This is a genomic window from Gilliamella sp. wkB195 (assembly GCF_001690445.1).
In the GTDB taxonomy this organism is placed as follows: domain Bacteria; phylum Pseudomonadota; class Gammaproteobacteria; order Enterobacterales; family Orbaceae; genus Gilliamella; species Gilliamella apicola_E.
In genome coordinates, this window is sequence record NZ_LZGP01000035.1 from 1 (window position 1) to 57,671 (window position 57,671).

57 protein-coding genes, 1 tRNA gene and 1 other annotated feature (1 of these 59 running past the window's edge) are annotated in these 57,671 nt (G+C 33.0%); of the genes, 28 read left to right on the top strand and 30 right to left on the bottom strand.

Translation table 11 applies throughout. From position 1 onward, the window contains the following. Positions 1-108: 108 nt before the first annotated feature. Both A9G08_RS09260 and A9G08_RS09265 read right to left on the bottom strand, forming a co-directional pair. Positions 109-1,071 carry a hypothetical protein gene (locus tag A9G08_RS09260; protein ID WP_065563423.1) on the bottom strand — a complete coding sequence of 321 codons (963 nt, stop codon included), beginning with the start codon at positions 1,069-1,071 and terminating at the stop codon, positions 109-111. Positions 1,072-1,243: 172 nt separating this feature from the next. Next, the gene (locus A9G08_RS09265; RefSeq protein ID WP_065563424.1) at positions 1,244-2,068 is read right to left on the bottom strand and encodes a MetQ/NlpA family ABC transporter substrate-binding protein; all 825 of its coding nucleotides are present in this window, start codon (positions 2,066-2,068) and stop codon (positions 1,244-1,246) included. Between the two features lie 284 nt (positions 2,069-2,352). On the opposite strand from A9G08_RS09265, the gene A9G08_RS09270 reads away from it, so the two are divergent. Beyond that, positions 2,353-3,117: a hypothetical protein gene (locus A9G08_RS09270; RefSeq protein WP_065563425.1), complete on the top strand. Its 765-nt coding sequence runs from the start codon at positions 2,353-2,355 to the stop codon at positions 3,115-3,117. A 29-nt stretch (positions 3,118-3,146) separates the two neighbouring features. Beyond that, the gene (locus A9G08_RS09275; RefSeq protein WP_065563426.1) at positions 3,147-3,899 is read left to right on the top strand and encodes a hypothetical protein; all 753 of its coding nucleotides are present in this window, start codon (positions 3,147-3,149) and stop codon (positions 3,897-3,899) included. A 126-nt stretch (positions 3,900-4,025) separates the two neighbouring features. Here the strand turns inward: A9G08_RS09275 and A9G08_RS09280 are convergent, their stop codons facing one another. Next, positions 4,026-4,988 (bottom strand): aldo/keto reductase, encoded by a 963-nt coding sequence (locus A9G08_RS09280; RefSeq protein ID WP_065563427.1) that lies wholly within the window; start codon positions 4,986-4,988, stop codon positions 4,026-4,028. 154 nt (positions 4,989-5,142) lie between these two features. On the opposite strand from A9G08_RS09280, the gene A9G08_RS09285 reads away from it, so the two are divergent. After that, entirely contained in the window at positions 5,143-6,024 is an 882-nt protein-coding gene (locus tag A9G08_RS09285; protein WP_065563428.1) for a LysR family transcriptional regulator, read from the top strand. Between the two features lie 65 nt (positions 6,025-6,089). Here the strand turns inward: A9G08_RS09285 and A9G08_RS09290 are convergent, their stop codons facing one another. From A9G08_RS09290 to hemA, 5 genes are all read right to left on the bottom strand, one after another. Beyond that, positions 6,090-6,884, bottom strand: coding sequence for an acid phosphatase (locus A9G08_RS09290; RefSeq protein ID WP_081299554.1), 795 nt, complete (start codon positions 6,882-6,884; stop codon positions 6,090-6,092). Positions 6,885-7,019: 135 nt separating this feature from the next. Next, positions 7,020-7,106 (bottom strand) — tRNA-Leu (locus A9G08_RS09295). A 99-nt stretch (positions 7,107-7,205) separates the two neighbouring features. Next, positions 7,206-7,448 (bottom strand): zinc ribbon domain-containing protein, encoded by a 243-nt coding sequence (locus A9G08_RS09300; protein WP_065563429.1) that lies wholly within the window; start codon positions 7,446-7,448, stop codon positions 7,206-7,208. Positions 7,449-7,561: 113 nt separating this feature from the next. Further along, entirely contained in the window at positions 7,562-7,810 is a 249-nt protein-coding gene (locus A9G08_RS11915) for a DUF1289 domain-containing protein (RefSeq protein ID WP_065563430.1), read from the bottom strand. Between the two features lie 30 nt (positions 7,811-7,840). Further along, entirely contained in the window at positions 7,841-9,112 is a 1,272-nt protein-coding gene (hemA, locus tag A9G08_RS09310) for a glutamyl-tRNA reductase (protein ID WP_065563431.1), read from the bottom strand. 151 nt (positions 9,113-9,263) lie between these two features. On the opposite strand from hemA, the gene lolB reads away from it, so the two are divergent. Together lolB and ispE are read left to right on the top strand one after the other, a co-directional pair. Next, the gene (lolB, locus tag A9G08_RS09315) at positions 9,264-9,884 is read left to right on the top strand and encodes a lipoprotein insertase outer membrane protein LolB (RefSeq protein WP_065563432.1); all 621 of its coding nucleotides are present in this window, start codon (positions 9,264-9,266) and stop codon (positions 9,882-9,884) included. 11 nt (positions 9,885-9,895) lie between these two features. Further along, a complete protein-coding gene (gene ispE / locus A9G08_RS09320) occupies positions 9,896-10,735 on the top strand; it encodes a 4-(cytidine 5'-diphospho)-2-C-methyl-D-erythritol kinase (RefSeq protein ID WP_065563433.1) in 840 nt (279 codons plus the stop codon). A gap of 82 nt (positions 10,736-10,817) precedes the next feature. Here ispE and A9G08_RS09325 read toward each other — a convergent pair whose 3' ends face one another. Further along, on the bottom strand, positions 10,818-11,468 hold the full coding sequence (locus A9G08_RS09325) for a DUF421 domain-containing protein (RefSeq protein WP_081299555.1): 651 nt from the start codon (positions 11,466-11,468) through the stop codon (positions 10,818-10,820). 307 nt (positions 11,469-11,775) lie between these two features. Between A9G08_RS09325 and A9G08_RS09330 the strand changes: the two genes are divergently transcribed. Continuing rightward, positions 11,776-12,831 (top strand): bifunctional transcriptional activator/DNA repair enzyme AdaA, encoded by a 1,056-nt coding sequence (locus A9G08_RS09330; protein ID WP_065563434.1) that lies wholly within the window; start codon positions 11,776-11,778, stop codon positions 12,829-12,831. Positions 12,832-13,085: 254 nt separating this feature from the next. Here A9G08_RS09330 and A9G08_RS09335 read toward each other — a convergent pair whose 3' ends face one another. From A9G08_RS09335 to A9G08_RS09345, 3 genes are read right to left on the bottom strand one after another with little or no spacing between them, the layout of a single operon-like run. After that, complete coding sequence (locus A9G08_RS09335) at positions 13,086-13,769, bottom strand: response regulator transcription factor (protein ID WP_065563435.1); 684 nt, start codon at positions 13,767-13,769, stop codon at positions 13,086-13,088. After that, positions 13,750-15,216 (bottom strand): sensor histidine kinase, encoded by a 1,467-nt coding sequence (locus tag A9G08_RS09340; RefSeq protein ID WP_065563436.1) that lies wholly within the window; start codon positions 15,214-15,216, stop codon positions 13,750-13,752. Before A9G08_RS09340 ends, A9G08_RS09335 begins: the two co-directional genes overlap by 20 nt. 2 nt (positions 15,217-15,218) lie before the next feature. Next, complete coding sequence (locus A9G08_RS09345; protein WP_065563437.1) at positions 15,219-16,571, bottom strand: vWA domain-containing protein; 1,353 nt, start codon at positions 16,569-16,571, stop codon at positions 15,219-15,221. Between the two features lie 250 nt (positions 16,572-16,821). Here A9G08_RS09345 and apt point away from each other — a divergent pair, with 250 nt between their 5' ends. The 3 genes from apt (at position 16,822) to A9G08_RS09360 (ending at position 19,828) form a co-directional block, all read left to right on the top strand. Then, the gene (gene apt / locus A9G08_RS09350; protein ID WP_065563438.1) at positions 16,822-17,367 is read left to right on the top strand and encodes an adenine phosphoribosyltransferase; all 546 of its coding nucleotides are present in this window, start codon (positions 16,822-16,824) and stop codon (positions 17,365-17,367) included. A 243-nt stretch (positions 17,368-17,610) separates the two neighbouring features. Continuing rightward, complete coding sequence (ddaH, locus tag A9G08_RS09355; protein ID WP_065563439.1) at positions 17,611-18,381, top strand: dimethylargininase; 771 nt, start codon at positions 17,611-17,613, stop codon at positions 18,379-18,381. Positions 18,382-18,418: 37 nt separating this feature from the next. Further along, positions 18,419-19,828 (top strand): basic amino acid/polyamine antiporter, encoded by a 1,410-nt coding sequence (locus A9G08_RS09360; RefSeq protein WP_065563440.1) that lies wholly within the window; start codon positions 18,419-18,421, stop codon positions 19,826-19,828. Between the two features lie 11 nt (positions 19,829-19,839). Here the strand turns inward: A9G08_RS09360 and A9G08_RS09365 are convergent, their stop codons facing one another. Continuing rightward, on the bottom strand, positions 19,840-20,586 hold the full coding sequence (locus tag A9G08_RS09365) for a tRNA1(Val) (adenine(37)-N6)-methyltransferase (protein ID WP_065563441.1): 747 nt from the start codon (positions 20,584-20,586) through the stop codon (positions 19,840-19,842). Then, complete coding sequence (nfi, locus tag A9G08_RS09370) at positions 20,576-21,241, bottom strand: deoxyribonuclease V (RefSeq protein WP_065563507.1); 666 nt, start codon at positions 21,239-21,241, stop codon at positions 20,576-20,578. The genes A9G08_RS09365 and nfi overlap by 11 nt, the downstream gene beginning before the upstream one ends. Positions 21,242-21,301: 60 nt before the next feature. Here nfi and A9G08_RS09375 point away from each other — a divergent pair, with 60 nt between their 5' ends. After that, positions 21,302-21,883: an IMPACT family protein gene (locus A9G08_RS09375; protein ID WP_065563442.1), complete on the top strand. Its 582-nt coding sequence runs from the start codon at positions 21,302-21,304 to the stop codon at positions 21,881-21,883. Between the two features lie 275 nt (positions 21,884-22,158). Here the strand turns inward: A9G08_RS09375 and A9G08_RS09380 are convergent, their stop codons facing one another. Both A9G08_RS09380 and A9G08_RS09385 read right to left on the bottom strand, forming a co-directional pair. Further along, positions 22,159-22,884: a Vgb family protein gene (locus A9G08_RS09380; RefSeq protein WP_065563443.1), complete on the bottom strand. Its 726-nt coding sequence runs from the start codon at positions 22,882-22,884 to the stop codon at positions 22,159-22,161. A gap of 88 nt (positions 22,885-22,972) precedes the next feature. Continuing rightward, a complete protein-coding gene (locus A9G08_RS09385; RefSeq protein ID WP_065563444.1) occupies positions 22,973-24,166 on the bottom strand; it encodes an MFS transporter in 1,194 nt (397 codons plus the stop codon). Between the two features lie 216 nt (positions 24,167-24,382). On the opposite strand from A9G08_RS09385, the gene A9G08_RS09390 reads away from it, so the two are divergent. The 3 genes from A9G08_RS09390 (at position 24,383) to A9G08_RS09400 (ending at position 26,768) form a co-directional block, all read left to right on the top strand. Then, positions 24,383-25,291: a LysR family transcriptional regulator gene (locus A9G08_RS09390; protein WP_065563445.1), complete on the top strand. Its 909-nt coding sequence runs from the start codon at positions 24,383-24,385 to the stop codon at positions 25,289-25,291. A 171-nt stretch (positions 25,292-25,462) separates the two neighbouring features. Further along, positions 25,463-25,987 carry a GNAT family N-acetyltransferase gene (locus A9G08_RS09395; RefSeq protein ID WP_065563446.1) on the top strand — a complete coding sequence of 175 codons (525 nt, stop codon included), beginning with the start codon at positions 25,463-25,465 and terminating at the stop codon, positions 25,985-25,987. Positions 25,988-26,042: 55 nt separating this feature from the next. Then, the gene (locus tag A9G08_RS09400; protein WP_065563447.1) at positions 26,043-26,768 is read left to right on the top strand and encodes a rhomboid family intramembrane serine protease; all 726 of its coding nucleotides are present in this window, start codon (positions 26,043-26,045) and stop codon (positions 26,766-26,768) included. Between the two features lie 50 nt (positions 26,769-26,818). On the opposite strand, the gene lolE is transcribed toward A9G08_RS09400, so the two are convergent. The 3 genes from lolE to lolC are packed head-to-tail and all read right to left on the bottom strand — an operon-like array spanning position 26,819 to position 29,958. Then, complete coding sequence (gene lolE, locus A9G08_RS09405) at positions 26,819-28,057, bottom strand: lipoprotein-releasing ABC transporter permease subunit LolE (RefSeq protein ID WP_065563448.1); 1,239 nt, start codon at positions 28,055-28,057, stop codon at positions 26,819-26,821. Positions 28,058-28,070: 13 nt separating this feature from the next. Further along, the gene (lolD, locus tag A9G08_RS09410; RefSeq protein ID WP_065563449.1) at positions 28,071-28,763 is read right to left on the bottom strand and encodes a lipoprotein-releasing ABC transporter ATP-binding protein LolD; all 693 of its coding nucleotides are present in this window, start codon (positions 28,761-28,763) and stop codon (positions 28,071-28,073) included. Beyond that, the gene (lolC, locus tag A9G08_RS09415) at positions 28,756-29,958 is read right to left on the bottom strand and encodes a lipoprotein-releasing ABC transporter permease subunit LolC (protein WP_065563508.1); all 1,203 of its coding nucleotides are present in this window, start codon (positions 29,956-29,958) and stop codon (positions 28,756-28,758) included. The genes lolD and lolC overlap by 8 nt, the downstream gene beginning before the upstream one ends. Before the next feature lie 153 nt (positions 29,959-30,111). On the opposite strand from lolC, the gene mfd reads away from it, so the two are divergent. The 5 genes from mfd (at position 30,112) to mmuM (ending at position 39,140) form a co-directional block, all read left to right on the top strand. Then, positions 30,112-33,561, top strand: coding sequence for a transcription-repair coupling factor (mfd, locus tag A9G08_RS09420; protein ID WP_065563450.1), 3,450 nt, complete (start codon positions 30,112-30,114; stop codon positions 33,559-33,561). Between the two features lie 25 nt (positions 33,562-33,586). Next, positions 33,587-35,119, top strand: a complete 1,533-nt coding sequence (locus A9G08_RS09425) for a DUF945 family protein (RefSeq protein WP_065563451.1) — start codon at positions 33,587-33,589, stop codon at positions 35,117-35,119. Between the two features lie 104 nt (positions 35,120-35,223). Then, entirely contained in the window at positions 35,224-36,609 is a 1,386-nt protein-coding gene (locus A9G08_RS09430) for a DUF945 family protein (RefSeq protein ID WP_065563452.1), read from the top strand. Positions 36,610-36,822: 213 nt separating this feature from the next. Further along, positions 36,823-38,214, top strand: coding sequence for an S-methylmethionine permease (gene mmuP / locus A9G08_RS09435; RefSeq protein ID WP_065563453.1), 1,392 nt, complete (start codon positions 36,823-36,825; stop codon positions 38,212-38,214). Next, positions 38,214-39,140 (top strand): homocysteine S-methyltransferase, encoded by a 927-nt coding sequence (gene mmuM / locus A9G08_RS09440; protein ID WP_065563454.1) that lies wholly within the window; start codon positions 38,214-38,216, stop codon positions 39,138-39,140. The genes mmuP and mmuM overlap by 1 nt, the downstream gene beginning before the upstream one ends. Positions 39,141-39,410: 270 nt before the next feature. On the opposite strand, the gene hxlB is transcribed toward mmuM, so the two are convergent. The 8 genes from hxlB to A9G08_RS09480 all read right to left on the bottom strand — a co-directional run bounded on the left by hxlB (position 39,411) and on the right by A9G08_RS09480 (position 46,425). Then, the gene (hxlB, locus tag A9G08_RS09445; protein ID WP_065563455.1) at positions 39,411-39,947 is read right to left on the bottom strand and encodes a 6-phospho-3-hexuloisomerase; all 537 of its coding nucleotides are present in this window, start codon (positions 39,945-39,947) and stop codon (positions 39,411-39,413) included. 10 nt (positions 39,948-39,957) lie between these two features. Continuing rightward, positions 39,958-40,608, bottom strand: coding sequence for a ribulose-phosphate 3-epimerase (rpe, locus tag A9G08_RS09450; RefSeq protein WP_218058465.1), 651 nt, complete (start codon positions 40,606-40,608; stop codon positions 39,958-39,960). A 14-nt stretch (positions 40,609-40,622) separates the two neighbouring features. Beyond that, entirely contained in the window at positions 40,623-41,138 is a 516-nt protein-coding gene (locus tag A9G08_RS09455) for a YjbQ family protein (protein WP_065563457.1), read from the bottom strand. Positions 41,139-41,235: 97 nt separating this feature from the next. Then, entirely contained in the window at positions 41,236-41,520 is a 285-nt protein-coding gene (locus tag A9G08_RS09460; RefSeq protein WP_065563458.1) for a PTS sugar transporter subunit IIB, read from the bottom strand. Positions 41,521-41,534: 14 nt separating this feature from the next. After that, positions 41,535-42,872: a PTS galactitol transporter subunit IIC gene (locus A9G08_RS09465; protein WP_065563459.1), complete on the bottom strand. Its 1,338-nt coding sequence runs from the start codon at positions 42,870-42,872 to the stop codon at positions 41,535-41,537. Positions 42,873-42,901: 29 nt separating this feature from the next. Then, on the bottom strand, positions 42,902-43,357 hold the full coding sequence (locus A9G08_RS09470; RefSeq protein ID WP_065563460.1) for a PTS sugar transporter subunit IIA: 456 nt from the start codon (positions 43,355-43,357) through the stop codon (positions 42,902-42,904). After that, on the bottom strand, positions 43,347-45,317 hold the full coding sequence (locus A9G08_RS09475; RefSeq protein ID WP_065563461.1) for a BglG family transcription antiterminator: 1,971 nt from the start codon (positions 45,315-45,317) through the stop codon (positions 43,347-43,349). Before A9G08_RS09475 ends, A9G08_RS09470 begins: the two co-directional genes overlap by 11 nt. 505 nt (positions 45,318-45,822) lie before the next feature. Then, complete coding sequence (locus tag A9G08_RS09480) at positions 45,823-46,425, bottom strand: riboflavin synthase (RefSeq protein WP_065563462.1); 603 nt, start codon at positions 46,423-46,425, stop codon at positions 45,823-45,825. 186 nt (positions 46,426-46,611) lie between these two features. On the opposite strand from A9G08_RS09480, the gene crcB reads away from it, so the two are divergent. Together crcB and A9G08_RS09490 are read left to right on the top strand one after the other, a co-directional pair. Then, on the top strand, positions 46,612-46,989 hold the full coding sequence (gene crcB / locus A9G08_RS09485) for a fluoride efflux transporter CrcB (protein WP_065563463.1): 378 nt from the start codon (positions 46,612-46,614) through the stop codon (positions 46,987-46,989). A gap of 106 nt (positions 46,990-47,095) precedes the next feature. After that, entirely contained in the window at positions 47,096-47,494 is a 399-nt protein-coding gene (locus A9G08_RS09490) for a cell division inhibitor SulA (protein ID WP_065563464.1), read from the top strand. 116 nt (positions 47,495-47,610) lie between these two features. On the opposite strand, the gene A9G08_RS09495 is transcribed toward A9G08_RS09490, so the two are convergent. Beyond that, positions 47,611-48,234, bottom strand: a complete 624-nt coding sequence (locus tag A9G08_RS09495; protein WP_065563465.1) for a TetR/AcrR family transcriptional regulator — start codon at positions 48,232-48,234, stop codon at positions 47,611-47,613. Positions 48,235-48,648: 414 nt separating this feature from the next. Between A9G08_RS09495 and A9G08_RS09500 the strand changes: the two genes are divergently transcribed. Further along, positions 48,649-49,065, top strand: a complete 417-nt coding sequence (locus tag A9G08_RS09500; RefSeq protein WP_065563466.1) for a DoxX family protein — start codon at positions 48,649-48,651, stop codon at positions 49,063-49,065. Positions 49,066-49,544: 479 nt separating this feature from the next. On the opposite strand, the gene A9G08_RS09505 is transcribed toward A9G08_RS09500, so the two are convergent. Next, entirely contained in the window at positions 49,545-50,582 is a 1,038-nt protein-coding gene (locus A9G08_RS09505; protein ID WP_065563467.1) for a hypothetical protein, read from the bottom strand. Positions 50,583-50,723: 141 nt separating this feature from the next. Further along, the gene (locus tag A9G08_RS09510) at positions 50,724-51,275 is read right to left on the bottom strand and encodes a cysteine hydrolase family protein (RefSeq protein WP_065563468.1); all 552 of its coding nucleotides are present in this window, start codon (positions 51,273-51,275) and stop codon (positions 50,724-50,726) included. Between the two features lie 106 nt (positions 51,276-51,381). Between A9G08_RS09510 and A9G08_RS09515 the strand changes: the two genes are divergently transcribed. The 7 genes from A9G08_RS09515 to hisA all read left to right on the top strand — a co-directional run. After that, positions 51,382-51,774 (top strand): Lrp/AsnC family transcriptional regulator, encoded by a 393-nt coding sequence (locus A9G08_RS09515; RefSeq protein ID WP_065563469.1) that lies wholly within the window; start codon positions 51,382-51,384, stop codon positions 51,772-51,774. 191 nt (positions 51,775-51,965) lie between these two features. After that, positions 51,966-52,091 (top strand) — a sequence feature (His leader region). Between the two features lie 32 nt (positions 52,092-52,123). After that, complete coding sequence (gene hisG, locus A9G08_RS09520) at positions 52,124-53,023, top strand: ATP phosphoribosyltransferase (protein ID WP_065563470.1); 900 nt, start codon at positions 52,124-52,126, stop codon at positions 53,021-53,023. A gap of 4 nt (positions 53,024-53,027) precedes the next feature. Then, a complete protein-coding gene (gene hisD, locus A9G08_RS09525) occupies positions 53,028-54,326 on the top strand; it encodes a histidinol dehydrogenase (RefSeq protein ID WP_065563471.1) in 1,299 nt (432 codons plus the stop codon). A 12-nt stretch (positions 54,327-54,338) separates the two neighbouring features. Then, a complete protein-coding gene (hisC, locus tag A9G08_RS09530) occupies positions 54,339-55,397 on the top strand; it encodes a histidinol-phosphate transaminase (protein ID WP_065563472.1) in 1,059 nt (352 codons plus the stop codon). A gap of 8 nt (positions 55,398-55,405) precedes the next feature. After that, positions 55,406-56,473: a bifunctional histidinol-phosphatase/imidazoleglycerol-phosphate dehydratase HisB gene (gene hisB / locus A9G08_RS09535; protein WP_065563473.1), complete on the top strand. Its 1,068-nt coding sequence runs from the start codon at positions 55,406-55,408 to the stop codon at positions 56,471-56,473. Continuing rightward, positions 56,474-57,061, top strand: coding sequence for an imidazole glycerol phosphate synthase subunit HisH (gene hisH / locus A9G08_RS09540; RefSeq protein ID WP_065563474.1), 588 nt, complete (start codon positions 56,474-56,476; stop codon positions 57,059-57,061). It begins immediately after the preceding gene. A gap of 17 nt (positions 57,062-57,078) precedes the next feature. Further along, a protein-coding gene (gene hisA, locus A9G08_RS09545) for a 1-(5-phosphoribosyl)-5-[(5-phosphoribosylamino)methylideneamino]imidazole-4-carboxamide isomerase (protein WP_065563509.1) crosses the window boundary here: on the top strand, positions 57,079-57,671 show its 5' portion. Its footprint extends 145 nt past the window's final position; the window shows 593 of its 738 coding nt (coding positions 1-593); it begins with the start codon at positions 57,079-57,081; its stop codon lies beyond the right edge, outside the window.

Below are 57,671 nucleotides of genomic sequence, written 5' to 3' on the forward strand. Positions count from 1 at the left end.
TACAATTCAATAAATTCAGAATAACGGTTATTGATAAAATAAAAGGCATAATAAAAATATTATGCCTTTTATAATTATTGTAGTGATAAATTACACAATGACTAAAATTTATTTGATAATATAGATATTAGTATCTTGGGTAAAATTTAAAAATTTTTCAAATGGACCATATGCTTGGTAATAAGTCATATTTGGATCTATTTCTTTAGGGCAAAGTTCATCAGATTTTCTTAAAGAATCTATGCCTTCCTCTCCACCTAATTTTTTATATTTACTCGCGAAGTCATCACCATTTAAAGTGAAAAGTTGTTTCCAATTATCTAATATGTCTGCTAAATATTTTTTACCAGCATCACATTCAATTCCACCCAAATTAATTTTAGGGAATACATATTGATTAATCTCATTAAATTTTACTGGTTTATTAGGAAAACTTACTTCAAATCCTGTCTCTGGATCTTCATTGGATTCAAAAAATTCATTTTTTAATAAGGTGATATAATCTTTTTCACGATAGACTTTAATTCTAGGAAGTTGGATATCTTTTTTGGTTTTAAATTTTTTAGGAAGTTCATTAGGGGCTTCCTGGTTGATTGAATAGTCCCAAGTATTATCTTCCCTTTCGATAAAAACATCATTTATCACTTTAACAGGTAGTTCAACTTCATCTTCTACACCATTTATAATAATGGAGACTTTACGTAAAGATTTTTCATATAACTTATCATAATCTTCGTCACTGGTATTTTCAGTAGCGTAGATATAGGTATGAAACATATAGTTGCTTTGTGTAGGATTAATAAAACCATCATTAGGAAACCTAGCTGGTTTAACGATAAAATCGAGCGACTCATTGTTATATGCTAAATTATGCTTACCATATTCAAAAGTATAGGTAGTGTTAGAGTTAGCCGGAATAGCGAGTTCTTTACCATCAATGGCTACTACAATTTCATTATCAGTGGGATTATCAATCATACGAACAACTGACTTAGGTTCATCGGAACAGCTACAAAGCATAACGCCACAGACAATTAAAATGGGTAATTGAATTTTTTTCATCACATTCATTTATATTCATAATTGGGGAGATAACAATTTTATCATGGTGAAAAATCAAAATAAATGAATTATTTATCTTTAAATTGCTTTACAAAATAGTTTTTGATCTAATCAAAGTTTGAAAGCAGTTATATAAAATATGAAAAATATCCTAATAGTAATTAGGATATCTTGGAAAGATTTACTGCTGTGGCCAAATAAAGCGACCTTTAGCGTCAGGATCTTCATTAATAAATTTTCTAAGCTGATCTGATTGATAAAGTTTTTTTACATCTTGCGCCCATTTGGTATTTAAGTTTTCTTTCTTAACTACGACCATTAATTCAAGATTCGGAGTTAACTTTTCTTGAACTAAGACATTATCTGCAGGAATATGACTTAACCATGCTATTCCCCCAGGCATTATGGCATAATCAACTTCATTAAGCGTTCTAGGAATAATTTCAGATAATATTGCTTTAAATTTTAAATGATATTTATTTTCGGCAATATCATTTAAATCTAACGTTCCTGCTTCACTTTCAGGTTTTAAGGTGATCCAATTCAAACTTTGTAATAATTGTAACGAACGAGCTTTATTTGATGGGTCATTTGGAATAAGAATTGTCTGTCCATCAGCAATTTCATTTATTGAATGATGTTTCTGTGAAAAAAGCGCCGCGGATATTGAAGGAATATGAACTAAAGAAACAAGATCACTCTTAGTTTCTTTATTATATACATCTAAATAAGATTGATGTTGAGCAGCATTAAGATCGATACTTCCTTCAACTAAAGCAGTATTTGAATCCCTTAATGAACTGAAATTTACCATCTTAACTTTGTAACCTTCTTGTTCTAAAGCAGGTTTTACGACTTTTTCCATCATTATATTATGCATACTTGGTGGCAAACCAACTACGATTTCTTTCTTCTCTTGTTGGTTGTTTTTAGCTGAATCAGAATTGTTGTCACAGCCAATTAATGTAAATCCTAATAATATAAACAGGTAAATATATTTTTTCATTATCACTCCCTATTAAGATAAATTAGTCGAACATATTCTGATACGACTATTGAGTCATTATAGTCGGTGAATAACTATTGGGATAATACGAAAAAATTATATCTATATTCAAATTGGAAATATGTGAAATAAGATTAAAATATCGCTAAGAAAATAGGATATCAATAAATTAGTTAAACTAGTATCCTTAATATTATTAAGCTTTTGAGTTCAATGTCCTTATTATATTAAAAAAATAATGGTATCCTTAGGATTAGGACCAGATTTTAAACATAAGGATCATAATGAAAAAAACTATCATTTGCTTTTTATCATTTTTGATAATTGGCTGTAACCCAAAGAGTGATAATGAGCAAGCTATTAATAATAATTACTTATTTTTTCAATCTCCTGAACTTAAACCATTCTCCAAACCAATAAAAAAACAAATATTATCTGGTAGCATAAACCAAGAGTTTACTATAAATCAGCAAGGTTTTATTACCTCTGTTGTTTCACCCGAAATTCAACCTACTTTTAATCAATCATCAGATAAAGCATTTCCAGTCAAAATAGATATTGATTACCAAAAATCCTTAATGATTTTCTCGCAACAAGATCAATTTCTTTTAGAATTTTATATAAAATTCGATAATGACAAGAATATGACCGAAATTCATGAAGCAAAACTACCTATTGCTTGGTATGCTAATTATGATGAGCAAAAAAGATTGATTAAGCTTACAAAAAAAACTGATCCTAATCTTATTACCTTCGTATCAACATTTCTTTATGACCAAAATAATTTGAAAAAAATCATCGTAGAAACCACACTTAAAGAAAATGATGAAACAAAACTAATGTCAAAAAATGAAGTTGAATATTTTTATAATAATCATCATCAAATTGATAAAAAAATAATTTTTTCAAATGATTATATAACAAAAAATAACCAAAAATTAGAATGCCAATATTATGATTTTAATCAATTTGGTGATTGGACGAAATATTATTGCTTAAAGCCTAATGAAAATTTCAGTTTCTTTGTTTTACGTGAAATTGAATATTAACCTTTAAGTAAATAAACAGGAGTATAATAATGAAAATCAAAATAATTCTGCTTATCAGTTTAGCGCTATTGGGATGTAAAGATAATCAAACACCCAATATAGCCGTTGAAAATAGCTATTTAATTCATGCTGGTATAGATTTAGCCCCCCATTCCATTCCAATTAAAGAACAGTCAATAAAAGGGGGTAATCCTGTAACTTTAACTACAAATACCGATGGACTTATTGAATCAATGACTTTAGATTTTTATAAATTTGTTATTGATTATAAAAATGGGAAATATACTTATGAATCTGAAAATAAGAACCTGAATCTTGATATCAAGTTTGATCAAGAAAAAAATATTCTTTCTTATCAGGATGCTAAAAAAAATAATAAATTATTGGTAGGTTATGATTCTAATGGGCGAGTAATAAAAATTGAAGATTCAACCTATGACTTTGATTTCATTAGTCAAGTTGATTATGAAAACGATTTAGTCTCTAAAAGGGTTGTAGAAATTTTTCAAAAATACGATGAAACTGACAGTTTCATCGTTGTTTTAAGAGAATATAAATATTTTTATAATGATAAAAAACAATTGAGTAAAAGAATTCAATACGACTACAAAATTGAATTAGGCAAAATTGTTCTTGATGAAAACAATCAAAGAATAGCTGAGATGAAAGAAGAGTGTTCCTATGGTGATTATAATCAGCACGGCGATTGGACTAAAGAATATTGTTTAGGTCCAAATAAAGTGACGACGCATTTTTATTTACGAACTTTGGAATACTTTTGATTAAATTGATAAAAAAGTCATTTAAATATTATTTAAAATCAATTTATTATTTAACCCTCGATATGATATTTCAAATATAATATCGAGGATTAGCGAGCTGTAAAAAACAGTTAAAAAATAATATTTTTAGATTGCTCCCATAATAACATGGGGGATATAAAGTTCCTCAAGATAAGCAATATCATCTTTAGTTAATGAAACTTTTAACGCGCCGACTGCATCATCCAAATATTGCGTTTTGGTTGCACCAATGATAGGTGATGCAACGCCTTTAGCAAATTGCCATGCTAGCGCAACTTGCGTCATGGTTACACCATATTTTTGTGCGATATCATTTACTCTTACAACAATTTCTCTATCTATTTGTTGCGTACTATCATATTTGGCAATAGCGACTTTATCAGTTTTACTTCGCAACGTATCGGTTTTCCATTCTAATCGGGAAAGTCTACCAGCCGCTAATGGGCTATAAGGAGTTAATGAAACATGGAATTGCTTACAGATCGGAATTAACTCTCTTTCATCTTCCCTATACAATAAATTATAGTGATTTTGCATTGAAACAAATTGAGTCCAACCATTTTGCTTAGCTGCCAGCTGCATATTATAAAATTGATAACCATACATTGCCGATGCACCTAATGCTCGGACTTTACCTATCTCGACCAAATGATGTAATGCCGCCATGGTCTCTTCAATCGGTGTACTGTAATCAAAACGATGAATTATGTATAAATCGACGTAATCGGTACCCAATCGTTTAAGCGATCCATCAATTTCTTTTTCAATAGCTGCTTTAGACAGGTGTCCTTCGTTAAAATAGACTTTAGTGGCCAAAACGACTTTATCTCTAGCGATATTTCGTTTCAATGCTCTTCCAACATATTCCTCGCTAGTTCCACTCGAATAAGTATTAGCTGTATCAATAAAATTAATACCTAGATCTAAAGCATGTTTAATGATGGCTTCACTTTGGTCGGGATTAAGTGTCCAGTCATGCATTTTACTGGCAGGATCACCAAAACTCATACATCCTAAGCAAAATCTGGAGACCTCAATATCAGAAGTACCTAATTTTATATAATCCATACAATAACTCCTCAGTATGTCAGAATCATTCAAATAATTTAATAAATTGATAAAAGCTCAATTTTAATAATTTTATTTTAGAGATAACTTTTATTGAGATAAACAGGGTATTCATTTATAGTATCATGAATTAAATTCATTAATATTATATATTATGCATAACTATAACGAACTCAATTACTTTATTACTATCGCTGAAGCAAAAAGCTTTATTGGAGCAGCTAAATCTTTGGGAGTTTCCTCATCCGCATTAAGCCATAGTATGAGGAATTTAGAAACTCGATTAAATCTCAGGCTATTTAATCGTACAACACGAAGTCTTTCATTAACTGAAGCTGGTGAACAACTTTATAAACAACTAGCGCCTCTATTTAAACAAATAAATGAAGAAGTTAACGCACTTGGTGATTATTTAGATACACCATCAGGTACAATTAGGATCAACGCATCAAATATTGCGATTGAAAACTTTATATATCCTAAATTAAGTCAATTTTCCTTACGCTATCCACAAATTAAGATTGAAATTGAATGTGACAATAATCTAGTCGATATCGTTAAAGATGGTTTTGATATGGGTTGTAGAATTGGGAATGACCTTGCTAAAGAAATGGTTGCTGTAAAAATATCAGATCCTTTGCGAATGGCCCTAGTTGCTAGTCCTGATTATCTAAAGCAGAGAAAAGAGCCTAAACAGATAAGTGATTTAGATCAACATCTTTTAATTGGTAAAAAAGTTTCAAGCCAACATGGAATGGAAACAATTTGGGAATTTACTAATAGTGGTAATATTATTCAATATCACCCCTCTACTCACTTCTCCATCAATAATCATTTAAGAAAACAGGCGATACTTGATGGTTTAGGTATTTGTTGGATTGGTTATCCTGATGTAAAAAATGAATTAGCAACAGGAAGACTTATAGAATTATTAAGCGACTATTCAATTACCTATGAGCCATTTTATATCTATTATCCAAGCCGTAAAGGCCACTCAAATGTTTTTAAACTTGTTTTAGATGCATTGAAATCTTAATTAGATTAATCTTTATATTTTAAAAAGGCAGTAATACTGCCTTTTTAATTTTCCAAAATAGCCTATCAATTTTTTAATAAACTATATTGATGATTAACTTCGTCAATTGCTTTGCGAAGATCTTCTTGAAACTGTGGGATAGTTTGTAATTTTGAGTACTCCACTGCCCCAACCATTCTACCGGCATTTACGTCGGTCTGCCAATGGGCTCCACAAATCATTCTGCTTTGACCAAATTCATAGCCTCGTTTGATTAACGCTTCAGCATGTGAAGGTGAAATTTGAGCTAGAACTAAAGCTAATGTCCAACCATAAGCGGTATGACCTGATGGAAATGAACCATTTTGACGTAATCGTTCTTCTTCATCAACAGGCTGGCAAGAGTGATTACCAAAATAGACAAAAGGACGTTTTCGCATATAAAACTCTTTAGCCGTTTTAGTGGCATTATCAGCAGAATCAACCAATAAATCGCCAAACATTTTATATAAAGTGGGTGTTGTTTCGGGTGATATTGTAATACCTAAAGGTTCAGAAAAAATTTCAGCTACATTTGCCGTATGCAAATCAGCATCCTTTGTTGCTTGTTTCCAGCGATCAGTATCTTTAAGATTATAACCATGTAAATAGGCAATCTTATCTGCTTCAAATTCAGGCGTACCTTCTTGAGGATAAATAGGCAAGTATTCTTTACTACTAACGGCTTGATCGGCAGTATGATATGTAACCCCAACTTCATGACCAAGAAAGTCTTCTGTTGATCCTTTTTGAAAAGCAAATAATGATGAAGAAAATATTAAAGAACAGTAGAGTGTTGAAATGAAAATTGTCAATTTTCTAACATTTATTTTTTCTGCCATATTTTACTCCTATTACCAGATTAATGATTAAACAGGCTTACTTCGGAGAACTTGGAAAAATTTGATGATAATAATAACTTTATTTAGTATTAATTTTTTAGGATTTGGGTGAGCAGTTGAAATATGATCTATTATTGGTGCCAGTGGTCGGACTCGAACCGACACGCTTTTAAGGGCGGCGGATTTTGAATCCGCTGCGTCTACCAATTTCGCCACACTGGCATCTGAAGTGTAAATAAGTAAACGTTGGCAATTATACTAAGCTTTGTGATATCTGCAACAGATATTATTATAAACGCAGTTAGTTGCCTAAAATTTCTACTACCATTTACGTTTCCAAGCAGGTAATTTTTTTAAAATAGTATAAGCGGTCTCTTTTGCCACTAAATAATCAACATTATGGTTATTTGAATATTTAAGAGTAACTTCTTGCCATTTTTCATCAAAGGTTTTCATTGAACCATCTGAATGAGCGCAATGTTTACAGTAGTTTTTCGACAAATCATGTAAAGGATAATCAGCAATAGCTGTCATTGGCATACCACAAGCAATACACATTTTCATATTTTAAATTCCAATTAATTTGCAGGTAATTAAAATAAATCGACTTAACCTGAATAAAAATGCTACTCCGAGTTTAGATTGAATACAAGATATATAAGAATGGATATTTTTTATTAAAAAGTGAAATCAATTTGTGCAGTATTTATTTGATTATTATTTTGTTGTTGTAATAATTGATAGCGGCGTCTTAATGCCCTTTGCTTACATAATCGCAAAATTTCTTGTTTTTGAACATCTGAAAATTTTAACCAATTGAATCTTTCCTCCCTGGAACGAAAGCATTTGATGCAATAACCTTGCTTATCTGTCTCACATACTCGTCTACATGGGCTTTGTATGTCAAAAAATTCAATTTGATCCAATCTATCTCTTCCTATGAAGATCAACAACTATTAAAGCTCTTTTAAGCCTAATCCTTTACTTAATATTTTAAAACAATCATCACACTCATGTGTTGCCGCTTCAAGCAAAGTTTGTGTTGGTGCATGAATCAATTTATTAGTCAATTTATGTGAAAACTCAAAAAATACATCATCAATATTGGCACCTTGTTTAATTGCTTTTAACGCTTTTAATTCTAATTCACGCTTAATAACTTGTGCATTCTGGCGATATTGCTTTACATATTCAACAGCATGTCTGGTTTTTAGCCAATCGACATACAACTCAGCTTGCTCATGAATAATATATTCAGCTTCATTGGCAGCAATAATCCGTTGTTCTAGATTGTTCTGAACGGTTTGTTGCAGATCATCAACAGTATAAAGATAAACATTTTCGAGTTGACTAATTTCTGACTCAACATCACGAGGAACGGCTAAATCGATAAATAACATTGGATTATTATTTCGTTCATGTAGTGTCCGTTCAACCATCCCTTTGCCAATAATAGGTAAAGGACTAGCAGTTGAACTAATGACAATATCAACCTCTTTGAGTCGATTAGCAATATCGGGTAAAGAGATGATCTCAGCATCAATAATAGATGCTAATTTTAGCGCTTTATCTCTTGTTCGATTAGCAACAATAACATTTTTAAATCCATGATGTTTTAAGTAGCGAGAAATAAGTTCAATTGTCTCACCCGCTCCAACTAACATTACACTTAACTCAGACGCATCAGAGAAAAGATCACGCGCAACTAAGCACGCCGCATAAGCTACCGAAGCGGTATTTGCTCCAATATTAGTTTCTGTTCGAACAATTTTGGCTACATGAAAGATAGATTGGAAAAGTTTTTCGAGTTGAACTGACAAACAATTATTTTGCTGAGCAAAATTATAAGCTTGTTTTACTTGACCAAGAATTTGAGACTCACCAATAATTAACGAATCAATACCACAAGCAACGGACATAAGATGTTCGACAGCTTTCTGGCCTTCATAGCAATATAGTGAGTTATTAAAAACATCCAAATCAACGTGATGAAATTGTCCTAACCAATTTTCAACAGATTGCTTCACTCGAAAAAAATCTGCCTCATCCTCATAACTTAGGTAAATTTCTGTGCGATTACAAGTTGATAAAATGACGCACCCAGTAATTAAAGGATGCTGATATAGACTATATAATGCCTTATCAATAATCTCATTAGAAAAAGCAATTTTTTCTCTTAAAGCGACTGACGCACTTTTATGGTTTACACCCAATACTGTAATAGACATTGCATTGATTCTTTTATAATAGTTTATAAAGCGTCTAAATTTAAATATTATAGCTAAAAAAAATAATAAAGGTTAATTACAGTTACTTTTTCTTATTTGCAAAATTATCAGCTATAATATGCCCTACTTTTGACCATTTAAGAGTTATTTTATGACAAAAATCAAATTTGCGTTACTTTTTATATTGCCATTAATGATTACTGCATGTCAAACAACAAAATACCAATCTAATGCATCAATCGAGCAACAATGGCAAAGCCATAAACAGATACTTGAACAAATTAATTCTTTTAAGGTTAATGGTAGTATTGCCCATACTGGAACAAAAACGAAAAACTATGGTCGTTTTCTTATTGTTCAACAATCACAAGATCATTATGAGGTCAAATTAACGACACCTGTAGGCACCAATATTTTAACACTGAAGTCGGAACCAAACTATGCCGAATTAGTGGATAAAAATGGTGGACACTATAATGATGTTAATATTGAAAGATTAATGAAAAAAGTATCTAACATCAACATTCCTCTTAATTCTTTACATAATTGGTTAAAAGGCTTTTCTGATGATAACCAAACAGATAAATTAGATAACTCTGGTAGACTTGCATCAACATCTTTTATGCAAAATAACAATAAATGGACATTAAAGATTTTGAGCTATGCAACTTATACTTTCAAAAATAAAAAAGTTGATTTACCCGCCATCATTGAGCTTTCACATGATGATGAACTTATTCGCTTAAAAATTAGCAACTGGACGTTAAACTAACGGAACAGAATATGAAACATTGGTTATCGCCAGCTAAATTAAATTTATTTTTATATATTACTGGACGTCGTCCAGACAACTATCACAATTTACAAACATTATTCCAGTTTATTGATGTTTGCGACAAACTGACTTTTAATGTTCACAATGATGGTAAAATAAGATTATTAACTCAATTTGAACAAGTCCCTGAAGATAAAAATCTAATCACTATTGCAGCTCAGCGGTTAAAATCCTATGCAAATAATAGTGAACTTGGTGTGGATATTGCTATAGAGAAAATGATCCCAATGGGAGGAGGACTTGGCGGTGCGTCTTCCAATGCTGCAACAGTTCTTGTTGCTTTAAACCAATTATGGAATTTAAATATTAAGCAACAAACTTTAATAACAATAGGCCGTTCAATTGGAGCCGATGTGCCTATTTTCATTTATGGTCACTCAGCATTTGCTGAAGGTATCGGCGATCAGTTTCAACAAGTTGATATTCCTCAATATTGGTATTTAGTTAGTTGTCCTAATATTGAAATTTCAACAGTTAAGGTATTTAACGATCCTAAATTACAGCGTGACACACCTAAACGAACTATTGAACAATTAATGTCAATTCCTTTTGATAAGTTTACTAACGATTGTGAACCTATTGTGCGTGAACGTTATCCTCAAGTCGATCAGCTTATATCGTATTTGTCCCAATTTGCTCCAACAAGGCTAACTGGGACAGGAGCATGTGTTTTCACTCGTTGTGATTCTAAAGAACAAGCATTGTCGATACAAAATGAACTGAAATCCCTCTCAGTGAAAAACTTTATAACTAAATCACTAAACTTATCACCACTGTATGCAGATTAATTAATTTTGCTTAACATGATTAACCATATAAATATAACTAATTTGTATGGTTAATCACCTTAAAATCGAAAGAGTCCCAACCTTAGTGTATAGCATCATTTGGTATAACAAAAAGATGATGATCATAATACTCAACGCAATAAAGCCCTTCAAAACTTTTATAACCTTGATCAGCTAACGCGGATTTTAACCATTTTTCATCCTTACCTAGTTGCTCTAAAACATTATCAACGGGTTGTTCGTTTTCTAATACAATGACGGATATGTCCTTATCCCCTTTTTTAACTATTGATAATTGCCCATTAGGCTCCAAAATAGCTTTTTCAACACAATGAATGTTGAAAACATTCTTCATTCTGAGTAGTACTGCAAAACTAGCCAAATCTAAATTAATCGAGGTGAAAGCATCTAATTTTAATTTTCCATGATCCATTAATATAATTGGATTACCAACAATAAAGGCTTTAGCATTTTGACTTCGTTTTTTTAAATAATTAGAGGTATACATGATTGCTGTCCACATCAACAAGACAACAATAAAATCATATATGGTCAATTTAGGATTATAGATAATTCCACCTGCAATCCCACCTAATATCATATTCCCTATAAAATCAATGCTCGACATTTGCGATAGTGATGTTTTACCTGTTATTTTTAAGAATAAAACGATACATATAAAAACAACCAATAACTTTAAAGCAATAATAATAAAATCCAGATAGTTAAGCATAGTACTCTCCAAATGTTAAAGACCTAAGCTAGTAAAACAATAAATATTAAAGTTAATACTGAAAACCTATAAAATTTTAGAAGAGATTTTAATAAATTAGAAAATTTGATTATATAAATCGTGTGTAATTGAGTGACGCTTTAATATTAGATTGATATTGATTAATTTATCAATCTATTTTTTTCATATCGATAAAAAATATAATAAAAGACTAAATAAAAATAGTTGTCAATTTTTCTGTTGCGAAACAAAAGCTTTTTTTAATAAGCTTGATCCATCATTTAACAGTTAAAAATTAAGATATAAAATGCTTAATCAAAAAGAAATTTATTACAAAGCGTTACTTGAAAAAGATGAAAGTTATGTTGGAGTTTTCTATGCTGGAGTTAAAACCACTTCAGTTTTTTGTATTGCTACATGCCGAGCCAGAAAACCAAAATTTGAAAATGTTGAATTTTTCTCTTCATTCAAATCAGCTCTTGATGCGGGTTATCGACCTTGCAAAATATGTAGACCCACTGAAAACGCTGCACCAGGCGAAATAATTAAAGCAATATCATTAATTAGCAATAATCCTAAAAATAAGATTACCGATTATCAATTAAGACAAAATCAATTAAGCCCTGAAATTATTCGCAGATGGTTCAAAAAACACTATGGGATCACCTTCCATGCTTATCAACGAATGTATCGAATTAACAATGCTTTCCAAGAATTAAAATCAGGAAAAAATGTGATTAATACTGCAATGGATAGTGGCTACAACTCCTTAAGTGGATTTGGTTACACCTACAAAAAAATCATGAAAAAATCACCTTCAACTAGCAATCAACAAGACATCATTTTAATTGACCGTTTTACTACCCCGCTCGGCCCAATGTTTGTTTGCGCTACTAGTCTCGGAGTTTGTCTACTAGAATTTGTAGATCGAAGAATGCTAGAAACCGAATTTGAACAACTACAATCTCTACTTAAAATGAAGATTATATTTGGTGAAAATGAACATATTAAACAAACTAAAGTTCAAATTGCCGAATATTTTAAGGGAACAAGAAAAGATTTTACCATTGCCTTACATACCCCAGGTACGTTATTTCAACAAACCGTTTGGGATTGCTTAAAGCAAATTCCTTATGGCGAATTAACCACCAATAAAAAACAAGCGCAAAAGATTAATAAACCACAAGCAATCCGAGCCGTAGCCAGCGCAAATGGTTATAACCGAGTTGCGATCATTATACCTTGCCATCGAGTAATCGGCACAAATGGCGAACTTATTGGCTATGGAGGTGGATTAGAAAGAAAAAAATGGTTAATTGAACATGAAAATAGAATCATAAAATCAGATACACACTCAAATTAATAACTATTTTTATCTAAAAAATAGATTAATTTAACAAAGTTAAAAGAGTATATTAAAAGGATTGATGAGAACAGCAGGATTGAGGATTATTAACCATTAAAATAATAGTTAGTTTAATTTTAATGCTTAGCTGTTTTTTGTTCATGCAATGACACCTATAAAAAACAGGTAACTATCTTATCCGGTTTGAGCTACTACAAATAATATGTTACCTGCATAAAATAAAATTGAACTTCATAAAATTTATATTAAATTTAATGTTTATAACCAATCCCATGAACAGTTTTAATTAAAGTTGGTGTGGATGGATTAATTTCTATTTGTTTTCTCAATTTTGAAATATGTTGATCGAGCGTTCTGCTATTAGGTAAAAAATCATATCCCCAAACGTAATCAAAAAGCATATCTCGAGTAACAACCTGATTTTTAAATTGATATAAACACTCTAAAATCTTAATTTCTCTTAAGGTTAATTCGATAACCTGATCGTTTCTTTTTGCATACAATTCGGAAGAATACACATTTAAATCACCAAATTGAAAATAGTCTTCTTTAGAGCAATTTGAATATTTTGATTTTAAGTAACGTTTGGCAATTGCCTTGATTCTTGCCCTAAGTTCATGAATACCAAATGGCTTATTCATATAATCATCAGCACCGAGCTCTAATCCAATTACTCGGTCGATCTCTTCATCTTTAGCAGATAAAAATAGAATTGGCACATCCTCATTTAATTTACGGATTTCACGACAAACAGAATAACCGTCAAGTTCAGGCATCATAATATCTAAAATAATGAAATCGGGTTGATGTTGATTAAACATTTCAAGTGCAACTTTACCATCATTTGCTTTGATAATCGTATAACCTTCTTTTTCTAGAAGATCTGACATACCATTAAGAATATGCTTATCGTCTTCAGCAATTAAAATCTTCATTTTCTAACTCCATTAAAATAAGTGAAAACGCAATTCCTGGATTTTGATTCATAACTTTAATTTCACCATTGATCTGATTAGCTAACTGATTGGCAATCGTCAACCCTATTCCAGTACCTGAAACCCCTTCGGTTATGGATGAGCTAACCCGATAAAAAGGATCAAAAATCTGTTTTAATAAATGATTCGCAATGCCCTCACCATAATCTCGAACCGTAATTATCACCTGTTTTCCCGATTTAGTTAAAGATAAATCAACTTGCTTGCCCTTAGAAGCATATTTCTCAGCATTACTTAGAAAATTATTGAGAATTTGCATTACACTGTCTTCATCCGTATTAACAATACAATCACTTGCAATATTAGTGATATTAAGATGTAACGATTTTGCATCTAAAATAGGACTAAAGGTATTATAAATCTGGTTGATTAGCTCGGTTAAATTAACTGGTTTTATATTGACACTAAGTGGTTTATTAAAACTTAAAACATTTTGAACTAGCCTAGTTAATCTCTTACTTTCAGCACTGATTACATGCAAATAATCAGGAATGGGCGCAGGCTCATCTTCTAGATACTCTGACAACATTTCAGAATATAGTGTGATATTGGTTAGGGGGGTTTTAAATTCATGGGAAACTTGCCCGACAAAACTAACCTGCTGTTTTGCTAAGCGCAATGTTCGAGTATATTCTCGATAGCTATAGAAAATCAATCCAAGTATTACGGTAATGAAAAGACCAATAACAACAGAACCTAATAAATACAAATTAACAACATTTGGGGAGAAATAATAATAGGTTAAATGCCAATTTTGTAAAGGATAGTCAAGCGATATCAAAATTTGATTGTCAGATTTTTCACCATTGGTATAAATCTGCTTATCGCCATCGGATAATTTAAAATTATCATCAAAAGCTTGCTTATCTAATAAATTGATCATATCAAAAGAAAGTTTGATGTTAGAAAGCTCAAAACCAATAATATTATCCGATTGAATTGACCAGTAAATTAAGTGATTATACATTTGATACCAACCAGAACTTGGTTGAAACTGTTCAGTATGATCTTGTTGATTGAATAAAACAGAATTATCTAAAGCGATGGATTCTACTATCTTATGCCATTGCGAATCATACACATCACTTACAAATAAAATTTTATTTTTATTGATGATAAAAATATTTTTAATATCAGTTTCTGAGCCTAATAAATCTTCCGCTTTATCGTTGTCGTCATTAATTTGAAGTGACAAACTACTCAAATAAGATAGACGCTGATTTAGCAACGATTCAATCGATAACTTGATATTATTTATACGGCTTTTGGCGAGTAAGATTTGGTTGCTTTCTCGTAATAACACTTCGTGTTCTACACTTCGCCAACCTAAATAGCTTATAAACGCTATTAACATCATTAAAGATAAAATCGTTGCTAATCTTTTCATAATTATTTCTTAATTACATTGCTTTTTGACTCAAACTGCTTTTCAGCTGAAATTTTGTTGAAAACGTCTTTATCAGCTTTAGCAGCATCAGCCATAATATTATTTTTTTCAATTTGGCCTCTTAATCTTTGTTTTGCCTCTTCTGAGGATACTGAATTTGAAATTGAGCTAAGTTTTTTACTATTTTCAATAAGAATATCTTCTGCTTCTTCAAACCTACCTAGATTGTAATACTCTAATGCTTTTTCATTCTCAATGGTTACCTTCTGGATCTCTGATTCAGCTAAAACTTCTTGAATCATTGAATCCTTGACCAACTTTTTATCATCGGTATACGCTACGCTTACAAATTGAGTTTCGTGTTCAGCTTTATTTCTCAATAAATTGTCATATGATAAATCAATTTGAGCTAACGTTTTACTTTGGCCAACTTTTCCTTCCTCAGGGATGACTTCTAACAGTACATATTTTTCTTGATTTGAAAACAATTGATTCATTTTAATCGTGACTTGATTACCTTTGATTACACCATCTCGACCAAGTAAACGCACCGGTTTAACGCCATCTTTCAATTGGATAGTAATCACAACATTTTGAGCAACCGTGGACATCACGTCAGTAAACTCGTGAACAAACATTTTTTCAAGATCAAAAGTATTATTAACAAATACATGATTACCATCACTATAACTTGCGATAGATGACATTAATATTTCATTATAATCAGAACCGATCCCCATTGTGGTAATAGCAATATTCTTTTTAGCCGCAATAATAGCTAATTGAGAAAGTTCAGCTACTGAACTAGGACCTATATTGGCTTGACCATCAGATAACAAAATAATACGATTAACTTTATCTTTCGTAAGTTGGCTTTCAACTTGTTTTATTCCCTTACTCAATCCTGCAAATAAGGCTGTTCCTCCACCTGCAACTAAATTTTTATTGATTAGTTTAATAATTTGTTCTTTATTCTTTACTTTAGTTGCTGGAACAATAACTTTCGCATCATAATCATAAGTAACAATAGATAAGGTATCTTCTTCATTTAGCATATTAACCGCAAAAATAGCAGCTTCTCTCGCTTTTACTATGCGATCGCCTTGCATTGAACCTGATTTATCAATAACAAGCGCTAAATTGATCGGCACATGTTTATTAGAGTTCGCTTTTTCACCAGTTAATGAAACTTTTAAATAATTGGTTTCTTCACTTCCTGCCATAATAATAGGTGAAGACAATTCTGAACGGACGTTAATTTGTGAAACTTGTGAACTTGGTAGAATTGTCGTGGCATAGCTAAATAAACTAGACAAGACAAAACCTAACATGACAAATATTTTAATAAATTTCATAGTATTTTCCTTCCTATATAAAGTTTATTCAATTATTCATCAATCGCCAAATAAATTGTCTAAATAATGTATTTAATTGTAAAAAGTTGTAAAAAGTAAAACCGTGATAAAAAACACCTATTAGTACTTAAACTAACCAATCTCTCTATTTTACGGTGCGTTAACTGTTTGTTTATTGCCAGTCTAAAGTGCAAAGGTATATAATAAAAAATTAGTCGCTCTTGAAGAGAATAGTTAGAGAACATTTAAAATGACTCAATCAAAACTTGAACTTATTAAAAATAGTATTGTCACGATTCCAAATTATCCTAAACCTGGTATCTTATTTCGTGATATTACTAGTCTACTTGAAAACCCTATTGCATTTAAAACATCAGTCGATCTTTTAATTGAGCATTATAAAGATAAAAAAATCGACAAAGTTGTTGGCACCGAAGCTAGAGGCTTTATCTTTGCAGCGCCACTTGCGTTAGCATTAGGCGTTGGTTTTGTACCAGTAAGAAAACCAAATAAACTGCCGCGTAAAGTATTTAAAGAAGAGTATCAACTTGAATACGGTACAGATACCTTAGAAATGCATTGCGATGCGATCAAACCTAACGAGCGAGTGTTAATTATTGACGATTTACTTGCAACTGGAGGCACAGTTGCAGCTACCGCAAAATTAATTCAAAAAGCAGGTGGTATTGCTCAAGATGCTGCATTTGTAATTAATTTACCTGATTTACACGGGAAAACAAAATTAACTGATATGGGAATAAACTGTTACACATTAGTCGATTTTGCCGGTGAATAACACATATTTTTAGGGCGAAATGTCGCCCTATTCGTCTCCAACATCCTCATTTATTAATATCCTTATTTTTGCCATCAAATTCAGGCTTATCTTATCCGCTACTCTAATTTCATTTTAACTAGCCCAAACCACAACAAATATCGCCACACTCAATTTGCATAAATTATCAACTTAATTCTTGAAATAGTTATTATTATGAATTATTATTCAAAAATAATGAATATTTATAACAGGAATTAAACAGTGAAAAAATTTAATCATATTATTGCCAGAACCCCAGCTAAGTCACTTATCAACGGATTAACCTCTGCCAATTTAGGAAAACCAGACTATCAAAAAGCGCTTGATCAACATAACAACTACATTCGAGCATTACAGCAATGCGATGTCGATATCACAATATTACCAGCCGATGAACGATTTCCAGATTCTGTTTTTGTCGAAGATGCCGTGTTATGTACGCCCTGTTGCGCCATTATCACTCGCCCTGGCGCGGTAAGCCGTCGTGCAGAAACAGAAATCATCGTTGATACTATTGAACGATTTTATCCTAATAATGTTGAACACATTACCGCCCCTGGCACTGTTGAAGCGGGCGATATTATGATGGTTGAGAATCACTATTACATTGGTTTATCGGCTCGTACCAATCAAGAAGGTGCCAACCAAATGATTGCTATCTTAGAAAAATACGGACTATCCGGTTCAGTGGTAACTTTAGAGAAAGTATTACATCTAAAGACCGGACTTGCTTATTTGGAACACAATAATTTATTAGCTGCGGGTGAATTTATCACTAAACCAGAATTTCAACATCTCAATATTATTGAAATACCAGAAGAAGAGAGTTATGCCGCTAACTGTATCTGGGTTAATGAGCGAGTCATCATGCCGGCTGGTTATCCAATTACTAAAGCTAAAATTGAAGCGCTTGGCTATCAAGTCATCGAAGTTGATACCTCAGAATATCGCAAAATTGATGGCGGAGTTAGTTGTATGTCATTGCGATTTTAATTAAAACTTAACTGAACAATAAAAATAAGAAAACGATATGAATATGCCAGTAAGAAAAAAGCTTGGCATACTCCCACTTACATTAATGGTAGTGGGCAGTATTGTCGGTAGTGGTATTTTTAGCCTTCCTCAAAACATGGCCGAAGGGGCTGGAGCAGGTGCAATTTTAATTGCATGGGTAATAACCTTATTTGGCATGTTTATGCTTACGCGAATTTTTCAGTATCTTTCAATTCGTTTTTACAAAATCAATGAAGGATTATATGGCTATGTTCGTGAAGGATTTGGTGATTATATTGGTTTTAATGCCGCTTGGGGCTATTGGATATCGGCATGGATGTCATGTGGCAGCTATTTAGTTATCCTATTTAGCGCATTAGGTTCATTTGAGTGCTTCAATTATTTTGGTAATGGCACAACTATTCCCGCTGTGATTGCTGGACTTATATTCTTATGGATTATCCATTTTTTTGTCATAAAAGGCATCTATCAAGCATTCTTACTTAATTGTTTAGTCACATTAGCTAAAATTGTGCCTATTTGTTTATTTATTGTTTGTGTCGTTTTAGCGTTTAAAGTTGATACTTTCAATATGGACTTTTGGGGGACACCTCAATTAGGAACCATCCTCAGTCAAGTAAAACATACCATGCTTTATACCGTATGGGTTTATTTAGGGATTGAAAGTGCAACAGTTTATGCCGCTCGAGCTAAAAATATAATTAGTATAAGTCGAGCCACCTTTTTTGGTTTTGCTATTACCAGTCTATTATTAGTCTGTGTTTCGGTACTATCTTTAGGGATCGTCCCACAACACGAACTAGCACAAATGAAAAATCCATCCATGGCCTTAGTGATTGAACATGTTGTAGGTAGTTGGGGAGCTAAATGTATCAACATTGGTTTGATTGTATCGGTCAGTGGTGGATTATTGTCTTGGTTAATGTTAGCGGCTGAAATGTTGTTTCTAACAGGTCAAGGAAATCAACATACCGTACCTAGTTGCTTCGGTAAACTCAATAAAAATAGCACACCCGCTAATGCATTGTGGTTAACAACGAGTTTAATTAGTGTACTTATGATTTTGGCACATTTTTATCAATCGGGTTACAACACCTTAATTCAGCTATCAACTTCAATGGTACTCATCCCCTATCTACTATCAGCATTATTCGTGTTTAAACTATCTATAAGGCAACGAAAAAAACATCTATTATTCATCGGTACACTAGGTTCAATTTATGGATTCTGGTTAATCTATGCTGGTGGAGTGTCTTATTTATTACTATCCATGATCTTATATAGTGTTGGATTATTATTCTACCTTTATGCAAGAAAACAAAGGCATCTATCATCTTTCAGTTATTTGCATGACAAAATTTATGCGATAACCATAGTTATACTAGCTATTATAGCGATAATATACTTCTACATTATTCCGCAATAACCAAAAAGGCATTATTTACGAAACAGATAAAAATCAGCCAATAATTCTCTAAATGGTTGAGAATACCTCCCATGGTCATCACGCATACACAATGATTGACTAAGGAAATTATCATTTTGATGAAATGAAAAGGCCATCAGTGCCAACGAAAAATCCTTATCAGCTGAATATTTTACTTGCATTTCACTGCATAAAAATAACCTATTTAACTCGCATAACTGTTTAAATTTATCTGCAACATGATAAGGTAAGACTAAACAAAATAATCCATTTGGTTTTAATAAACGAATTACCGCATCAATAAGTTGCTGATAGTTTAAACTCTCGGTATAACGAGCCAACTGACGTTCTGTATTTCGACATTCGACTGCTGATTGGAAATAAGGTGGATTAGTTATAATCAAATCATAACAAGCATTATCATCTATTCTAAATTGATTAACATTGATATTTAATGCTTGGATCGTTTGAAAATTAGCATTTAAGCTATTTTGCTGACATTGCATAATCGCTTGCGGATCAATGTCGATCGCATCAATTTGACATGAATAGTTTTCTAAACGTTGGGCAAGCATCAATGCTATAACACCACACCCAGTACCAATATCTAAAACATTTTGTATATCAGGTTTAATAGGAGCCCATGCACCTAACAAGCAACTATCCGTTGTCACTTTCATGGGACTTTTATCATGGGCAACAAAAAAACGCTTAAAGGTAAATCCACCTTTTTTTAATGGTAGCTGATTATTTGGCATGACTAAACTTTCTAAATAATGGCTTATTGGACGCAATTGCATCAGCCCAACGAGTTGGCTCCGGCAAACGGTAACCGCGTAAACATTGTTTGACCCAATGTAATGCACTGTCCTGACTGATTCTATGCCCTGCGGAAACAAATAACGGATTACAATTATCTTTACTTTGTAAAACCCAGCCTATCTGTTCTTGCTTATCAAACAGAGGCGTTACATTTCCCGCTTTTTTCGATTGAGGCTCGAATTGTCCACATAATTTTCTTTTTGCTACACCAATCGTAGGTATATCGAGCAATAAACCTAAATGACTTGCAATTCCTAATCGTCTGGGATGAGCAACACCCTGCCCATCAACCAACAACAAATCAGGTTTGTGCTTAAGCTGTTGCCATGCTTTAAGCAATGCTGGATACTCCCGAAAAGACAAATATCCTGGAATATAAGGAAAATTTGTTTCCAATCGAGCAATATTATATTCAACCACTTCAAAATCAGGAAATGTCAATATCACAATCGCAGCACGAGTTATCATGCCACCTTGTTCAAAACCGACATCCGTCCCACCAATCAATTTTATTGCTGGGTTAAAATCATCCACCAAGCTAACCTGATTGGCTAATTGCTGTTGTGAAAGTTTTAATTGTGCTAAATTAATAGACATTTCAACTCTGCTGAGTATTATTAGTTACAATAAAATGATTTTACCAGAATAAGTATGCCTTATACATTAGCAAATCCAACCGAATTAACCGAAGAAATAAAAAAAAGTCGCTTTATTGTCAATGCGGCACCCATTATAAATGCGGAGCAGGCTACGCAATTTATTGATAGCATTAGTGATCCAAATGCAACTCACAACTGTTGGGCATGGAAAATAGGACAACAATATCGTTTCAATGATGATGGAGAACCTACCAGCACTGCTGGGCGCCCTATTCTATCGGCTATTGAAGGACAAGATTGCGATCAGGTCGTCGTTGTTGTGACTCGCTACTTTGGCGGAATTAAATTAGGCACAGGTGGTTTAATTCGTGCTTATGGTGGTTCAGCAAGCCATTGCTTACAACAAGCTGAATTAATAGAACTTATTGCCAGAACAACCTTAGAATTTCACTGTTACTATAACGAGTGGCCTATCATAGAAAACCGACTGAAGGAACTCGATGCAATTATTGAACAACAAAATTTTGATGCAGAAGGTGTCACAGTCGGCATCGCTATCACGCAAGACAATTTACTCACACTTAAAAAGAATATTAGTGATATTACTCGCGGAAGAGTGATTATTGAAGTATAAGAAATCTTTTGAGTATCTTCAATATCGATAAATTTTATCAATAAGCTTAATTAAACTGATGATGAAATAGATAAATGAATAATTCATAAAAGTATAAAGTAAAATACAGCTTCAATCAGAATAGAAAGTTTATTTAACATATTTAGTCGAGGCGGCGTAATAATATAAAGAATTAATGTAAATGATTTTAATCATTTAAATAAAACCTCAAAAAACCCCGCTCCTCAACTTTTTTTCTTTCCCCTCAAGGATAAATAATTGCTAGTGATAAATAGTTAATTATTAAACTCATATACACTACCGTCACCCCATGTGCCAATGTAATAATGGCTATTATGATAAGCTAATGCAACAGCTTGAGATAAGTTCGAAACTAATGTCGTCACTTTTTTGCTTTGTACATCAATTTTTCGCACCATACCTGCACCATTATCAACCACTGCCACTACATTTGGGGCAATTAGTACAATACCTACACCTGGGCGATTAAATTCGGCGCCGAGTTCCGTTTGAGTACCATTTGGACTGATCATAGTTAGACGTCCACTGTATTGAGAAACAACTAAACTATTATCCGCTAATTGAGTCACGCCAACTGGTGTAGTTAATCCACGAGCAACAATATTTTTTTGTTTTGTTTGAAGATCAAGCGAAACAATTTCACCTGTTGAACGATTAGTGATGAGTAATTGCCCCTGATTAGAAAAAGCGATTCCGGTAGGCGTATGATAACCATCAGAAATTTTTTGTGATTTACCATCACGATTAATTTTTAAAATATAATCATCGCCATAAGATGAAACATACATATTATCTTTTGCATCAAAAACTATTCCAGCTGGTGAAGATATACCTGAATAAAAAGTCTCTTTTTTACCATTAGCATTTATTTTCAAAATTGAATTATTTGACCAATCTGTCACATACATCCCACCTTTACTATCAAATGCGATTCCTGTTGGAGCATTGAAGTCTGAGGAAATCTTTGTTAAACCTGCCATAGATGACCCTCCATAAAAACAGCAAAATATAAACATCGACATACGCAGTAAAAATTTTTTCATTATTAATTTCCTTATTTATAACACATTAATTTTTAATACTATTTTTAATTGATCGAATAGCAATTAACGCTAGGATTAAATTAACGATAGACAAAAAGACACAAAGTATTATGGCTCCATTCCAAGCTTTATTTTGATAAACAATACCGAGTAAATAAGTACCAATACTACCGCCAGCTAAACAAGCAAGAAGATATAAAGACGAAATAGCACCTCTAGAACTGATTGGTACAATTTTATTTAGCATTGCAATAACTAATGGTTGAATACCAAATACGAATAGGAATAAACAAAAAATGCCTAATCCAATAACATATAATGATGAGCTAAATCCGATAGTGACAATCGACATACATACAGCTAACAGACAGATAATGAATAAGTATTTTTCATTGATGACTTGAGTTAACTTACCAGTGATCATGCTACCAACAACCGCACTTAGACCAGCAAAATTCAACCAACCTAAAACGGTTGAAGATAAGTAAAAAGGTGCGCCTTTCAAATAAAAAGTGAGTAAAGAAGATATTCCAAGATAAACAAAAAATAGTAAAAAACCGATTACTAAAAAAATAACGACAGTTTTATCTAGAAATATTTTAAGTGCAGATAAATACGTACCTATCAAACTGGTTGTTGGAGATTGATTTGTTGTTTGCTTTATACCAAAAGGAACAAAAAGACATGCTACAATGATTAATCCCGCATAAATGATAAAAGCAATCTGCCAAGACCAAAAATCAGTTAACATCGCAATCACACTACGGCTAAAAATGATGCCAACAATTGAAGCTGAAATCATAATTCCCATTGCTTGTGGTAACTTATGATTTGGCGTGTTTTTAGCGGTATAAGCAAACAAAGCAGCAGGAACAGCAGCTGCAAAAAAGCCTATTAATGACATAACAACCAAATATAAATTAAAACAATCAATGATCACCGATAAAATAAGACAACAAATGGTACCAATACTACCAATCAGAACTAATAACTTTGTTGAAACGTTATCCGAGAGTGGACCATAAATAAAAAAAGAAATGGCATAAAAAAAACAAGATAAACTAAACACATTTCTCGCTTCTAAAATATCAATATGATAACTTTTTGATATTTCTTGAAAGATAAGTTGACTTATATAAACCGAGCCGACTAATAGCACAATTAAAATTGCTGATAAAATTAGACTGGATTTTTTCTGTATTGTTTCTTCTTTTAACATAGATTTCATAATAAAGATTGATTAGTTTTCAAGAAGACTATCTGACAAATAGCTAATTTAAAAATACATATTTTGTTATACGAAAATCGTATAGAAAAAAATGATGATTAGCAAAAGATGTAAAACTCATTCATAATAACTAAATGATTATCGTGCTAAAAAACTATACGACGATTTGGACACCAAACTAATTGATGTATTAAGAACTGTGTAATTATGGACATTTACAGCAAAAGATTACCGACTATTAAGCAATTACAATATTTCATTGCGGTCTGTGAAGAACTTAGTTTTACTGGCGCAGCCAAAAAACTTGGTATTAGCCAACCTCCTCTTTCAACTCAAATTAAAAATTTGGAAGAAACCCTACAAAGCACACTTTTTTTAAGAAACTCTCACAATATTGTATTAACCAATGAAGGCGAAATACTAAAATCTAAAGTAACACAATTATTAAGTGATCTTTGTTCAATGGTTAAATCAACAAAGCATCTAGAAAAAGTTATTATAGGAACAACTAAAACCTTAAGTTTTGACTATATTCCTTATTTCAAATCGTTTTTATCCAAATTTAGTGATGAAACAGAAATATATAAACATAACTATACCTCTAAAGAGCTAATACTTGAGTTACAAAAAGGCAATATTGATTTTGCCTTTGTTTCCGACTATCCAACTAGAGATTTTAATGAAAACTCAATACTAATCTATCAAGAACCCATGACCTTAGTATTACCAGCTCATCACCCATGCAGTAAACAAGATAAAGTTAATCTTAATGATGTGATTGATTTACCTCTGTTTTGGTTTAAACAACATTTAAATCCATTTTTTTACGACCAGTGTGAAAAGGTTTTCAATAGCTTAAACCACCCACTACATCGTCGTACCGAACTCGCTGATAATTTATCTATGCTACTGGAAGTTGCATTGAGTAAAGCAATAATGCTTTTACCACAATCGATGACACAAATGAAAGTCGATGGTGTTATCTATAAAAAGTTGATCAACAGCCAAGATAAAAAATTAAAAATAAATATTTATCTGATATGGCGTAAAAACATTAAAACTTCAACAGTCAATCAAGCAATAATTGATTATTTTAATCAGCATAAAATCAGCTAAATTAAACCTCAAAAACCCCGCTCCTCAACTTTTTTTGCTAATTTATTTATTATTGAAATGGTGTCAAAAATGTTGAGGAAAGGGTTTTTTGGTAAATTCTTTTAAACCATTTTCTTTTTTTAGTTATTAAATCGCCTTTGGTTGCTTGTACATAACAAAGCCATTACAATTATGCAAACTAATCACTTTTCTTTTAAACTTATGATTACTTATACAGATGCAACTTTAGATGATTTGCCCTTTATCGTGGATGTATATAATTCAACAATTGCTAATCGCCAAGTTACAGCTGATTTACAGCCGGTGTCTGTTGAAAGTCGTTTAGCGTGGTTTGATCAGCATAATCCACAAAAACGCCCACTTTGGTTAATCAAATATCAAAATCAACCTTGTGGTTGGGTGAGCTTATCATCATTTTATGGCCGTCCGGCTTACGATAAAACGGTTGAAATTAGTTTATACATTCATCAAGATTTTAGAGGGAAGAAAATCGGTCAAACCATAGTGACTGAAATTGAATTATTTGCTAAGCAAATTGGTATCGAAGCCATACTTAGCTATGTTTTTGGACACAATACGCCTAGCATAAAACTATTTGAAAAGCTTCATTATCAACATTGGGCCCTACTCCCCAAAATTGCCGAACTTGATGGCGTCAAGCGTGATTTAGTTATTTTAGGTAAGCATCTGGATTAACACATCTATCTAACTTAGTTATGATTTATTTTTTTCAAAAGGGATACTCCACCACATGGGCAATCTAAGAAATCTTCAATATTTATTTCAACAAGCAAAAGTTACTAGTATTTTAGTTCTGCTTAATGTTGCATGGTTTGTTATTTCTCATCTACTTGATTCTCGTGGTTTTTCAACATATATGGAAAACGCCTTCTTGATTGACTGGGGTGCGGATGTTGCTCAGTTAACTTTTTCTGGTGAATATTGGCGTTTATTTACCAATATCTTTGTACATGCAGGATTAGCTCATCTTGCTATGAATATGTTAGCATTATGGAGTGTTGGGATTGTTTTAGAACGATTGATCCCACCATTTTCTTTTATTGGTATCTACTTATTGTCCGGCTTATTTGGTAGCTTAGCGAGTGACGTTTCAACCATTCGTCATAGTGTTATTAGTTGTGGTGCTTCGGGGGCTATCTTAGGTATTATCACTGCACTGCTTGCCTATTCGCTCATCAATCGTACCGATCTGCAAGAGATGCCTATCAAGTCTATTGTAATCAGTTTATTTCTGACTCTGGGATTAGGTTTGTTACCTTCTATTGACAATATGGCGCACATTGGTGGTGCGATTACAGGGTTTATTCTAGGTGGGATAGTTACGGTCTGTTTGAAAAAATTTCGCTATCAAAGCAATATTTACACTCTATTAATCTTAATCCTCTTTGCGGCATCGTGTTTGCTGTTATATTCAATTTATCAATATTATAAAACAACATATGGTTTTAATTATTAAAAATAAAGGCGCAAATTGAACTTTGCGCCTTTATTATTTTATCTAATTTATTAATAACTACTTAGCACTCGAGCCGGATCAATTTTATACGCTCTTCGAGCTGGGTAATAGCTGGCAATCAAACTTAATAACATTGCTGTAATAAATACAATGACAACATCAAATAAATGAATTTCGGATGGTAAAAAATCAACAAAATAGATGTTGCTATTTAAGATTTTATGTCCCATCATCGACTCAAAAATACCCATTATGTTTGAAAGTTGCCATGAAACGATAACGCCAAGCACCACGCCAATCACACTACCAATCAAACCTGAAATTACACCATACCAAATAAAAATACGTTTTATAAGATTATTGGTTGCGCCAAGTGTTTTAAGAATAGCGATATCTCGTTGCTTATCTTTAACTGCAATAACTAGCGTCGATACTATATTAAAACAAGCAACGCCAATTACGACAATCATCGCTAAATACATAATTTGTCGAATCATTTGAATATCACGATACATAAATCCAAATGTACGTTCCCAACTATTAAAATCGAGATTCTCTTCAAGATTCAACGTTGCCTGGCCAATAATATCACTAGCTTGATAAACATTATCTACATTGATCATCAATCCTGTGACACTGTCACCAATATTGAGTAGCTTTTGTGAATCAGTTAAAGGTAATAAAGCCACATTGTTACTCAATGAACCACTAAGATCTAAAATACCATGTACTTGTAAACGAACTCGACGAGGTGGTTTAAGTTGTTCTGGATTGTTTGAAACCGGAATAAGCAAAGAAACCCACTGCCCTTCTTGAACTGCAAGTGATTTAGCTAAACCGGCACCTAAAATGATTTGTTGATTATCTGCTTTAAAATCTTGCCATTTATTATTAAGTACATAATTAGGTAATGCACTTATCTTCTTTTCTTGTTCTGGGTCAAGCCCTTGCACTTCAACCGCACCAAGCTTGCTACCATTTTCAATCAATCCCGTAAAACTAACAAACGGCATGGCAGATACAATACGTTTATTTTCTTGCAGTTCAGTTTGAATATGTTCCCAATTTTCCAAATTGCCCATATGAGAATAAACTTGTCCATGAGGCACGACCGATAAAACTCGATCATTTAATTCACGCTCAAAACCATTCATGGCACTTAAGCCAATGATCAGCGCAGCAATACCTATAGCGATGCTCAGAGTTGAAATAATTGATATCAACGAAACCATACCGCTTTTACGGCGTCCTTTACGGAATTTTATGGCTGTGATTAATGATAAATTCATAATCCATTTACCTTTATTTCACCGAATGAGACAACTGCCCATCACTCATAATCAATTGATGATCGAGTTGATTTGCTAAAGCGAGATCATGCGTAACCACTAAAAAAGCCGTACCATGTTCACGATTAAGTTTTATCAGTAACTCAAAAATTGAATCAGCTGTTGATTTATCTAAGTTACCCGTTGGTTCATCAGCCATCACGAGTGCCGGATTATTAATCAACGCTCGTCCTATCGCAACGCGTTGACGTTCACCACCTGATAGTTCAGATGGACGATGATTAGCACGTTTAACGAGATTCACCGACTCTAACATCGCCATAGCACGTTTTTTAGCTTCGCTAGGTGAAGTGCCTCCAATCAACAAAGGCATTGCTACATTTTCAAGCGCAGTAAAGTCAGGCAATAGATGGTGGAACTGATATACAAATCCAATTTCTTGGTTACGCAAATGTGCTTTTTCTTGTTCTGATAAGCGATTCAGTTGTTGAGATTTAAATGTGATTTCACCTGAAGTTGGTTTGTCTAATCCACCAAGCAAATGCAACAAAGTACTTTTACCTGAGCCAGAGCTACCAATAATTGCCAGCAATGATTTAGGATAGATATCAAACGAGACATCTTTTAATACCTCGGTCACCATTTTGCCTTCTTTATAGGTTTTATAGAGATTTTTAGCTGAAAGAAGTGGCTGTGAATTATTCATAACGTAAAGCCTCGGCTGGTTGGATATTGGCTGCACGATATGCAGGATAAATAGTTGAAATTAGCGATAACATAAGTAATCCGAAAATAATAAATATAATTTGTGCAGGTTCAACTAGCGTTGGTAATTCAATACCAGCAAAGGATAAACCAAGCACCGACATCAACTCATTTAAATATGAGGCTAGTAACAAACCAATGGCGCTACCTAATAAAGTTCCAATGACACCTGAACTAGCACCTTGAATAATAAAAATCAGCATAATCTTAAAGCGTGATAAACCCTGCGTTTTTAATATGGCCACTTCGCCTTGTTTTTCCATAACTAATAAGCTAAGTGAAGTAATAATGTTAAATGCCGCAACAATTACAATTAAACTAATCAACAGCCCCATCACATTTTTTTCCATCTTAATAGCTTGGAACAGCTCACCACGTTTTGCTCGCCAATCGGTAAACACCAAGTCTTCAGGTAATGGATTTTTTGTTACTGACGAAATTTCAAGTGGATGAGCTAAAAATAGACGCCAGCCACTAATATTATTAACAGGATAACGTAATAAATTTCTAGCATCAGTTTGATTGATATAAATTAACGCTTGATTGATATCATGATTAACGGAAAACAACCCGCTCACGGTAAATAAACGTTGGGAAGGAATACGCCCTACTGGTGTAATCTGACTGGCATCGGTGACCATCAAGCGAATCTTATCGCCAACTATCACACCCAATTGATCGGCTAACGTCTGCCCTAATATTACATTATAGCTGCCTGCCTGTAAGGTATCGATTGAACCAGCATAAACATAATCTTCAATCGGATCGTGGTCGTCAGCAGTAATCCCCATTAAGGTGCTGACCGTGATACTTTGTTGACTTTGTAAAACCACATCACCTGTAATAATCGGCGTTATCCGCTCAACACCTTGGATATTTTCAAATTGCGATGAAGTGATAATACTAGAATCAATTTTACCTGTTTTAGAGGTAATTTGTGCTTGAGGAAAAAACTTTAAGATACTATTTTGCATCTGCTCTTCCAGCCCATTCATTACCGACAATACTACAATTAAACCGATAGAACCAAGCATGATTCCAATCATAGACAGCCAGGAAACAAAGCGGCCAAAACCATCGTTTTTTTGCCCATATACATAGCGTAAACCAATATAAAATACTAATGGACGAAATATCTTTGACATAATAGTTATTAAATACCTGAAGTTTTCAATCAACTTTTTAAATTTTAGTTGCTTATCATACAGGATTAAACAGTTATAGAAAACAACCATATAATTACGTTATAATATCACGATAACTTTGTCGCAATTATCTATTATTCCAACATGCCTAATAATATTTCTAGCATCATTCCTAAAAAATCAGGTGAAGTTAAACAAGTTGGTCAACTTGTCGGTTCTTCATTATCTCAATTTTGTGCACAAGTCATTGACGCACATGATGGTTTAGTGGTGATCGTTACAGATGATATGCTACAAACAACTCGTCTTCATGAAGAGCTAAAACAATTTTCACACTATCCGTCGATCTTCTTTCCCGATTGGGAAACGCTTCCTTATGATAGCTTTTCCCCGCACCAAGATATCGTGTCAGAACGATTATCTTGCCTATATAATCTAGGGCATTTGACCAAAGGTGCATTAATCTTACCAATTAATACGCTTATGCAAAAAGTTTGCCCGCAGAACTATTTAGGTGGGCATGTCTTTATGATGAAAAAAGGCTTAGCCATAAGTCGGGAAAATCTACGCTTGCAACTTGAAAATGCGGGTTATCGTTCAGTTAGTCAAGTCATGGAACATGGTGAGTATGCTACTCGCGGAGCAATATTTGATATCTATCCGATGGGCAGTGAAAGCCCTTACCGTATTGATTTCTTTGATGATGAAATAGACAGCATTCGGACCTTTGATGTCGAAACTCAACGGACTCTCGATGAAATTACCGAAATTCAACTACTACCTGCTCATGAGTTTCCTTTTGATAAAACATCAATAGAATTGTTTAGAAGCCAATGGCGAGAGAGATTTGAAGTAAGGTTAGACCCTGAAAGTATCTACCAACAAGTCAGTAAAAATATTTTACCAACCGGTATTGAGTATTGGCAGGCATTATTCTTTAATGAACCACTCACGTCACTATTCAGCTATTTTTTATCTAATACACTGATCATTAACACTGCTAATATCGAACAGTTTGCTAATAAATATTGGCAAGATATTACTCAGCGTTATGAGAGCCGAAAAGTCGATCCTATGCGACCGCTTTTAGAACCAACAATTATTTGGTCAAAAACCGATGAAATCTTTGCTCATTTCAAACACTATCCACGAATTACGGTTTCACGCGCTCAAATCACTGAATCGAACAAAAGTATTAATTTACCATTTAGTTTACTGCCTGAAATAGCTATACAGATTCAGCAGAAAAATCCCTATTCACATTTTGAACAATTTACTCAAAATTTTAATGGCAAGATTATTTTTTCAGTCGAATCAGAAGGTCGAAAAGATGCATTGCTAGAAATATTAGGCCGTATAAGAATACATCCAACCACCATCACTCAACTTAGCCAACAATCGGATAACCGTTATTGTTTAATGATTGGTGCTAGCGAACAAGGTTTTATCGATCATCAACAAAATTTGGCCTTTATTACTGAAAACGAATTATTGGGCCGTCGAGTTATTCGTCGTAAGAAAGAGAGCAAGCAGGCAATTAATACTGACAGTTTAATCCGTAGTTTAGCAGAATTAACACCTGGTAAGCCTGTTGTACATCTTGAGCATGGTGTTGGTCGCTACGCTGGTTTAACCACATTAGAAACAGGTGGTATTACTGCTGAATACCTTATTTTACTTTATGCCAATGATACCAAACTCTATGTACCCGTTTCATCGCTAAACTTAATTAGCCGTTATTCTGGTGGTGATGAAGAAAATGCTCCACTCAATAAATTAGGTACTGATGCATGGAGTAAAGCTAGACAAAAAGCTGCCGAAAAAGTACGAGATGTTGCAGCTGAATTGTTAGATATTTATGCTGAACGCGAAAGTAAGCCAGGCTTCGAATTCAAACAAGATCGTGAACAATACGAGCTGTTTTGCCAAGCTTTTCCTTACCAAGAAACGGAAGATCAGCAAAATGCCATTGGTGCTGTTATTGGTGACATGTGCTCACCTTATGCTATGGACCGATTAGTTTGTGGTGATGTTGGTTTTGGTAAAACCGAAGTGGCAATTCGTGCTGCATTTTTAGCGGTGATAAATCATAAACAAACCGCAGTCTTAGTCCCGACTACCTTGCTTGCTCAGCAACATTATGAAAGTTTTTGTGATAGATTTGCCAATTGGCCAATTCGCATTGAAAGTTTGTCACGATTTAAAACCGCTAAACAGCAACAAGCTATAATTCAAGAACTCGCTGAAGGTAAAATCGATATTGTTATTGGCACCCATAAACTTTTACAAGAAGATGTAAAATGGAAAGATTTAGGGCTTTTAATTGTTGATGAAGAGCATCGCTTTGGTGTTCGCCAAAAAGAGCGAATTAAAGCGATGCGAGCCAATATCGATATTTTAACCTTAACGGCAACCCCAATTCCTCGAACGCTAAATATGGCAATGAGTGGTATGCGTGATCTCTCAATTATCGCTACACCACCTGCTCGCCGATTAGCGGTAAAAACCTTTGTTCGAGAATATGATAACTTAGTTATTCGTGAAGCCATCTTGCGTGAAATTTTGCGCGGTGGTCAAATTTATTACTTACACAATGACGTATCAGATATTGAAAATGTGGCTGAAAAGTTAGCTGAATTGGTACCTGAAGCACGAATTGCAGTTGGTCATGGGCAGATGCATGAACGCGATTTAGAGCGCGTAATGAATGACTTTCATCATCAACGATTCAACTTATTGGTGTGTACTACCATTGTCGAAACCGGAATCGACATCCCTAATGCCAACACTATTATTATTGAAAGAGCCGATAAATTTGGTTTAGCACAATTACATCAATTGCGTGGTCGAGTTGGACGCTCATATCACCAAGCTTACGCTTATTTATTAACACCACACCCTAAATTACTAAGTAAAGATGCTAAAAAACGTCTTGATGCTATCGCTACATTAGAGGACTTAGGTGCTGGTTTTGCTTTAGCTACACATGATCTTGAAATCCGTGGTGCAGGCGAATTATTAGGCAGTGATCAAAGTGGGCAGATTGAAACAATTGGTTTTAACCTTTATATCGAATTACTTGAAGATGCCGTTAAATCTCTTAAGGAAGGCAAAGAACCGACTCTTGAATCATTACTTAATAATCAACAGACCGAAGTTGAGTTACGATTACCAACGTTGATTCCTGATGATTTCATCCCCGATGTCAATACTCGATTGTCACTATATAAGCGAATTGCAAGCATCGAAAGTTTAGATGAATTAACCGATATTCAAGTCGAAATGCGCGATCGCTTTGGTCAGCTACCTGATCCGGTACTTTTTTTATTAGAAATAACGAAAATCCGTTATCAAGCACAAAAATTAGGTATTACAAAAATTGAATTTGGTGAAAAAGGTGGTTTTATTGAGTTTGGATCTAACAACAAAATTTCAGTTGATTATTTAATTGAAACAATTCAAAAATCACCAAAAAATTATCGCTTGGAAGGAACAAATCGATTAAAATTACTCAAAGCTGATTTAGAGCGCATTGAACGCATTGATTATATTAAAAATTTATTAGCTGATTTTGCTGAACATCAAGAAAAATAGCTCGAAATATACAGGAACATAAGAATTGAAAAAAACAATATTAACTATTATTACTATTGCTATATTAACCATTATTACTATTGCTATATTAGGCTATATTTGTATTGCATGGCATACAGGTATCGTAATAGAAAAGGAACTATACAATACGTTACCCGAAACTGTTGCAAAATTTAACAATGCGCAAAATATCTTTAAGTTAAACATTTCCCATTCTAATCATGAAAGACATCTGTTTTCAACCAAAACACACATCTATATGACGTTAACACCCAAAGATGGAAGTTCAGAGGATGTATTAACGTTAGCTGATAAAGATTTTACTATTCATCATGGACCATTCCCAATTGCAGCTTTAAAACAAGGTATATTTTCACCACAACAGGCTTGGATTGATTATGAAATCAGCCAAGAAGCTAAACCTGCGTTATGGGAAGCTATGGGAAATCAACCATTTATTACTGGCTACATTAGTTTGGATTATAGTAATAATCTGATCATGAAACTTTTTAGTCGAAAATTTAGTGAAAAAAGGGAGTTCGAAACTAATATTAATCTTGAATACGAATTAGGTAATGGTAGTTTTACATTTATTAGTAATAATGATTCCCCTATACCTTCGATAACGCTGGATTTAGATAGATTTCACACCAAAAAAGCTAATGTATATTTCACTTTAGATAAACTTCACATTGAGTTTGCTGGCGAAAAACAATCAACAAATACTCATTATTTATTGAGTTTAGATTCTTTAAATACAAATCTAAGAGATGCTTTTTTCAATCCTGATTATGACTTTACTAAGTCCGATAATGACACTTTCTTAATAAACAATCTAAAAGTAGATAGCACTATTGATTCCAATAATCAAAATATAACCTTACAAGCTAACCTCGATAAGTTTACCTTAATTCCTGAGTCAGACGATAAACGACCTGCTATAAAAGTAAATAAAATTTCAGTCAATCAGAAAGTTAATTTTGGTGATAGCCGTACTCTAAATGGCTTTTTTAGCGGTAGTATTGACTCGATCTTATATGGACAACAAGAGTTAGGAAAAGCAGAAATAAATATTGATTATCAAGGGTTAGATAAGGCGGAATTTGGTGCAGCGTTTATCGATGAAGATACTCAATATAATCAACCTATCAATAGTCGATTTGAGTTAAAAAAATTAAATTTACATAATGATAATGGTGACATCAATATCAAAGGTTTACTTGATGTTACTAATCTTAATAAAATTTATATAATTAACGATCCGTTAGATAACATCAATAACTTTACATTACACGTGAACGCCCCGCTTAACGTACTAGCGCGTACATTTGCTCAATATTATTCTCCTAATAATAGTGGTATAACAGAGGATCAATTTAATAAATCTAAAAAAATAGTCCAAGACATATTGGCACATATGTCTAATGATTCGCCATTATTTACCTTTAGTAAAGACGGAGAGCAAGGTTTATTTATTGATATACTTCAAGATAGCAATGATGTTAATATTAATGGAAAAATTTATAATAAAAGTGATGTATTGGAACTATTAAAATAATAATGAATTAAAACCCAATTAGTCTTAAACCCGAAGTAAAAAGCAGTAAAAATTATTAATTTTAGAAAAGTAACTAACAAGTAATAGAAATTAAGAGAGTAAAAATGAAGAAAACAAAATTAGCAGTTGGTGTTATTGCAATATTAGGTTTGGGGTATGTTGGTACTGCATGGTATACCGGAAATGTAATTGAAAATGGTCTTGATAGCACATTAAAAAATTTAACCCAAGAAGTTAATAGCTTACAGGATAATTTTGAGGTACAAATCACGCATACAAATGACGAAAAAAGCCTCTTCTCAACTAAAACACACATAAAATTAGCTGTAACAAACATTGAAAATTCAAAAACAGTTGTATTATACGATGATGATGTGATTATTCATCATGGTCCTTTTCCAATTGAAGCGTTAAAAAATGGTGTATTCACACCTCAACAAGCTTGGATTGAATTTCAAAATAGTGAGCAATTTAATCCTGATTTATGGAAAAAAGCGGGTAATCAGCCATTTATGAAAGGTCATGTAAGCCTGTCTTACTCTGACTTCATAGACTATAACATATCAACTCAACCAATTGTACTTGATTTGAAAGATATCGGAGTTGAAGATGCTGATGGTAAACTTGATCTTGGTGAGATAAATTGGCGTGCTTCAGGAAACATTAATTTTGTTGCCCCATCAATTTCGATTGAAGCAAGTAAAATTAATTATCAACATGATGCAGATAATCAATTAAAAATAACCAATTTAAAAGTTGTTAATGATGCAGATTTTCAAAACAAATATACTTTAAATGCTAGCGTTGATGATTTCTATTTTAATTTTGAATCTGTTAACAATACACCTGAAATTTCTCTGAAAAATTTAGCTTGGAATTATGTGTTAGAAGCTAAAGAGAGTGGTTTAAATGGTGATTTTGCATTCAAGATTGATTCATTTAAATATGGTAAACAAGACATTGGTAATGGTTCGTTTGAATTTGATTTTGAAGGATTAGATAAATCTTTTTTAGAAATTTACCCGGAAGCAGCGCCGTTTTTAGCTAAAATTAAACATAGTTCACCTAATACCAAAATAAACATCAAAAAAGTCAATTGGCACAATGCAGCCGGTGATTTTAACTACAGCGCATTTTTTGATGTTTCTGATTTCACTATAATGTCAAGTTTCAGATTGGCTCAAAATATCGATCAACTTAACCAATTTAAAGTAAATCTTGATGCACCATACAAAGTTATAGCACGTATTAAGACTCAATTTGATAATCCAGAAAATGAAAATATTTCTGAACAACAATTTGAGTCTGATGCTAAACAAATGCAATTCATCGTTGAAAGATCTTTTAATAGATCTCCATATCCAGCAATTTTATTTAAAAAAGGAGATGTGGAAGGTATATTCACTGAAATTGAATACACTAAACAAAGTGGTCAATTCAACCTTAATGGCAAAAAAATGAGTTTTCAAGAGCTTCAAAACCATTTTTAAAAGTTAAACTCTTTATCACTAATTTATCCCGCCACCTTTTGGCGGGATAGCTTCAATAAACAATTTATTTGTAAATCCGATACATATTATTTGATTAGTTATATCAAATCACAAAATGAAATATTTGTTTAAACAATGATAGATGAATATTTAAATCATAATTCAACTTACTTAGAATTATGAATTCTTTTACTTTAACTGAAAATAAATTTTATGAATAAACATTCTTCTGTTAGTAATGAAAATCAATTTAAACGCACCATGAAAACTCGGCATTTAATTATGCTATCTTTAGGTGGTGTAATTGGGACCGGTCTATTTTTTAATACCGGTTATATTATTGCCACTGCTGGGGCAATTGGAGCAATCATTGCCTATTTAATTGGCGCATTAGTTGTTTATCTTGTCATGTTATGTTTAGGTGAACTTGCTGTGGCTATGCCTGAAACAGGTGCCTTTCATACCTATGCATCACGATTTATTAGCCCTGCTACAGGCTATACGGTAGCCTGGCTTTATTGGTTAACTTGGACTGTCGCATTAGGATCAAGCTTTACCGCTGCCGGATTGTGTATGCAATATTGGTTTCCGCAAGTTTCAGTATGGCAGTGGTGTTTAGTGTTTTGCATAGTCATTTTTATGTTGAATATGATTACCGCTCAATTTTTTGCCGAAAGTGAGTTTTGGTTTTCGATAATAAAAGTCATCACTATCGTAGTATTTATCATTGCCGGAAGCGCAGCTATTTTTGGCATAATTCCGATGAAAAATGATATGCCAGCTCCATTTTTACATAATATTACCGAGCATGGCTGGTTTCCAAATGGTATTACGCCAATAATTATGACCATGGTATCAGTTAATTTTGCTTTTTCTGGAACCGAACTTATTGGTATAGCTGCTGGTGAAACCCATCAGCCTGAAAAATCAATTCCATTAGCGATTAAAACCACTATTTTCAGATTAATCATCTTTTTCGTCGGTACAATTTTTGTATTAGCAGCGCTACTACCAATGGAGCAAGCTGGTGTAATCAAAAGTCCATTTGTTGAAGTGTTCGAAAGTATTGGTATCCCCTATTCGGCTGATATTATGAATTTTGTTATTTTAACCGCTATTCTATCCGCCGCTAATTCTGGTCTATATGCTTCTGGTCGGATGTTATGGTCATTATCCAATCAAGGTACATTACCTAAATACTTTAGTAAACTAAATAAAAAAGGTATTCCAACCACAGCTATTGCCGTTAGTATGATTGGCGGTTTATTAGCGCTGTTTTCTAGTGTCATCGCCCCAGATACGGTGTTTGTCGGCCTAACCGCGATTTCTGGATTTGCTGTGGTGGCGGTTTGGTTAAGTATTTGTGCTTCTCATTACTTTTTTAGAAAACAACTTTCATCTTCTGACATTGAAGGTCTCAAATATAAAGCACCTTTATACCCATTAGTACCAATTTTAGGCTTTATTCTATGCTTAGTTGCTTGTGTTGGTTTGGCATTCGATCCAGAACAGCGCATCGCGCTTTATTGTGGTATTCCATTTGTGGTGTTTTGCTATATTGCCTATCATGTTACCCGAGCTTATCAACAACGAGTAAACCGATAATGTTTAATCCAATATCATTCAACCAAAATATTATAATTGACGGTGCTTTAGCTAGTGAGTTACAGCGCCGTGGCTGTGATCTTAATGATAGTTTGTGGTCAGCCAAAGTATTAATAGAACAACCCGATCTGATTAGGCAAGTTCATTATGACTACTTTAAAGCTGGTGCAGATTGTGCAACCACAGCCAGCTATCAGGCATCACCTTTAGGGTTCGCTAAAAAAGGGATATCTTTAGATGAATCTATAAAGCTTATCAAAAAAAGTGTCGAGCTGGCTCAACAAGCAAAAGAGCAATATTTAACTCAGATTGGTAAAAATAAACCACTATTTATAGCTGGTTCAGTTGGTCCTTATGGTGCTTATTTAGCTGATGGTTCAGAATACACAGGCAACTACCAATTAAGTGAAGAAGAATTTATCGAGTTTCATCAGATCCGAATACAAGCACTCATCGATGCAAAAGCCGATATCCTAGCTTGCGAAACCTTACCCAATTTTGCTGAAATTAAAGCGCTTGTTAAAGTATTGAAACAGTATCCAACAATGACAGCATGGTTCTCATTTACCTTAAAAGATGCTAATCACCTTAGCGATGGTACCCCGCTAAAAGAAGTGATCGATTATCTAAATAACGTTGATCAAGTGGTTAGTGTTGGTATTAATTGCATTGCCTTAGAAGAAGTAACTGCCGCATTAACCGTATTACAAACCTTAACTAGAAAACCTTTGATTGTTTATCCAAACTCAGGTGAACAGTATGATCCAACCACCAAACAATGGCATAAAAATCACCAACACAACTGTACTTTCAAAAACCAATTACCAACTTGGTTAAAATTAGGTGCTAAATTGATTGGCGGATGCTGCCAAACTACACCTAAAGATATTGCAGAAATTGCTGACTATTTAAAAAGCATTAAATAGTGATTCAATCTGTAAGGAATAAAATCGCTGTTAATTGAATAAATAAATTAATGGCGGTTTAACTTTTTAAGAGCTATTTGCATTCTCATCCCCTCAAAAACCCCGCTCCTCAACTTTTTTTGAATCAAAAAACCCCGTTCCTCAAAATTTTATAAAAATATTAAATGCTATAATGTTAACTATCCCATATAGTGTAGATGCAATGGACTTGCCTCCAAAAGCATCCATCACTAATTTAGGTTTGAGACTTGGAGTTTTTTAGATTCAATGCTATTCAATATTGGCATGTCGATTTTTCATTGATTCTGGCGTTTGATTTAAATCGTCCATTAGACTATAAATGATGCTGTCATAAGTCAGCAGAGATAGTTGTTCAAAGGTACTGCCCATAGGTTGATTTAATTGAACAACATTGATTGGAATTGCAACAATGTTATCAGCTAGTTTTGCTAAACTTGAGTTGTTGTTGGTGGTAAATAGGATGATTTTAACACCGATTGCTTTTGCTTGATTAGCATAAGCAATAAGGCTTTTAGTTTCCCCAGAATTAGATCCTAAAATCAATAAATCACCAACATTTGCTTTAGGTTTGCTGATTTCAGTTATTAAACTCACATTTAAACCTAAATGCATTAATCGATTAGCAAATGCACTAATCATTAATCCTGATCGGCCGGTTCCAGCTAAAAAGATATGTTTTGCGGAAATAATAGCGTTTTTAAATTCCTGAAGTTGATCTTCATTTAAATTAACTTGCTGAGCCGATATTTCTGTCAATATATTGCTAAGTACATTTTTGATAGTCACTGTTTTATTCCTATTTTATTGCCATTTTTAATTTTTCAATATTGCTTTCTATGGCATTATTTTTAAAGATGAATCCACCCGATACAATGCTATTTGCTCCAGCGGCAATGCATGGTGATATAGTTTGGTCGGTAATATTGCCATCAACTTGGATGTCGTAATGATAATTACCTTTTTGCTTTTCACGGGTTAATTGTTCAATTTTTTGTAAGGTAAAAGGTAAAAAGCTTTCATTTTTTTGACCAGGATTGACTGTCATAACTAGTACCAAATCAATAAAAGGTAAGAGTAGCTTAAGGTTTTCAATGGGTGTGCTTGGATTGATAGCTATTCCAGCTTTGATATTGTTACTTTTTATTTTGTTGATAATGAATGAGTGATGGGCCGTTGCTTCATAATGAAAGGAGATAATATCAGCTTTAGCATCAATAAAATCTGCTATGGCTAACTCAGGCTTCTCGACCATAAGATGACAATCTAAAATGAAATCAGTATGTGTTTTTAAATTTTTGACAAAGCTTGCATTAAAACCAAGATTTGGTACATAGTGATTATCCATCACGTCAATATGTAATTGACGAATACCCAATAATTTCAATTTTTCCAAGTTTTCTTTAATCTGATAAAGATCAGAATTAAATAGTGATGGAGACAGTATCATAATATTCCCTCTTATTAACAGCCCATTAACATAAAATTGACATTGCGTTTTCGTTCACGTAGCGCATCCCAGTCAACAAAATAGATTTTTCCTAATTGCCCTAATAGTGGCAAACCATCTTTAATAATCAACACCAATGAGAAATGACCAAAAAGTGATGATTTGATATGAGCATCAGTATTTAACATAACCCATTTTTCTGCTGGATAATTGGGATCACTAAGTCCTAAACCAAATTCAACATGCTTTGGACCAGGGCTGTTGTACTGATTTTCACTAGTCATGCGCGGTACAATTTTTTCTAAGGTATTGTTGATATCGACATGAAGAAACTCATCACCAAAAAAATTAGTGTCATGCATACACTCTTCAAAAAATAGTGAGCAAGTTGTATGTGTGGTAGCTATGGTTAACTGACCATTTTCGATACTGGATTGCTTAACAAATTGATTTAATTCTTCAGTAATATCATGGTAAGAGTGTCTGCCAGCAACAGTATTGATTTCAATGGCATGATGAATAATTTTCATATTGCTTTATTCCTTATTGCAGCCTCATTAACTTTGTTATTTCAGTTAACGAAAGTCAATGAGGCGGTCGTTATAAATACTTAATGATGCTTTTCAATTAAATAGCTAAACGTTTTTTTAACTCTGCAAAAAACTCATTCAATCCTACACCAGTAAGTAATGGTAAACCGTTGATGACTTTAGCCTTAATTGAATCTGGTACGATGGTGGTACTCACCACAACGTCATAAGAGTCGATTTTATTAAGTTCATCAGCAATTTTAGATTGATAAATTTTCACTTGATCTGTTAATTTTTCATCACTAAGCCATTTAGTGACTTTGCTTACTGCAATAGTTGAAGTTGCATGACCTGCACCACACATTATGAGTAAATTTTTCATATGACTATTTCCTTTTAATACATTTCAATTTTTTTGATTTTGTTGATATAGATAAGCAAGCAAAGGATTACGAGAGCTAAACCAATTAAGCCAAGGTATCCGATATGGGTTAATAGCAGTACAAATAGTGTTACAGGCCATAATCCACATAAAATTACAGTAACAATACCAGCCGTACCTACATCATAATTAGCTAGATGGAATACATCAGTGATGACTGGTGCAAGCCAAGTTGCCATATATAGGCAGATAACTAGGTAAATGGTGCCACCAAGGATTGAACGAATAATATTACCTTTAAAGAACGGTACCATTAAGCAGATGCCAAATGCATAGAAGGCTAAATCACCAAAAGGTAGTACTTTGTTACCCGGTAAGATCAAAGCAAGTAGTAATGATACTGGCACCATGATTAACGCAGTTGCCATTACCGCAGGATGACCAACAGTTAATGCGGCATCCATTCCGATGTTTACTTGTTTTCCATTAAGTTTTTTGCTAGTAAATTCACGCGCAGCGTCAGCAACAGGAAGTAAGCCTTCCATAAACATTGCAACCATTTTTGGCATAATTTTCATGATTGCAGCAGTTGAAATACCTAGCTGACCAATTTTTGGAACATCATAATTGGCTAAAATCCCAACGACAATACCGATGATTAATCCGATAACAACAGTATCACCAAAGATACCGAAACGTTTGGTTAGCGTTTCTGAATCGGCATTTAATTTATTTAAACCTGGAATTCGGTCAAAGATCCAATTTAATGGGATTGCGACAATTGCACCCGATAATGCCATGAGGTGAGTAATAGCAATGCCAGGATAACCAAAAAATGAGCTTATTGGTTTCTGTAATAGATCGGCTAAAAACCATTGCAACATTACTGCAGTTATACAACCAATGATACCAACCCAATATTCACCTGTGACTGAATACGCCACTAAACCTAGGAAAATCGCAAACCAGAAATTCCAGATATCGACATTTAAAGTTCGAGTCCAACCGAGTGAGATAAATAAGAAATTGATAATTAATGATGCTGGAATTAGCAATAACCCCAATGTCGTTGAGAATGCCAATGGCCCACCTACTCCACAACCAATATCCATAATACTTAATGATGTTCCATACTGTTCACCCATTTTTTGGATGGCAACACCTAAAGTGTCAGATAGTAAACCGATAACTAATCCAAGACCAACGATACCGATACCGACGGTAATACCCGACATTATCGCTTTGGAAAAACTGACTCTAAAAAATAAGGCTATGATAAAAATGATGATTGGTAAAAAAACCACTCCACCAAGATCTATTAACCATTGAAAAATATTAATGACACTATCCATTTGTAACTCCTTGATAAAATTAATCAACCCTATTTAACGCCTGCGGTATTTAAAATAGAGGTAAATTCGTTAATTGATTGACACTTTTCTAATAATTTTATTTGCTCATCATTTTGAAATAAGCCAATAAGGTTCTGTAAATTTTCAATTTGCTCATGTGGCTGCTTCATTGCTAGCATAAAAATGAATTTGACTGGGATTTGTTCTTTATCATCAGTCATACCAGAAAAAATGATTGGATTTTTTAGGGATGCAAAGCAAATTTGTGACTGATTAACTTTTGAAGAATCAGTGTGTGGTATGGCAAAACCGACGGAATTAATTAATAATCCTGTTGGATATTGTTTTTCTCTTTGCAAAATTCCATCTAAATAGTCTTGTTTAACAATTCCATGTGAAAATAACATTTGTGCCATTGTTGTTAAGATCTCTTCTTTAGTTTTTGCCTCAATATTGAATAGGCATAAATGCTGATCAAAGTACATTCTTGATTCCTCTTTGATTGTCCAAAAATAGTTTAAGTTGTTTAAAGTTTGTGAGATTTTTTAAGGATGAAATTGCCTGTTTATTCGAGACTATTTCATAAATTTCAGTGAAAACGTCATTAATACTATTAATATTGTTCTCCGAAAGACTAACCATGATAATGATGCTGACATCAATCATGCCCCATTTGATCGGTTGTTTTAAGGTCATGATTGATATGCTTGATTTGATAACAAACATTGGTGAACCATGTGGTAAAGCGATCCCGTTTTCAATCGAGGTATCACCGATTTCTTCACGATATAACACTGAATCACGATAGTTTTTAGTTACAAATCCTTTCTCTTCAAGCTTACTTATCAGTAAGTTAAGGCATTCATTTTTGTGTTGAATATCAACGTTTAATTCAATTAAATCGGCTTTAACGAATTTAGCTGTTGTTGGATAGTAATTGTCTGAAAAATCGGGTTGTTTATTAAGAACATAGTTGGCGTAAGCTTGGATAATATTTTGGTAATCTTGATTGTTTAATAATGACGATATTTTGACAATTGGTTTATTAATGTTGTTGATATCAAGTGTAGTGATGATTAAATCGACATTACTAAGTTTGGTCGAATTTAATTTTGAAACAGAATAGACTTCGATATTATCTTTCGACGGTAAAAGTTTTCGTACTTTATTTAAAATTAAATTTGATGATGAGCATCCATATTGGCAAATAATGACAATATTATTTGCATCCGCGGCTTTATCTAAAGCTATTTGAAAATGAATCAATAAAAATGAGATTTCATGATCATTTAAATGGATGTCAAATTTACGTTCTAAGTCTGAAAGTGCATACCATAACACACTAAATAATTTAGAATATTCTTGTTTTATCTCGTCTAATATTGGATTTATAATACGGATTTTCTTTTGTAAACGAGTAATCATCGATGGAAAATGTGACAATAAAGAGTGAAACAATTTACTATCACCCGTTAAATCTACATTCTCAATATCACCAATTTTTTTTATGATCCTGAAGATAATTTGTTCATAAAAACTGTCATCAACAATGATATTTTCATCAATGATTCGATGAGCAAAAAACAGTTTGCTTAAATATTTAATATCATTGGTTGGAAACGCCACCTGAAAAGTTGACTCAAGTGTTTTTGCCAATTCCGAGGCAATCAAGTAGGATTGCATATATCGAATATGGTTAAATAAAAAATCATTTTCTTCAGGAATTGAATATCCCAAACACAATCTCTTAAGTTGTATGGTAATTGATATCAGTAGCGAAGATAGATAATGCTCAGTAGATTGTGCAACGACCGATTCAAAACGTTCAAACAGTAATCGATTTATCTGTTCAAACGAATCATCCCCTATAAAGGATTTCATCAATTGATTTAGATAATAGTCATCTTGTTTGTGAATATATAAGGAGAGAAAATGTTTAATAGCTCGTTGTATTTGATTTTCATTACCGTCAACATGAATTCCTTTGTGGGTGACGGTTAATACGATATTTTCTTGCTCAAGCGCACGATTAATAAATTCGATATCTTTGTGTAATGATGTTTTACTGACTAAATAGTCAAAAGATAATTGCTCAAGTGATACGTTTTCACTATTTAATAAACATCGTTTAACAATATCTAAGCGACGGTATTCAGGACTTAATCGCCGTGATTTTTTATTAAAATAGCTGTGACTATTTTTTTGTTCTAAGTAATTAATTATTGTTTCAATATCCGTTTTTTGACCTAATAAAATTAATCCTTTACGAGGTGACTTTTCGATTCGAATATCCATATTCGGTATCGTTTTTAAACGTTCGTTTAGTTTCTCAATATCGCAATATACGGTTTTAGTTGAAATTAATAATTTTGAACTAAAAAAAGCAGCCGGTTTAAATTCTGACTGGCTAAAAAGTAGTTTAAGTAATTTGATCTGTCTTTCCATTACTCAACTCCTTTTTCTATATGTAATACCTTCATGATGATTTAAAGTATAGTTAGATAAATAAATAAGACGATTACATTTTTTTCCAGATTAATCTGGAATCCAATGTGATAATAACCAATGTTGAAAAGTCTGAGTGCGTAAATAGCAATCTTAAAGTGGGGTATTTTTCTTAATCTAGATGATTATAAAGGTCTTAATAATGAGGTAATACATTTAGTCATTTGACATGAAATTACTATTTTATATTTCTTTTTAATGAATAAATTAAGAATGATGATTATTTGGATGATTCATTTCAGATAGTAAAGCATACCTTTAATATTTTCATCTTATTAAATAGCTGAGTTTATTTTATATAAAGAGATAAATGTTTGTAATAACTTATGTTATAAGTTAATTCAATAATAATGGTTTGATGCTTTTAATAGTTTGCTTTTATTTCAATAAAAAGTATATTATTTTGCAATAAACCATTATCAAATAATCTTTTGTGCTCAATCATTTATTTTGCTAATACGCGTTCAACCGTATCGATAATAGCTTGAGTTTGTGAATCAATTTCGATATTAACACTATCCCCTACTTTTTTGGTATCCAGAGTAGTAATCGATAAGGTTTCTGGGATCAGGTGAATGTTAAAATGGTTATCTTTAACCTCACCAACGGTTAAACTTGCGCCGTCTATACCAATAAAGCCTTTATATAGCACATATTTCATAAATTTTTCAGGCATAGCTAAGGTCATTTGACAGTTGGTAGCTGTTTTTTGGATATCGATAATGGTTGCAGTACAAGAGACATGTCCAGACATTACATGCCCACCAATTTCATCACCATATTTAGCACTTCGTTCAATATTAACAAAGTCATTTTGCTTCTTATTGCCGAGAGTAGTTAAAGCAAGGGTTTCTTGCATAATGTCAAAGGTTACGCAATCATTTTCAATTCCGGTTACAGTTAAGCAACAGCCATCATTTGCTATTGATGCTCCGATTTCAATATTATTTGTTAAGTTGTGTGGAAGTTTGACTTTATAGGTTCTTAATTTGTCTCGATCTGTGATACAAATAATCAGACCAACACCTTGTACGATTCCTGTAAACATTATCATAACCTTTATATTTAATCATTTAGCTAAATATTTTAGCGCAAACCAGTAAAAAATAATAACGATTGAAATCGAATATTTAATATATTTAATAAATGAATGATTTTATCTTCAAAAAGATATCCAATTGGATGCTCTACTGATATGATCAGGTTTAATTTATGATTTAAAGGTTGCCCATTTATGTTGAAACTTATTTTAGCTATTTCAATCGGTTCAGTTTTCGGAGGATTGCTTCGCTGGTTCTTATCGTTAAAATTAAATGTCATTGCTTTTGCTATTCCTTTAGGTACATTATTTTCTAATTTGATCGCTGGTTATATTATTGGTTTTGCAATTGCTTTTTTTAATCATGCAAATCTTTCTGCTGAGTGGCGATTGCTGATAATTACAGGTTTTTGTGGTGGGTTATCTACTTTTTCAACGTTTTCGGCTGAAATTGTTAACTTTCTTCAAGAAGGTCGTATTGGTTGGGGATTAGCGACCATTGCTGTTCATGTTACTGGATCAGTTTTAATGACATTTTTAGGCTTTTTTACCTATCAATTTTTTCGTTCATGAAGGTATATTAACCCAAAACAATATAAAAAATGATCACAAATAGTATTTACAACCTCAAATTACTGTATTAATATACACTGTATATGCAAACAGTATCGAGGTTTTTATGCTTATTGAACATTCTTCACCACAACTTATGGCTATCAATTTTGAAACACCCTTTCAACAGGTGTTACAACAACAGCGACCTTTATTACGTTCATTTAATAAAGAGAAAAAATGGCAATTATGGCTATCAGATCGTCCGATGCTAAAACGTTCATGGGTGAATACTGCTGGACTAGATAAAGAAAAAGTTGTTCATTTAGCTAATTTGAATAATGAAAATTTAGTATCTACTATTGAGAAAGCATTACAAAGTAAAACCTGTAGTTATGTAGTTGCATGTGTTAATGATCTTAATGAGCAAGATAAACTGCGTTTACAACAAGCCGTTTTAACCAGCAATACCTGTTTGTTTTTAGTTCACGATGAACAAAACCAACAAGCAATTCAATACCATTAAAAAAATATCTGTTTCTAAAATTTATAGTTATAAAAGAAAGACACTGTCTAATATGGCAGTGTTTTGAATGATTTTTCGTTTTTAAAAACTTAGAAAGGAAATAGGAAAAAAACACGTTAAGTGTTAGCATCATTTTTCGCTTGATTAATGATAGCGTTAGCTATCCATTGAGAAAGCGATATAATATATGAATCATCTAAATTCCAAACATCTTTTAAAACCGTTATTTGCGAACCACAGATAATTGATATGGTATAAATGACTTTATTATATTGCTCTTCACTAAGCTGTGATTGTAACGGTTGTAATAATTTCGAAATTACCTCTTTACGATTTTCCCGTACTCGTTTTGTTGTATTAGGTGCTGATTTAGAACGCTCATTCGCCCATTGTTGCAAAGATAATCGCATCGTCGCTCTTATAGCACCTTCATGTTTTATCATTTCAGTATAAGCAAACGATATGAATTCATTAACTCTTTGGCTTATATTTTGCTCGTCTGTATGCCATTGTAAAATAGGATCAAGTGAACGATTAACCACTGCCGATATCAGATCATTTTGTGTTGGAAAATAGCGATAAGCAGTCGATCTTGAGATTCCTGATTTATCTGCTAACTCAGTAATCGTAGGTTCAATTCCATTTTCTAATGAGTCCAAAGCAATCTCTAATAGTCGCTCATAATTCTTTTTTTTAAGACTTGTAAAGTTGTTCAAAGAACTAGTTTCAAATTTGTTCATAACAGTGTTTTTTGACTTATATTAATTTTACTCCATTTCTTTCATTTTAAATAATAAATTAATAATTGTGAAATATTTTAAAAAAATGAGACTAAAGTCTCATTTTTGATATATAATGTTACCCAATAAAATTTGAATGTTTAGAAACATAATTTAGGCAAACAAATTTAAATACCAATTCTATTCGACACCAACAATAAGTAAGTAATACCGGTGCGACATTAGTCGCACCGCTATTTTATCGCAATTAATAGTACTAATTCATATTGATAAGAAGAACTTTAATATTTTAATGTTCCTTTACTATTGATTGTTAACTGTGAGACAATCTCACATGCAGTATCCTATGTTTCAAATAAGTAATAGATATATAAGATTTTTATTATTTTGTTAACTTAATATAGGAAACACACAATGAAAGAATATCAAACTGATGTAGCTGCTTTCGTATTACGAATTGCTTTAGGTATGATGTTTTTAGCCCATGGTTTTACTAAATTACTTGTTCTAACACCAGAAGGTACCGCAGAGTATTTTCACACTCTTGGTTTTCCTGGGTTCTTTTCTTATATTGTAATCGTTTTTGAAATTGGTGGCGGTGCATTGTTGCTATTAGGTATTCTAACTCGCGCTGTTGCAATGATAGCCTTTTTTCAATTAGCAATAATAACTATTGTGCATTGGGCTAATGGTTGGTCATTTACTAATCCAGGTGGTGGTTGGGAATATCCAGCATTTATGTCTTTAACTGCTTTTAGTCTTTCATTGCTTGGAACCGGCAGATTTAGCGTTCTATCTGGTAAAAAATATCCACAAATTATCGAGTCATAATATGTTAAATTTCTAGGAAAGGTAAAAATGATTACCTTTCCTCTAATTTTGATTTATCGCTTAAATAAATAGTTCAATCTAGTTTTAATAATGGCTTAGTTTTCCTATCGATATTGTTTATTACTCTTCCCTATCTTAACATTCAAATAACTATATTTTATTTAAACCAGTTATGTTTATATGATCTATTTTATTAAACATATTATGCTACAATTTTTTGATTGTTTATTGATAATAAGAAAACTATAATATGTATATTCTGGGTAAATTTATCTAAGCATTGAAAGCTTTATCTGAAATCAATCCTTAAAATATAAACTAACATCAATCGGCAAGTAATTTGAAACTATTTAACTAAAGTCTCAATCCACCATATCTTGCTTGTCACTTAGACTCTCAATAAAATCTTCAACTACTAAAGCGGCTTTTTGAGCACCTTCTAAATATTTATCAATGAACTCTTGGTTGTAAATGGGTTCCTATCCATAATTGGCTTTATTATCATGATTAATAAATTCATAGTGAAGTGATACTTTAAAATCCCCTTTATATTCGTAAATATAATGACATCCTAAATCTTTATCAATTGAACATTTAATTACTAATGGTTCAGATTGCATAGGTAACCAATTTGGTTGGGGAACAATTAGAATATTTTCATTTGTAAATCTATATAATTCTATATTATTGTCAAATTGATTACTCTTTATAAATTTATTATAACAATAATCACAGTTTTCTTTACTTTTTGCATACTCTAAGTTTTCTTGAAATATTTTGAATGAACTGTCATCAGAGCTATTCTTATTAGTTCTAAAAAAATCAATATCTAAATTGTTAAATTGTAAATTTTCATTTTTTATATTATTGCAATAAGCAGTTAATGCTTTGGATGTTGGATGAAGGCAAATATCACTCGAGTCAATTCTAATATCACTAATTTTATCAATTTTATGAGCTACATCATTAGAAAACTTCTCGCAAAATTTTCTTTCTGAAACATTAGCACTATTATATCCTTCAATAACCCAAAATGGTGAATATTTAGAATTAGGATAAATACGTAAGATTGCATCTTTAGACAGTTCAACTAAACGTCCATTTTTTTTGCACTCGCTACTTGGTCTATTTTCTAAATACTTAGTCACGCCAGGTACTATGATTAAATAAGTCGGCCAAAAGAAAGTACAAAATAATGGTAATAATATATAACTGAATAGAGAAGCTAATTTATTTCTTGAACCAAAATATTTTTTTGTTTCTGATTGGCAAAAACGAATTATTAGCGGAAAAACAATGGCTGAAAGAAAAAATATAAAAAACTCCAAATTAGCATTGATTGAAATATAAACAGTTAAAGCCAAAATTATAGTTGCTAGAATTGCTCTAATAATTCGATTCATTCTTACAAAGATAGTTATGAATGAAAAAACATAAAAGAAATAAAAGATTGGCAACAAGAATAATAATATAATAACCTCTCTTGCTACATGATGCACATCAATGGATTGAAACATGTAAAACACCTATAAAATACTAATTAATATTAAATTATTTTTAATTAGCCAGTATTATCACAGATAAATATTAATGTCAAAAATAAGAATATTTACTTCAATTATTAAAGTTTAAAATAGTGTTTTATTTATTTCACTTCATTAAATTTTTTGTATAAATGATTCACACTTCTTTACTGTTTCAAATCGCATTAATGCAGACATAAAACTATCATGAACTATTTGTGAAGCAATTATATTGTCATTAAAGTTAAGATCACGAGTAGTACAAGCATCATGAATCAAAATTGGTTGATAATTTAGTTCAAATGCGCAGCGTGTAGTGGAATCAACACACATGTGACTCATCATTCCACAAATCACTAATTGTGATATACCTAATTGCTCTAACTTCTGTTGTAAATGAGTTTGGTAAAAGCTATTTGGATATGCTTTTTGAACAATAAATTCATTATGCTCTTCAAGAGAAAGTAATTTAGAATGTAACTGACTTCCGTAGCTATTTTTTACAAAAAAAGCGGCATTAACATCTTGATCAACGTGCTGTATATAAATAATCGGCAATTGCTTTTGACGGAAATAATTTTGTAACTTTAAAATATATTTCAACGTCTGTTCGGTATTATTTAATGGGTATTTTCCCTCAGGGAAATAATCATTTTGCACATCAATAATTATTAATGCTTGCGTCATTTTGCTCTCCTTTATCATGTTTTATGTTATTATTCTGCAGGTATTAACTTTTAAATAACATAGTAAATTGAAGGAATTAACAGCAGTTCGCTTTCAAAATGAAAATATGGATAAAAAAGATCGCGCTATATTAAATGAGTTAAAAGAGAATAGTCGTCAATCTTGGCGAGAGATTGGAGAGAAGGTATTCTTGTCAAGCCAAGCAGTTGGTCAACGTGTGCAAGAGTTATTAAATAATCATATTATCGAAAAATTCACCATTAAAGAGCAAAAATCTCAATTACAATTTATTACTATTTATATGAATTCAAATCAATTTGAATCGTTTGAAAAGTTAGTAAAATCTTTTGATGAGGTTTCCGAATTTTACAAAATTACTGGTGATGGTTGTTATATGATTGTCTGCCACTTTGAAAATAATAGTCTAGAGAACTTCTTAAATAAAATTGCTGATTATAGTCGTTATAAAGTCAGCCATAAGTTAAAACAAATCTTATAATTAATCGTAAAAATAAATGATTAAATATTTATATTTGATAAGTCATTATGGTTAATAATAATCGCTTGCTTACAATTTATTTCAATAAATTAACAAAAAGCTATTGCTCATTAATCGTTTCTGTTATATTTTGTACAACAGTTAAATTTAAAGGTTTTAATTTTTATGAATTGTTTTTGTATGACTAAACACCATCATCACCATCATTCCTGAATAGTCTTCGGGCGATTGGTGCTGGAAGACAAATGGTCTTCCGGTGATTTCGCAAAAGCAAATAGAGAACCCTCGGAAGATCAAACTTCCGAGGGTTTTTTGTTTGTGGTTAATAATTTTATTTAGGGAGAATAACATGTTGGATAATTCACGTTTACGTATAGCAATGCAAAAATCAGGACGTTTAAGTGATGAGTCAAAAAAATTACTAGCTCAGTGTGGTATCAAAATTAATCTACAAGAGCAACGTCTAATTGCTTTCGCTGAAAATATGCCAATTGATATTTTACGCGTTCGTGATGACGATATACCAGGCCTTGTGATTGATGGCGTAGTTGATATTGGTATTGTAGGCGAAAATGTTTTAGAAGAAGAAGTTCTAGATAGGCAAGCTGAAGGTTATAATCCACAATATAAAAAATTGCGTAGACTTGATTTTGGAGGATGTCGTTTATCTATTGCCGCCCCTCGTGACTTTAACTATACAGGTCCCGAGTGCTTAAATAATTTGCGTGTAGCAACAACTTATCCTCACCTACTCCGCCGTTATCTCTCTCAATATAATGTAAGTTTTAAAACTTGTTTGCTTAATGGTTCTGTTGAAGTGGCTCCTCGAGCTGGTTTAGCTGATGTAATTTGTGATTTGGTATCAAGTGGTGCAACTCTTGAGGCCAATGGTTTACAAGAAATAGAAGTCATTTATAAATCTAAAGCATGCTTAATTCAACGTGAAGGTGAAATGTCCTGCACTAAACAAGCCCTAATCGATAAAGTGATGACTCGAATTCAAGGTGTAATTCAAGCTCGTGAATCTAAATATATTATGCTTCACGCTCCAACAGCAGTTTTAGATCAAGTTGTTTCGCTATTACCTGGTGCAGAAAATCCAACTATTTTACCATTAACCGGTGAACAAAATCGGGTAGCATTACACATGGTTAGTACTGAGTCATTATTCTGGGAAACCATGGAAAAACTAAAAGCATTAGGTGCTAGTTCAATCCTTGTATTACCAATTGAAAAAATGATGGAGTAATCAAATGAAGCTTTCTTATTGGCAAAATTGTTCTAAAGAACAGCAAGCAGAATTATTAACTCGCCCGGCAATTGCTGCCTCAGATTCTATTAGCCAAGTGGTTAAAGATATTTTGACACAGGTTAAACAAAATGGTGACCAAGCCCTCAAAGCATTGAGTAGTAAATATGATAAAACTCAAACCAATCAAATTAAATTAACTGAAGATGAGATAAAAACAGCAATTAGTCGTGTCACAACGGATTTAAAACAGGCAATGCAATTAGCTGTGAGCAATATTAAAAAATTCCATCAAGCACAAGTAAGACCGACCATAACAGTTGAAACTATGCCAGGTATTCAATGCCAATCAGTGACCAGACCTATTGATTCAGTTGGTCTTTATATACCTGGTGGTTCTGCTCCTTTATTATCAACTGTTTTAATGCTCGCTATTCCAGCCAAAATTGCTGGTTGTCGTAAAGTGATTTTATGCTCACCTCCCCCAATTGCAGACGAAATTTTATATGCTGCCGATCTTTGTGGTGTAACAGAAATCTATCAACTAGGTGGGGCACAAGCGATTGCTGCAATGGCATTAGGTACCGAGTCAGTTCCAAAAATCGATAAAATATTTGGCCCGGGTAATGCTTATGTTACTGAAGCCAAACGTCAAGTAAGCCAACGTCTTGATGGTGCAGCTATTGATATGCCAGCAGGCCCTTCTGAAGTATTGGTCATCGCCGATAGTTCTGCTAATCCATCTTTTATAGCTGCTGATTTACTTTCTCAAGCTGAACATGGACCGGATTCACAAGTGGTACTACTTACTCCTGATGAGAAGATTGCACAGGAAGTTTCGATTGAGGTTGATAAACAACTTATGCAACTATCGCGCCAAGATATTGCTGAAAAAGCGTTGAAAGAAAGCCGACTTATAGTAACCAATGATTTAGAAGAATGTGTAGATATCAGCAATCGTTATGGGCCTGAGCATTTAATTATTCAAACTAAAAATGCGGATCAACTGGTTGATAAAATTAATAGTGCCGGTTCAATATTTATCGGTGATTGGTCACCAGAATCGGCTGGCGATTATGCATCAGGTACAAATCATGTATTACCTACTTATGGTTATACCTCAACTTATTCAAGCCTCGGGTTACCAGATTTTCAAAAACGGATGACTGTACAAAAATTAACGCCTGATGGATTGAAAGCGATAGGTACAGCAGTTGAGCTAATGGCACAAGCTGAGCAACTGACTGCACACAAAAATGCGGTAACGATTCGCTTAGCTAAACTTAATGCTGATAATAAATAATAGGTGGATAAAATGGATATTAATCAATTAGTCAGAAAAAACGTACAAAAGTTGACACCTTATCAATCAGCCAGGCGTATTGGTGGTAAAGGTGACGTGTGGTTAAATGCCAATGAATACCCTGTTGCCCCCAATTATCAGTTAACAGAACAAACATTAAACCGTTATCCAGAAGCACAGCCTGAACATGTTATAAATGGTTATGCGCAGTATGCAGGAGTTCGACCTGATCAAGTGATAGTTAGCCGCGGTGCTGACGAAGCGATAGAACTGTTAATGCGTGCTTTTTGTGAGCCTGATACAGATACAATACTTTACTGTCCACCAACTTATGGTATGTATCAAGTCAGTGCTGAAACTTTAGGAATAAAAACTAAAACTGTACCGACCAAATCAGATTGGCAACTTGATCTTGAAGGAATTAAGCAAAATATTGATAGTGTTAAATTAATCTATGTTTGTTCACCAAATAATCCAACTGGTAATTTAATCAATCAAGATGATATTAAAACATTACTTAATATAGCCGAAGATCGAGCGCTAGTTGTGATTGATGAGGCTTATATTGAGTTTTCGCCTAATTCAACGGTAGTCAGTTGGCTTAAAGACTTTCCTCACTTAGTAATTTTACGCACCTTATCAAAAGCATTTGCACTTGCCGGCTTACGTTGTGGATTTACTTTAGCTAATAAGCCAGTAATCGACGCGTTACAAAAAGTGATCGCTCCATATCCATTAGCTACACCTGTAGCTGACATTGCCACTCAGGCATTGAGTAAAGATAGTATTAATACGATGAGATTGCATGTCATCAATCTGAATAATCAAAAAGAAAAGCTAGCTAAGCATCTTTCAGCACTGCCTATAGTCGAAAAAGTTTATCCTAGTGAATCAAATTATTTATGTGTTAGATTTCAGAGTAATAAGGATGTATTTCATAAACTTTGGAATGAAGGCATTATATTGCGTGACCAAAGTAAATCAATTGGTCAAGATGGTTTTGTTCGAATTTCGATTGGTACTCAAGCTGAATGTGAAGCAGTAATAACAGCACTTAAAGCCATATTATAGGAGCAAGTATGTTACAAAAATATTTATTTATCGATCGTGATGGAACATTAATTGTTGAACCTCCTATCGATTTTCAAGTTGATAGTTTCGAAAAACTTGAATTTGAACCTAATGTGATACCCGCATTACTTAAATTACAAGCTGCTGGTTATAAATTAGTTATGGTGACCAATCAAGATGGTTTAGGCACCAGCAGCTATCCACAAGCCAAATTTGATGGCCCTCATAACTTAATGATGCAAATATTTGAATCACAAGGCGTCAGATTTGAAGAAGTTTTAATTTGTCCACATTTTCCTGAGGACAATTGTGAGTGCCGTAAACCTAAACTAAAACTGGTGCTTCCTTATTTAATGAATGGCAACTTAGACAAACAAAATAGCTATGTAATTGGTGACAGGGTCACTGATATCCAGCTTGCAGAAAATATGCAAATAAAAGGGTTACGTTATGATCCAGTAAATCTTAATTGGAACGAAATAGCTCAACGTTTAACCACAGCAGATCGTTATGCAAAAGTCGAAAGAAACACCAAAGAGACTAAGATTTTAGTTGAGGTTTGGTTAGATAGACAAGGTGGTAGCCAAATTAATACAGGTATTGGTTTTTTTGACCATATGCTCGATCAAATTGCTACTCATGGTGGCATTAAACTCAATATCCAAGTTGAAGGTGATCTTCATGTTGATGATCATCACACCATTGAAGATACTGGCCTTGCTTTAGGTGAAGCGCTAAAACAAGCTCTTGGAGATAAACGTGGAATCACACGCTATGCATCAGTTATTCCAATGGATGAATGTTTAGCAAAATGTGCAATAGATATTTCTGGTCGCCCTTACCTTGTATTTTCGGCACAATTTAGTGATCCTAAAGTTGGAGATATGAGTACACAAATGGTAGAACATTTCTTCTACTCTTTAACTTATGCTATGGGGATCACCTTACATATTGAAACATTGGGAAATAATGATCATCATAGAATCGAAAGCTTATTTAAAGCGTTTGCTCGAACACTTAAACAAGCAATTAAAATTGAAAGTGATAGATTACCTAGTTCGAAAGGAGTGCTATAGATGAAAATTGTCATTCTCGATACAGGCTGTGCAAATCTTTCATCAGTAAAATACGCAATACAACGACTAGGCTATAATCCAATTATTAGTCTTGAACCTGATATTGTGCTTGAGTCGGATAAACTCTTTTTACCGGGTGTGGGTTCCGCATCTGCAGCAATGAAAAAGTTAAAAGAACGGAATTTAATCGAGCTGATAAAAGTTTGCACCCAACCTGTATTAGGCATCTGCCTTGGTATGCAACTTTTGGCCGATTATAGTAATGAAGGGCATGTCCATACGTTAGGTATCATTCACGAAAAAGTCTCTGAAATTCCTGATTGTGGACTACCACTACCGCATATGGGGTGGAATCAAGTTAACCCTAAAGCTGGCCACCATTTATTCCGAGATATTCCTAATGGTGCTTATTTTTACTTTGTACATGGATACGCCTTACCATTATGCTCATCAACTATCGCAGAAACCAATTACGGCGAAAGCTTTACAGCTGCCGTACAAAAAGACAACTTTTACGGTGTGCAATTTCATCCAGAGCGTTCTGGCTCAGCCGGTGCAAAATTACTAAAGAACTTTTTGGAGATGTAAAAATGGCAGTTTACCCTATTATTATTCCTGCTCTTGATTTAATTGATGGCACTGTGGTTCGATTACACCAGGGTGATTATGAACAAAAACGTGATTATGGTAATGATCCTTTAACTCGATTACAAGACTATCAGAGGCAAGGAGCTAAATTACTACATTTAGTTGATTTAACAGGTGCTAAAGATCCAAAAGCTCGGCAAATCACATTAATTAAAACACTGATTAATGGTGTCCAAGTTCCAGTACAAGTTGGAGGAGGAATTCGCAGTGAAGATGATGTTAAAGCCCTTCTCTCTGCTGGTGCAACACGAGTTGTTATCGGTTCAACTGCAATTAAAGATCCCAAATTAGTAAAAAAATGGTTTGAAAATTATGGACCTGAATCTTTGGTATTAGCATTGGATGTTCGTATTGACAAATATGGCAATAAAAATGTCGCTATTCATGGCTGGCAAGAAGATTCTAAGCAAACTTTAGAACAAGTAATTGAGGATTACTTACCTTATGGCTTAAAACATGTCCTTTGTACTGACATTTCAAAAGATGGTACATTAACTGGTTCTAACATAAGCTTATATCAAGAAATTAGCAAAAAATACCCAACTATTGA

Bases quoted from the DNA above. Each gene is read 5' to 3' on its own strand.
- A9G08_RS09260 (WP_065563423.1), bottom strand. From the start codon at position 1,071: ATGAATGTGATGAAAAAAATTCAATTACCCATTTTAATTGTCTGTGGC.
- A9G08_RS09265 (WP_065563424.1), bottom strand. From the start codon at position 2,068: ATGAAAAAATATATTTACCTGTTTATATTATTAGGATTTACATTAATT.
- A9G08_RS09270 (WP_065563425.1), top strand. From the start codon at position 2,353: ATGAAAAAAACTATCATTTGCTTTTTATCATTTTTGATAATTGGCTGT.
- A9G08_RS09275 (WP_065563426.1), top strand. From the start codon at position 3,147: ATGAAAATCAAAATAATTCTGCTTATCAGTTTAGCGCTATTGGGATGT.
- A9G08_RS09280 (WP_065563427.1), bottom strand. From the start codon at position 4,988: ATGGATTATATAAAATTAGGTACTTCTGATATTGAGGTCTCCAGATTT.
- A9G08_RS09285 (WP_065563428.1), top strand. From the start codon at position 5,143: ATGCATAACTATAACGAACTCAATTACTTTATTACTATCGCTGAAGCA.
- A9G08_RS09290 (WP_081299554.1), bottom strand. From the start codon at position 6,884: ATGGCAGAAAAAATAAATGTTAGAAAATTGACAATTTTCATTTCAACA.
- A9G08_RS09300 (WP_065563429.1), bottom strand. From the start codon at position 7,448: ATGAAAATGTGTATTGCTTGTGGTATGCCAATGACAGCTATTGCTGAT.
- hemA (WP_065563431.1), bottom strand. From the start codon at position 9,112: ATGTCTATTACAGTATTGGGTGTAAACCATAAAAGTGCGTCAGTCGCT.
- lolB (WP_065563432.1), top strand. From the start codon at position 9,264: ATGACAAAAATCAAATTTGCGTTACTTTTTATATTGCCATTAATGATT.
- ispE (WP_065563433.1), top strand. From the start codon at position 9,896: ATGAAACATTGGTTATCGCCAGCTAAATTAAATTTATTTTTATATATT.
- A9G08_RS09325 (WP_081299555.1), bottom strand. From the start codon at position 11,468: ATGCTTAACTATCTGGATTTTATTATTATTGCTTTAAAGTTATTGGTT.
- A9G08_RS09330 (WP_065563434.1), top strand. From the start codon at position 11,776: ATGCTTAATCAAAAAGAAATTTATTACAAAGCGTTACTTGAAAAAGAT.
- A9G08_RS09335 (WP_065563435.1), bottom strand. From the start codon at position 13,769: ATGAAGATTTTAATTGCTGAAGACGATAAGCATATTCTTAATGGTATG.
- A9G08_RS09340 (WP_065563436.1), bottom strand. From the start codon at position 15,216: ATGAAAAGATTAGCAACGATTTTATCTTTAATGATGTTAATAGCGTTT.
- A9G08_RS09345 (WP_065563437.1), bottom strand. From the start codon at position 16,571: ATGAAATTTATTAAAATATTTGTCATGTTAGGTTTTGTCTTGTCTAGT.
- apt (WP_065563438.1), top strand. From the start codon at position 16,822: ATGACTCAATCAAAACTTGAACTTATTAAAAATAGTATTGTCACGATT.
- A9G08_RS09360 (WP_065563440.1), top strand. From the start codon at position 18,419: ATGAATATGCCAGTAAGAAAAAAGCTTGGCATACTCCCACTTACATTA.
- A9G08_RS09365 (WP_065563441.1), bottom strand. From the start codon at position 20,586: ATGCCAAATAATCAGCTACCATTAAAAAAAGGTGGATTTACCTTTAAG.
- A9G08_RS09375 (WP_065563442.1), top strand. From the start codon at position 21,302: ATGCCTTATACATTAGCAAATCCAACCGAATTAACCGAAGAAATAAAA.
- A9G08_RS09380 (WP_065563443.1), bottom strand. From the start codon at position 22,884: ATGGCAGGTTTAACAAAGATTTCCTCAGACTTCAATGCTCCAACAGGA.
- A9G08_RS09385 (WP_065563444.1), bottom strand. From the start codon at position 24,166: ATGTTAAAAGAAGAAACAATACAGAAAAAATCCAGTCTAATTTTATCA.
- A9G08_RS09390 (WP_065563445.1), top strand. From the start codon at position 24,383: ATGGACATTTACAGCAAAAGATTACCGACTATTAAGCAATTACAATAT.
- A9G08_RS09395 (WP_065563446.1), top strand. From the start codon at position 25,463: ATGCAAACTAATCACTTTTCTTTTAAACTTATGATTACTTATACAGAT.
- A9G08_RS09400 (WP_065563447.1), top strand. From the start codon at position 26,043: ATGGGCAATCTAAGAAATCTTCAATATTTATTTCAACAAGCAAAAGTT.
- lolE (WP_065563448.1), bottom strand. From the start codon at position 28,057: ATGAATTTATCATTAATCACAGCCATAAAATTCCGTAAAGGACGCCGT.
- lolD (WP_065563449.1), bottom strand. From the start codon at position 28,763: ATGAATAATTCACAGCCACTTCTTTCAGCTAAAAATCTCTATAAAACC.
- mfd (WP_065563450.1), top strand. From the start codon at position 30,112: ATGCCTAATAATATTTCTAGCATCATTCCTAAAAAATCAGGTGAAGTT.
- A9G08_RS09430 (WP_065563452.1), top strand. From the start codon at position 35,224: ATGAAGAAAACAAAATTAGCAGTTGGTGTTATTGCAATATTAGGTTTG.
- mmuP (WP_065563453.1), top strand. From the start codon at position 36,823: ATGAATAAACATTCTTCTGTTAGTAATGAAAATCAATTTAAACGCACC.
- mmuM (WP_065563454.1), top strand. From the start codon at position 38,214: ATGTTTAATCCAATATCATTCAACCAAAATATTATAATTGACGGTGCT.
- rpe (WP_218058465.1), bottom strand. From the start codon at position 40,608: ATGATACTGTCTCCATCACTATTTAATTCTGATCTTTATCAGATTAAA.
- A9G08_RS09455 (WP_065563457.1), bottom strand. From the start codon at position 41,138: ATGAAAATTATTCATCATGCCATTGAAATCAATACTGTTGCTGGCAGA.
- A9G08_RS09460 (WP_065563458.1), bottom strand. From the start codon at position 41,520: ATGAAAAATTTACTCATAATGTGTGGTGCAGGTCATGCAACTTCAACT.
- A9G08_RS09465 (WP_065563459.1), bottom strand. From the start codon at position 42,872: ATGGATAGTGTCATTAATATTTTTCAATGGTTAATAGATCTTGGTGGA.
- A9G08_RS09470 (WP_065563460.1), bottom strand. From the start codon at position 43,357: ATGTACTTTGATCAGCATTTATGCCTATTCAATATTGAGGCAAAAACT.
- A9G08_RS09475 (WP_065563461.1), bottom strand. From the start codon at position 45,317: ATGGAAAGACAGATCAAATTACTTAAACTACTTTTTAGCCAGTCAGAA.
- A9G08_RS09480 (WP_065563462.1), bottom strand. From the start codon at position 46,425: ATGTTTACAGGAATCGTACAAGGTGTTGGTCTGATTATTTGTATCACA.
- crcB (WP_065563463.1), top strand. From the start codon at position 46,612: ATGTTGAAACTTATTTTAGCTATTTCAATCGGTTCAGTTTTCGGAGGA.
- A9G08_RS09490 (WP_065563464.1), top strand. From the start codon at position 47,096: ATGCTTATTGAACATTCTTCACCACAACTTATGGCTATCAATTTTGAA.
- A9G08_RS09495 (WP_065563465.1), bottom strand. From the start codon at position 48,234: ATGAACAAATTTGAAACTAGTTCTTTGAACAACTTTACAAGTCTTAAA.
- A9G08_RS09500 (WP_065563466.1), top strand. From the start codon at position 48,649: ATGAAAGAATATCAAACTGATGTAGCTGCTTTCGTATTACGAATTGCT.
- A9G08_RS09505 (WP_065563467.1), bottom strand. From the start codon at position 50,582: ATGTTTCAATCCATTGATGTGCATCATGTAGCAAGAGAGGTTATTATA.
- A9G08_RS09510 (WP_065563468.1), bottom strand. From the start codon at position 51,275: ATGACGCAAGCATTAATAATTATTGATGTGCAAAATGATTATTTCCCT.
- A9G08_RS09515 (WP_065563469.1), top strand. From the start codon at position 51,382: ATGGATAAAAAAGATCGCGCTATATTAAATGAGTTAAAAGAGAATAGT.
- hisG (WP_065563470.1), top strand. From the start codon at position 52,124: ATGTTGGATAATTCACGTTTACGTATAGCAATGCAAAAATCAGGACGT.
- hisD (WP_065563471.1), top strand. From the start codon at position 53,028: ATGAAGCTTTCTTATTGGCAAAATTGTTCTAAAGAACAGCAAGCAGAA.
- hisC (WP_065563472.1), top strand. From the start codon at position 54,339: ATGGATATTAATCAATTAGTCAGAAAAAACGTACAAAAGTTGACACCT.
- hisB (WP_065563473.1), top strand. From the start codon at position 55,406: ATGTTACAAAAATATTTATTTATCGATCGTGATGGAACATTAATTGTT.
- hisH (WP_065563474.1), top strand. From the start codon at position 56,474: ATGAAAATTGTCATTCTCGATACAGGCTGTGCAAATCTTTCATCAGTA.